Source organism: Cupriavidus nantongensis, from assembly GCF_041726985.1.
Classification (GTDB): Bacteria; Pseudomonadota; Gammaproteobacteria; order Burkholderiales; family Burkholderiaceae; genus Cupriavidus; species Cupriavidus nantongensis_A.
The window spans coordinates 1,005,778-1,061,249 of record NZ_CP168303.1 but is presented as its reverse complement, the minus strand read 5'-3'; the positions used below and the strand labels follow the sequence as shown (position 1 = coordinate 1,061,249).

General features: G+C 66.6%; 55 protein-coding genes and 1 tRNA gene (2 of these 56 only partly in view). 8 read left to right on the top strand and 48 right to left on the bottom strand.

Going from position 1 to position 55,472, the window contains the following annotated elements:
* Positions 1 to 936 carry the 3' portion of a phosphotransferase gene (locus ACEI37_RS16060; protein WP_373379720.1) on the top strand. Its footprint begins 141 nt before the window's first position, so 936 of the gene's 1,077 nt are visible here — the last part of the coding sequence; its start codon lies off the left edge, out of view; it ends in the stop codon at positions 934 to 936.
* A 211-nt stretch (positions 937 to 1,147) separates the two neighbouring features.
* Here ACEI37_RS16060 and ggt read toward each other — a convergent pair whose 3' ends face one another.
* On the bottom strand, positions 1,148 to 3,028 hold the full coding sequence (gene ggt, locus ACEI37_RS16055; RefSeq protein ID WP_373379719.1) for a gamma-glutamyltransferase: 1,881 nt from the start codon (positions 3,026 to 3,028) through the stop codon (positions 1,148 to 1,150).
* Between the two features lie 205 nt (positions 3,029 to 3,233).
* On the opposite strand from ggt, the gene ACEI37_RS16050 reads away from it, so the two are divergent.
* From ACEI37_RS16050 to ACEI37_RS16040, 3 genes are all read left to right on the top strand, one after another.
* On the top strand, positions 3,234 to 4,946 hold the full coding sequence (locus ACEI37_RS16050) for a von Willebrand factor type A domain-containing protein (protein WP_373379718.1): 1,713 nt from the start codon (positions 3,234 to 3,236) through the stop codon (positions 4,944 to 4,946).
* 76 nt (positions 4,947 to 5,022) lie between these two features.
* Positions 5,023 to 5,637 carry a sigma-70 family RNA polymerase sigma factor gene (locus ACEI37_RS16045; RefSeq protein WP_373379717.1) on the top strand — a complete coding sequence of 205 codons (615 nt, stop codon included), beginning with the start codon at positions 5,023 to 5,025 and terminating at the stop codon, positions 5,635 to 5,637.
* Positions 5,634 to 6,830, top strand: coding sequence for a hypothetical protein (locus ACEI37_RS16040; protein WP_373379716.1), 1,197 nt, complete (start codon positions 5,634 to 5,636; stop codon positions 6,828 to 6,830). The genes ACEI37_RS16045 and ACEI37_RS16040 overlap by 4 nt, the downstream gene beginning before the upstream one ends.
* 19 nt (positions 6,831 to 6,849) lie before the next feature.
* On the opposite strand, the gene ACEI37_RS16035 is transcribed toward ACEI37_RS16040, so the two are convergent.
* On the bottom strand, positions 6,850 to 8,025 hold the full coding sequence (locus ACEI37_RS16035) for a CAP domain-containing protein (protein WP_373379715.1): 1,176 nt from the start codon (positions 8,023 to 8,025) through the stop codon (positions 6,850 to 6,852).
* Positions 8,026 to 8,324: 299 nt separating this feature from the next.
* Positions 8,325 to 9,263, bottom strand: coding sequence for a LysR family transcriptional regulator (locus ACEI37_RS16030; protein WP_062797837.1), 939 nt, complete (start codon positions 9,261 to 9,263; stop codon positions 8,325 to 8,327).
* A gap of 187 nt (positions 9,264 to 9,450) precedes the next feature.
* Between ACEI37_RS16030 and ACEI37_RS16025 the strand changes: the two genes are divergently transcribed.
* Entirely contained in the window at positions 9,451 to 10,713 is a 1,263-nt protein-coding gene (locus tag ACEI37_RS16025) for an acyl-CoA dehydrogenase family protein (RefSeq protein WP_373379714.1), read from the top strand.
* Positions 10,714 to 10,878: 165 nt separating this feature from the next.
* A complete protein-coding gene (locus ACEI37_RS16020) occupies positions 10,879 to 11,571 on the top strand; it encodes a glutathione binding-like protein (RefSeq protein WP_373379713.1) in 693 nt (230 codons plus the stop codon).
* 77 nt (positions 11,572 to 11,648) lie between these two features.
* Here the strand turns inward: ACEI37_RS16020 and ACEI37_RS16015 are convergent, their stop codons facing one another.
* Entirely contained in the window at positions 11,649 to 12,494 is an 846-nt protein-coding gene (locus ACEI37_RS16015; protein WP_373379712.1) for a hypothetical protein, read from the bottom strand.
* Between the two features lie 296 nt (positions 12,495 to 12,790).
* Here ACEI37_RS16015 and ACEI37_RS16010 point away from each other — a divergent pair, with 296 nt between their 5' ends.
* Positions 12,791 to 13,210, top strand: a complete 420-nt coding sequence (locus ACEI37_RS16010; RefSeq protein ID WP_373379711.1) for a helix-turn-helix domain-containing protein — start codon at positions 12,791 to 12,793, stop codon at positions 13,208 to 13,210.
* On the opposite strand, the gene ureG is transcribed toward ACEI37_RS16010, so the two are convergent.
* The 14 genes from ureG to urtA form a co-directional block, all read right to left on the bottom strand.
* The gene (ureG, locus tag ACEI37_RS16005) at positions 13,207 to 13,836 is read right to left on the bottom strand and encodes an urease accessory protein UreG (protein WP_373379710.1); all 630 of its coding nucleotides are present in this window, start codon (positions 13,834 to 13,836) and stop codon (positions 13,207 to 13,209) included. The two genes, ACEI37_RS16010 and ureG, sit on opposite strands and share 4 nt — an antisense overlap.
* A 14-nt stretch (positions 13,837 to 13,850) precedes the next feature.
* The gene (locus ACEI37_RS16000) at positions 13,851 to 14,543 is read right to left on the bottom strand and encodes an urease accessory protein UreF (RefSeq protein ID WP_373379709.1); all 693 of its coding nucleotides are present in this window, start codon (positions 14,541 to 14,543) and stop codon (positions 13,851 to 13,853) included.
* A complete protein-coding gene (locus tag ACEI37_RS15995) occupies positions 14,543 to 14,935 on the bottom strand; it encodes an endonuclease domain-containing protein (protein ID WP_373379708.1) in 393 nt (130 codons plus the stop codon). Before ACEI37_RS15995 ends, ACEI37_RS16000 begins: the two co-directional genes overlap by 1 nt.
* Before the next feature lie 145 nt (positions 14,936 to 15,080).
* On the bottom strand, positions 15,081 to 15,650 hold the full coding sequence (gene ureE / locus ACEI37_RS15990) for an urease accessory protein UreE (protein WP_373379707.1): 570 nt from the start codon (positions 15,648 to 15,650) through the stop codon (positions 15,081 to 15,083).
* A gap of 16 nt (positions 15,651 to 15,666) precedes the next feature.
* Entirely contained in the window at positions 15,667 to 17,382 is a 1,716-nt protein-coding gene (ureC, locus tag ACEI37_RS15985) for an urease subunit alpha (RefSeq protein WP_373379706.1), read from the bottom strand.
* A complete protein-coding gene (locus tag ACEI37_RS15980; protein WP_062797820.1) occupies positions 17,382 to 17,687 on the bottom strand; it encodes an urease subunit beta in 306 nt (101 codons plus the stop codon). Before ACEI37_RS15980 ends, ureC begins: the two co-directional genes overlap by 1 nt.
* An 11-nt stretch (positions 17,688 to 17,698) precedes the next feature.
* Positions 17,699 to 18,310, bottom strand: coding sequence for a HupE/UreJ family protein (locus ACEI37_RS15975; RefSeq protein WP_373380269.1), 612 nt, complete (start codon positions 18,308 to 18,310; stop codon positions 17,699 to 17,701).
* Between the two features lie 47 nt (positions 18,311 to 18,357).
* A complete protein-coding gene (locus ACEI37_RS15970) occupies positions 18,358 to 18,660 on the bottom strand; it encodes an urease subunit gamma (protein WP_373379705.1) in 303 nt (100 codons plus the stop codon).
* 39 nt (positions 18,661 to 18,699) lie between these two features.
* Positions 18,700 to 19,569 carry an urease accessory protein UreD gene (locus tag ACEI37_RS15965; protein ID WP_373379704.1) on the bottom strand — a complete coding sequence of 290 codons (870 nt, stop codon included), beginning with the start codon at positions 19,567 to 19,569 and terminating at the stop codon, positions 18,700 to 18,702.
* Positions 19,570 to 19,596: 27 nt separating this feature from the next.
* On the bottom strand, positions 19,597 to 20,289 hold the full coding sequence (gene urtE / locus ACEI37_RS15960; protein ID WP_373379703.1) for an urea ABC transporter ATP-binding subunit UrtE: 693 nt from the start codon (positions 20,287 to 20,289) through the stop codon (positions 19,597 to 19,599).
* Positions 20,290 to 20,291: 2 nt separating this feature from the next.
* A complete protein-coding gene (gene urtD / locus ACEI37_RS15955) occupies positions 20,292 to 21,140 on the bottom strand; it encodes an urea ABC transporter ATP-binding protein UrtD (RefSeq protein WP_373379702.1) in 849 nt (282 codons plus the stop codon).
* Positions 21,137 to 22,345, bottom strand: a complete 1,209-nt coding sequence (gene urtC, locus ACEI37_RS15950) for an urea ABC transporter permease subunit UrtC (protein WP_373379701.1) — start codon at positions 22,343 to 22,345, stop codon at positions 21,137 to 21,139. Before urtC ends, urtD begins: the two co-directional genes overlap by 4 nt.
* Complete coding sequence (gene urtB / locus ACEI37_RS15945) at positions 22,345 to 23,997, bottom strand: urea ABC transporter permease subunit UrtB (protein WP_373379700.1); 1,653 nt, start codon at positions 23,995 to 23,997, stop codon at positions 22,345 to 22,347. Before urtB ends, urtC begins: the two co-directional genes overlap by 1 nt.
* 98 nt (positions 23,998 to 24,095) lie before the next feature.
* Positions 24,096 to 25,352 carry an urea ABC transporter substrate-binding protein gene (gene urtA, locus ACEI37_RS15940; RefSeq protein WP_373379699.1) on the bottom strand — a complete coding sequence of 419 codons (1,257 nt, stop codon included), beginning with the start codon at positions 25,350 to 25,352 and terminating at the stop codon, positions 24,096 to 24,098.
* Between the two features lie 454 nt (positions 25,353 to 25,806).
* On the opposite strand from urtA, the gene ACEI37_RS15935 reads away from it, so the two are divergent.
* The gene (locus ACEI37_RS15935) at positions 25,807 to 27,867 is read left to right on the top strand and encodes a gamma-glutamyltransferase family protein (protein WP_373379698.1); all 2,061 of its coding nucleotides are present in this window, start codon (positions 25,807 to 25,809) and stop codon (positions 27,865 to 27,867) included.
* Positions 27,868 to 27,934: 67 nt separating this feature from the next.
* On the opposite strand, the gene cyoD is transcribed toward ACEI37_RS15935, so the two are convergent.
* From cyoD to pnp, 30 genes are all read right to left on the bottom strand, one after another.
* Positions 27,935 to 28,303 (bottom strand): cytochrome o ubiquinol oxidase subunit IV, encoded by a 369-nt coding sequence (cyoD, locus tag ACEI37_RS15930; RefSeq protein ID WP_012352352.1) that lies wholly within the window; start codon positions 28,301 to 28,303, stop codon positions 27,935 to 27,937.
* Positions 28,303 to 28,947, bottom strand: a complete 645-nt coding sequence (gene cyoC / locus ACEI37_RS15925) for a cytochrome o ubiquinol oxidase subunit III (protein ID WP_373379697.1) — start codon at positions 28,945 to 28,947, stop codon at positions 28,303 to 28,305. Before cyoC ends, cyoD begins: the two co-directional genes overlap by 1 nt.
* Positions 28,948 to 28,952: 5 nt before the next feature.
* Positions 28,953 to 30,926: a cytochrome o ubiquinol oxidase subunit I gene (gene cyoB, locus ACEI37_RS15920; protein WP_373379696.1), complete on the bottom strand. Its 1,974-nt coding sequence runs from the start codon at positions 30,924 to 30,926 to the stop codon at positions 28,953 to 28,955.
* Between the two features lie 14 nt (positions 30,927 to 30,940).
* Positions 30,941 to 31,903 (bottom strand): ubiquinol oxidase subunit II, encoded by a 963-nt coding sequence (gene cyoA, locus ACEI37_RS15915; RefSeq protein ID WP_373379695.1) that lies wholly within the window; start codon positions 31,901 to 31,903, stop codon positions 30,941 to 30,943.
* A gap of 617 nt (positions 31,904 to 32,520) precedes the next feature.
* Entirely contained in the window at positions 32,521 to 32,997 is a 477-nt protein-coding gene (locus tag ACEI37_RS15910; RefSeq protein WP_111519573.1) for a MaoC family dehydratase, read from the bottom strand.
* A 32-nt stretch (positions 32,998 to 33,029) separates the two neighbouring features.
* The gene (locus tag ACEI37_RS15905) at positions 33,030 to 33,473 is read right to left on the bottom strand and encodes a MaoC family dehydratase (RefSeq protein ID WP_062797790.1); all 444 of its coding nucleotides are present in this window, start codon (positions 33,471 to 33,473) and stop codon (positions 33,030 to 33,032) included.
* A gap of 154 nt (positions 33,474 to 33,627) precedes the next feature.
* Positions 33,628 to 34,746: an acyl-CoA dehydrogenase family protein gene (locus ACEI37_RS15900; protein WP_373379694.1), complete on the bottom strand. Its 1,119-nt coding sequence runs from the start codon at positions 34,744 to 34,746 to the stop codon at positions 33,628 to 33,630.
* 13 nt (positions 34,747 to 34,759) lie between these two features.
* Positions 34,760 to 35,962: an acyl-CoA dehydrogenase family protein gene (locus ACEI37_RS15895; RefSeq protein WP_373379693.1), complete on the bottom strand. Its 1,203-nt coding sequence runs from the start codon at positions 35,960 to 35,962 to the stop codon at positions 34,760 to 34,762.
* Positions 35,963 to 36,055: 93 nt separating this feature from the next.
* On the bottom strand, positions 36,056 to 36,502 hold the full coding sequence (locus ACEI37_RS15890; RefSeq protein WP_062797781.1) for a DUF1178 family protein: 447 nt from the start codon (positions 36,500 to 36,502) through the stop codon (positions 36,056 to 36,058).
* 117 nt (positions 36,503 to 36,619) lie between these two features.
* Positions 36,620 to 37,282 (bottom strand): NUDIX domain-containing protein, encoded by a 663-nt coding sequence (locus tag ACEI37_RS15885; protein WP_373379692.1) that lies wholly within the window; start codon positions 37,280 to 37,282, stop codon positions 36,620 to 36,622.
* Between the two features lie 44 nt (positions 37,283 to 37,326).
* Positions 37,327 to 37,635, bottom strand: a complete 309-nt coding sequence (locus ACEI37_RS15880) for a DUF2818 family protein (RefSeq protein ID WP_373379691.1) — start codon at positions 37,633 to 37,635, stop codon at positions 37,327 to 37,329.
* 13 nt (positions 37,636 to 37,648) lie between these two features.
* Complete coding sequence (gene nuoN, locus ACEI37_RS15875) at positions 37,649 to 39,124, bottom strand: NADH-quinone oxidoreductase subunit NuoN (protein WP_373379690.1); 1,476 nt, start codon at positions 39,122 to 39,124, stop codon at positions 37,649 to 37,651.
* Positions 39,125 to 39,142: 18 nt separating this feature from the next.
* Positions 39,143 to 40,609 (bottom strand): NADH-quinone oxidoreductase subunit M, encoded by a 1,467-nt coding sequence (locus ACEI37_RS15870; protein ID WP_373379689.1) that lies wholly within the window; start codon positions 40,607 to 40,609, stop codon positions 39,143 to 39,145.
* 27 nt (positions 40,610 to 40,636) lie between these two features.
* Entirely contained in the window at positions 40,637 to 42,724 is a 2,088-nt protein-coding gene (gene nuoL / locus ACEI37_RS15865) for an NADH-quinone oxidoreductase subunit L (RefSeq protein WP_373379688.1), read from the bottom strand.
* Positions 42,725 to 42,782: 58 nt separating this feature from the next.
* On the bottom strand, positions 42,783 to 43,088 hold the full coding sequence (gene nuoK / locus ACEI37_RS15860; protein WP_029044763.1) for an NADH-quinone oxidoreductase subunit NuoK: 306 nt from the start codon (positions 43,086 to 43,088) through the stop codon (positions 42,783 to 42,785).
* 16 nt (positions 43,089 to 43,104) lie between these two features.
* Positions 43,105 to 43,749 carry an NADH-quinone oxidoreductase subunit J gene (locus ACEI37_RS15855; protein ID WP_373379687.1) on the bottom strand — a complete coding sequence of 215 codons (645 nt, stop codon included), beginning with the start codon at positions 43,747 to 43,749 and terminating at the stop codon, positions 43,105 to 43,107.
* Between the two features lie 175 nt (positions 43,750 to 43,924).
* The gene (gene nuoI / locus ACEI37_RS15850; RefSeq protein WP_022534067.1) at positions 43,925 to 44,416 is read right to left on the bottom strand and encodes an NADH-quinone oxidoreductase subunit NuoI; all 492 of its coding nucleotides are present in this window, start codon (positions 44,414 to 44,416) and stop codon (positions 43,925 to 43,927) included.
* A gap of 71 nt (positions 44,417 to 44,487) precedes the next feature.
* Positions 44,488 to 45,552, bottom strand: coding sequence for an NADH-quinone oxidoreductase subunit NuoH (gene nuoH / locus ACEI37_RS15845; RefSeq protein WP_373379686.1), 1,065 nt, complete (start codon positions 45,550 to 45,552; stop codon positions 44,488 to 44,490).
* A gap of 21 nt (positions 45,553 to 45,573) precedes the next feature.
* A complete protein-coding gene (gene nuoG, locus ACEI37_RS15840; RefSeq protein WP_373379685.1) occupies positions 45,574 to 47,940 on the bottom strand; it encodes an NADH-quinone oxidoreductase subunit NuoG in 2,367 nt (788 codons plus the stop codon).
* A gap of 12 nt (positions 47,941 to 47,952) precedes the next feature.
* A complete protein-coding gene (gene nuoF / locus ACEI37_RS15835) occupies positions 47,953 to 49,248 on the bottom strand; it encodes an NADH-quinone oxidoreductase subunit NuoF (protein WP_116317529.1) in 1,296 nt (431 codons plus the stop codon).
* Position 49,249: 1 nt separating this feature from the next.
* On the bottom strand, positions 49,250 to 49,747 hold the full coding sequence (gene nuoE / locus ACEI37_RS15830) for an NADH-quinone oxidoreductase subunit NuoE (RefSeq protein WP_010809128.1): 498 nt from the start codon (positions 49,745 to 49,747) through the stop codon (positions 49,250 to 49,252).
* A 184-nt stretch (positions 49,748 to 49,931) separates the two neighbouring features.
* Positions 49,932 to 51,185, bottom strand: a complete 1,254-nt coding sequence (locus ACEI37_RS15825) for an NADH-quinone oxidoreductase subunit D (protein WP_373379684.1) — start codon at positions 51,183 to 51,185, stop codon at positions 49,932 to 49,934.
* A 9-nt stretch (positions 51,186 to 51,194) separates the two neighbouring features.
* The gene (locus ACEI37_RS15820; protein WP_115708774.1) at positions 51,195 to 51,794 is read right to left on the bottom strand and encodes an NADH-quinone oxidoreductase subunit C; all 600 of its coding nucleotides are present in this window, start codon (positions 51,792 to 51,794) and stop codon (positions 51,195 to 51,197) included.
* A gap of 1 nt (position 51,795) precedes the next feature.
* Entirely contained in the window at positions 51,796 to 52,278 is a 483-nt protein-coding gene (locus ACEI37_RS15815; RefSeq protein ID WP_020203631.1) for an NADH-quinone oxidoreductase subunit B family protein, read from the bottom strand.
* A gap of 6 nt (positions 52,279 to 52,284) precedes the next feature.
* Positions 52,285 to 52,644: an NADH-quinone oxidoreductase subunit A gene (locus ACEI37_RS15810; protein ID WP_010809131.1), complete on the bottom strand. Its 360-nt coding sequence runs from the start codon at positions 52,642 to 52,644 to the stop codon at positions 52,285 to 52,287.
* Between the two features lie 166 nt (positions 52,645 to 52,810).
* Positions 52,811 to 52,895 (bottom strand) — tRNA-Leu (locus tag ACEI37_RS15805).
* Between the two features lie 187 nt (positions 52,896 to 53,082).
* Positions 53,083 to 53,457, bottom strand: coding sequence for a preprotein translocase subunit SecG (gene secG, locus ACEI37_RS15800; protein WP_111519561.1), 375 nt, complete (start codon positions 53,455 to 53,457; stop codon positions 53,083 to 53,085).
* Between the two features lie 51 nt (positions 53,458 to 53,508).
* Positions 53,509 to 54,252 carry a triose-phosphate isomerase gene (tpiA, locus tag ACEI37_RS15795; protein WP_373379683.1) on the bottom strand — a complete coding sequence of 248 codons (744 nt, stop codon included), beginning with the start codon at positions 54,250 to 54,252 and terminating at the stop codon, positions 53,509 to 53,511.
* Between the two features lie 69 nt (positions 54,253 to 54,321).
* On the bottom strand, positions 54,322 to 55,326 hold the full coding sequence (locus ACEI37_RS15790; protein WP_373379682.1) for an NAD(P)H-quinone oxidoreductase: 1,005 nt from the start codon (positions 55,324 to 55,326) through the stop codon (positions 54,322 to 54,324).
* A gap of 144 nt (positions 55,327 to 55,470) precedes the next feature.
* Positions 55,471 to 55,472: a 2-nt sliver of a polyribonucleotide nucleotidyltransferase gene (pnp, locus tag ACEI37_RS15785; protein WP_373379681.1), read on the bottom strand. Its footprint extends 2,173 nt past the window's final position; a 2-nt sliver of its 2,175-nt coding sequence is all that appears in the window; its start codon lies off the right edge, out of view; the stop codon is cut by the window's right edge — 2 of its three bases fall inside, at positions 55,471 to 55,472.

The window sequence follows — 55,472 nt, the reverse complement described above, 5'->3', positions numbered from 1 at the left end:
GGCCAGTCCAACCCGACCTTCAAGCTGGTCACGCCGGGACAGACCTACGTGATGCGCGCCAAGCCCGGCCCCAAGAGCAAGCTGCTGCCGTCGGCGCACGCCATCGAGCGCGAGTACCGCGTGATGGCCGCCCTGGCGGGCAGCGACGTGCCGGTGGCGCGCATGTACGCGCTGTGCGAGGACGAATCCGTGATCGGCCGCGCCTTCTACATCATGGAGTTCGTCGCCGGCCGCGTGCTGTGGGACCAGTCGCTGCCCGGCATGGGCACTGCCGAGCGCAGCGCCATCTACGACGAAATGAACCGCGTCATCGCCGCGCTGCACTCGGTCGACTACAACGCCATCGGCCTGGGCGACTACGGCAAGCCCGGCAACTACTTCCAGCGCCAGATCGAACGCTGGACCAAGCAGTACAAGCTGTCCGAGACCGAATCGATCCCGGCGATGGACGCGCTGATGGACTGGCTGCCGCAGCACATCCCGCAGGAAGACGCCGACCTGACCTCGATCGTCCATGGCGACTATCGGCTCGACAACCTGATGTTCCACCCCACCGAGCCGCGCGTGCTGGCGGTGCTGGACTGGGAGTTGTCGACGCTGGGCCACCCGATGGCCGACTTCAGCTACCACTGCATGAGCTGGCATATCGCCCCGGGCCAGTTCCGCGGCATCGCCGGCCTCGACTTCGCCGCGCTGGGCATCCCGGATGAAGCCAGCTACCGCCGCCTCTACGAGCAGCGCACCGGGCGCGCCATCACGGGCGACTGGAACTTCTACCTGGCCTTCAGCATGTTCCGCATCGCCGGCATCCTGCAGGGCATCATGAAGCGCGTGGTCGACGGCACCGCCTCGTCGGCGCAGGCCACCGACGCGGGCAAGCGCGCGCGGCCGATGGCAGAGATGGGGTGGGAGTATGCGAAGAAGGCGAAGGGCTGAGGCCAAAGGCTAGAGCCTAACGGCTTGCCGACGGTTTGCTCCCCTCTCCCGCTTGCGGGAGAGGGGCCGGGGGAGAGGGCAGGCACCGGCATACTGACACGCCTTACTTCGTCGACACTCCCACCCTCTCCCCAACCCTCTCCCGCAAGCGGGAGAGGGAGCACGCAATCGGTATTTTCGAGACCGTGCAGCGCATAGCACGCCTCCAGTCTCAATCCCCCAACGCCACCCCCTCCCGCCGCGGATCCGCCCCTCCGGCCCACACCATCTTCCCATCCGCCCCCTGGCGGCGCACGATCGCCTGCGTGCCGCTGGTCATCTCGATCGCCGTCACCTGGTGGCCGCGCGCCTGCAGTGCCTGCACCAGCCCAGGCGACACCAGGCCCTGCTCGACTTCGGTCGGGCCGTTGCGGCTGCCGAAATTGCCCATGCCGATCGCCGCCTGCGGGTCCAGGTTCCAGTCGAGCATGCCGACCAGCGCCTTGGATACGTACTCGATGATCTGCGAGCCGCCCGGCGAACCGACCGTTGCCACCAGCTGGCCGCTCTGGCGGTCGAACACCAGCGTCGGCGCCATCGATGAGCGCGGGCGCTTGCCCGGCTGCACGCGGTTGGCCACCGGCTTGCCGTTTTCGCTGGGCACGAACGAGAAATCAGTGAGCTGGTTGTTGAGCATGAAGCCGCGCACCATCAGATGCGAGCCGAAGTACGACTCGATCGTGGTGGTCATCGAGATGGCGCCGCCGCGGTCGTCGACCGCGACGATCTGCGAGGTGGAAACGCGCGGCGGCGAGCGGTCCGGCGCGTAGGCCAGCGTGGCGCCCGGCGGCGTGCCCGGCTGGGCCTTGCCCATGCTCTGCTCGCCGATCAGTTCGGCGCGCGCGGCAAGGTAGGACGGGTTGACCATGCCGCTGACGTCGACCGGCACGAAGTCCGCATCGGCGACGTACAGGCCCCGGTCGGCATAAGCCAGGCGGTCGGCCTCGGCAATCGCATGGACGGCATCGGGATGGGCTTCCAGACGCGCCGGCGTGTTGACGGCCTGCGGCTTGAGCGCCGCGAGCGCGTACTTGGGATTCCTGGTTTCCAGCGCCTGCAGCGTGCCGAGGATCTGTGCGATGGCGATGCCGCCCGACGACGGCGGCGGCATGCCGCAGACCTTATAGCGCTTGTAGTCGGTGCACACCGGCACCCGTTGCTTGGCGCGGTAGCTGCCCAGGTCGGCCAGCGACAGCGAGCCGGCATTGCTGCCGCTGTTGACCTTGGCCACGATATCCCGCGCGATCGGGCCGCCATAGAGCACGCCGGCGCCGCGCCGGGCAATGTCGCGCAGCGTCTGCGCCAGCTTCGGGTTCTTCAGCACCGTGCCGGCCGGCTTGGGCTTGCCTTGGGCATCGAGGAAGTAGGCGGCCATTTCCGGCGAATTGGCCAGGAACTTGTCGGCCGCGACCTGCGTGTACAGCCGCTGCGAGATCGGGAAGCCCTTCTCCGCCAGGTCGATAGCCGGCTGGAACAGCCGGGCCCAGGGCAGGCGGCCGTGCTTGCGGTGGACCATCTCCAGCGCGCGCATCACGCCCGGGGTGCCGACCGAGCGCCCGCCGATCTGGGCCTCGCTGAACGGCATCGGCTTGCCGTCCGGGCGCATGAACAGGTTTTCGGTGGCGCCGGCGGGCGCGGTCTCGCGGCCGTCGAAGGCCTGCACGTTCTTGCCATCCCAATACATGATGAAGGCGCCGCCGCCGATGCCGGTGGCCTGCGGCTCGACCAGCGTCAGCACCGCCTGCATGGCAATGGCCGCATCGATGGCCGAGCCGCCCTGGCGCAGCATGGCGCGTCCGGCCTCGGTGGCGAGCGGATTGGCCGCGGCCGCCATATGGCGCTGCGCGTAGACCGTGGCCATGCCGGGGCGGTAACCCGACGCCACCTCCGGCGCCGGCGGCAGCGCCGCGGGCGGAGTCGCTGCTGCCGGCGTCGTGGAGGCGGCCGGGGTGGCCGTGCTTCCGCCCGGGGTACCGCAGGCACCGAGCAGCGCTGACAGGGCCAGCGCCAGCGCGCCGCGCCACGCCATCGAAGTGAGGTCAGGGATAGCCATAGGAGATCTCCGGCAGAAGGATCCAACGATTGTAGTGGCGATCGCGGCATCCCGCGAGGACGGAAGTCTGGCGCGCGCCACGTCCGTGCCGGTCGGCCGCCGGCAAGAAATATTTCTCCCACATCAACCCCGCCGGTCCGCATGGCCCGTTACATCGACAGGCCGTCACGCCGGCGCCCTGCCCGCGGCCTTCCAGGAGAACAACATGCAACCACGTGCACCGGCCTTCTTTTCCAGCCTTGCCGCCGCCCTGGCGCTAGCCGCATGCGGCGGCCCTTCGCGGCCGCTGCCCGAACAGACCTCCGGGCCGGTTTCGCCAGCGATTGCTCCGGCGCCGCCTGCGGACCGCGACCACGCCGCCCGGGCAGCGCAGTCCAAACCCGTCGCGGAAATGCACGGCATCGAACCGCACGCCACGCTGGCAATGCCGCACCCTTACCCGCTGCCGGCACCCGTGCCGGAGGAGCGCGAACGCTACGGCGCCATCGACGAGAACGGTGTCCGGCTGGTGGCACAAGCACCGGTGTCCACCTTCAGCATCGATGTCGATACCGGCAGCTACAGCAACGTGCGGCGCCTGCTCAATGCCGGCCGCGTGCCGCCGGCCGATGCGGTGCGCGTGGAAGAACTGCTGAACTACTTCCCCTATGACTACGCCCAGCCCGCCGACGGCCGCCCGTTCGCCGTGCATACCGCTCTGGCGCCGGCGCCCTGGCACCCGTCCAATGTGCTGCTGCGCATCGGCATCAAGGGCAAGGACATGGCCAGCGGCGCGCTGCCCGCCGCCAACCTGGTGTTCCTGGTCGACGTGTCGGGCTCGATGAACTCGCCGGACAAGCTGCCGCTGCTGAAGTCCTCGCTCAAGCTGCTGGTGAACCAGCTGCGCGCGCAGGACCGCATCACGCTGGTCACCTACGCCGGCAGCACGCGCGTAGCGTTGCCGCCCACGCCGGGCAGCGACAAGGCCGCCATCGGGGCGGCCATCGACCAGCTGGTGGCGGGCGGCAGCACCGCCGGCGCCAGCGGCATTGCGCTGGCCTACCAGGCCGCGCAGCAGAGCTATATCGCCGGCGGCATCAACCGCGTGCTGCTGGCCACCGACGGCGACTTCAACGTGGGCGTTACCGACTTCCGCCAGCTCAAGAGCATGGTCGAGGACAAGCGCAAGTCGGGAGTGTCGCTGTCGACGCTGGGCTTCGGCACCGGCAACTACAACGAGCAGCTGATGGAGCAGCTGGCCGATGCCGGCGACGGCGCGTACTCCTACATCGACAACCTGATGGAAGGCAACAAGGTGCTGGTCAGCGAGATCAGCTCGACGCTGGCCACGATTGCGCGCGACGTGAAGATCCAGGTCGAGTTCAACCCGGCCACGGTGACCGAGTACCGGCTGATCGGCTATGAGAACCGCATGCTGGCGCGCGAGGATTTCAACAACGACAAGGTCGATGCCGGCGATATCGGCGCGGGCCATACCGTGACCGCGCTGTACGAGCTGACGCTGGCGGGGCAGCCCGGGCTGGTCGACCCGCTGCGCTACCAGCGCACGGCGCCGGCGCCGGGGCGCGATGGCGAACTGGCGCATGTGCGGCTGCGCTACAAGCTGCCGGCAGCCAGCACCAGCCAGTTGCTCGACGTTACCGTGGCGCGGCAGGCGCTGCGCCCGCTGGCGCAGGGCGACGACGACTTCCGCTTTGCCGCGGCCGTGGCCGGCTTCGGCCAGGTGCTGCGCGGCGGCAAGTTCACCGGCGACTGGCGCTACGCCGACGCGCGCGCGCTGGCGCAGGGCGCGCGCGGCGCCGACCGCTTCGGCTACCGCGGCGAGTTCGTCAAGCTGGTGGACCTGGCGCAGAGCCTGGCCACCGCAACGCCGGCCGCCTCTCATGGCAGCGCACCGGCCGGGCATGCGGCGCGCTGAGGCACACCTCGGCGCGCCGCCGGCGCAGGGTGGCGCGGACTGTCGCGCCGCCCTGCGCTCTCCTATACTCGGGCGCATGCAGGCCTCCGCCCCCGCCCCATCCGCTGCGCACGCCGACACGCTGCGCACGCTGCCGGACCACGACCTGATGCTGCTGGTCGCGGGCGGCATCATCGAGCAGCCGGTCACCGAGCTGTTCCGCCGGCATAACGCCGGGCTCTACAACTACCTGGCCTGGCTGTGCCAGGGCAATACCGGCGAAGCCGAGGACCTCGCGCAGAAGACCTGGGTCAAGCTGATGACCCGCTGCGGCGACTACCAGCCGAGCGCGGCGTTCCGCACCTTCCTGTTCCAGATCGCGCGCAATGCCTGGCTCGACCAGGTGCGCAGCGCCGATGCGCGCCAGCGCGACGCGCTGGACGACCACCTGCCGGAGCTGCCCACCGAAGACCTGTCGCCGGAAGCGGAACTGCAGCTGCGACAGCATGCGCACCACGTCCATCGCGCGCTGCTGCAGCTGCCGGTCACGCAGCGCGAAGTGGTGGTGCTGCGCTTCTTCAGCAATATGAGCGTCGAAGAGATTGCCGCGATGCTGGGCGAGAAGTTCGAGACCGTGAAGAGCCGGCTGCGCTATGCGTTCGCGCGCCTGCGCGCGGACCTGGCCGGCAGCGTGCCGGAGTCGCGGCCATGAGCGCGGGCGACGCCGCATCGCATGCGGCCGACCGTTTCATCGCGGGCGAGGACCGGCTCTCGGCGCTGTTGAAAGCGCTGCCTGCCTACCCGGCGCCGGCCACGCTGGAAGCCTCCGTGCTTGCCGCCGCGCGCGCGGCGCAACAGGACGCCGGCCGCCACCAGCCCGGTGCCGACGCGCTGCCCTTTGCCGCGCCCCCGGCGCTGGCCGCGGCCGTGCTGGAAGAAGCCGCGCGCCTGCAGGCGGCCCAGTCGGCGCGGCGCGATGCGGTGCTGGCGCGAGTCGCCGCCGGCGCGGCCGCGGAGGACGTGCTAGGTGCGCGCCTCGGTCCGGATGCGGCGGCGTGGCTGCGGGCTCAGGCTGAGGATTCCACACGAAGCGCCGCACAACCCTCCACGACGAAGCCGTCCACGCATGCCGCACGCGCGCACCGGTGGTGGCGTTCGCTCGGACTGGTCGCCAGCGTCGCGGCTGTGGCCGGGCTGACCACCAGCATCGTGCTGCGGCAGATCGACGATGGCGCGCTGTTGCCGGCGGGAACGGCCGAGATCGCGGCGACCGAGATGGCCGCGCCTGCGCCTGCGCCTGCGCCGGCAGCGTCGACGGCACCATCGCCGCCCTTGCCGGAAACCGCCGCAGCACCGCCTCCCAAACCCGCAGCGCCAGCCGCCAGGGCAGCTCCGCCTGCGGCCCGCCCGGCACCTCGCGCGGCGCCCGGCACGGAGGCGACCCGAAGCGCTCCGCCCAAAGCAGCGCTCGACCGTGAGGCCCCAGAACAAGCGAGCCCGCCCGCGCCGGCGATCGCAGCCGCGCCGCAGGCACCCGCTGACGCAGCCATCGCGGAAGCCGCACCATCGGCGCCCGCGCCTGCCGCACCGTCCGCCTATGCGCGCAAGGCCGCCCCCGCCGCGATGGCTTCGCGTGCACCGGCGGCGGCGTCCGCCCTGACCGTCTCGACCCTGGACGATCCCGCGGCCATCGCCGCGCGCCTGGGCACGGCAGCGCCGCTCAGGCTGTGGGCAGCCGAGCCCGACCATGTTGAGATCCGGGAATGGGCGCAACGGCTGTGGCAGGCGATGCCGGCGGGACAGCGCCCGCCCGTGCCGGTTGCGGTGCAGGCCGATGCCACGCTGGCGCCAGGCCAGGTGCGGATCGAGCTGCGTGGCGAGCTGCCGCCGGACGCGCCGCAATAAGCGCGCCGCGGCGCGACGGTCAGCGCGTGGCGAACGACCAGCTCAGGTCCACCGGCTGCGCGCCGAGCCGACCTGTGACCCGCACGGTATAGCGCTGCTGGCTGGCCAGCGGCGCCACCGGCGTGCACACCGCCAGGCCGCGCGCGGCGCTGCTCAGGCCCGAGGAACGGCTGTCGACCTTGATGCAGTCGACGTTGCCGCCTTGCGCATCGGTGATGACGAAGTTGTCGGCATCGAACTGCAGCGAGGTATTGATCGCCTGCAGCGACACCGGGTAGCCCATGGTGCGGTTTTCATAGCCCGGCGCCGGATTGGGGCTTTCGGTGTTGACCCAGTTCACCGGCACGTCGTTCTGGCCGTCGAACGGATAGGCCACCATCTGGTTGTCGCTGCCGCCCTTGACCCGGTCGGCAAGGTCGACGGTCTGGTAGTAGCTGGCCGAGGTGCCGCTGCCGTTGGCGCCCACGCGCTCGGCAAAGCCGCTGCCGGCCGAGCCATAGCTGCCCAGCAGCGCGGCGCGGTGGAACGGCGCGTCGACCAGGTCAGACACCAGCGCGTCCTTGGGCGACATCGACAGCTGCGCGTTGGCCACCGAGGTCCAGCGGTTGGCGCCGGCCACCACTTCGGCGGTGGCATCGGTCGGATAGGCAGCCTGGATGCGCTCGTGGGCGGTGGCGCCGGTGTAGCCCAGGTTGCCGCTGCTTTCGTCGTGCGTCAGCGTGGCATTGGCCAGCATGTAGTCGGTATGCGCCTGCGCGGCGGCATTGAGCGGGTCGCGCGCCGCCAGCGGCGGCAGGCCCACCTGCTCGCGGCGATAGTTGGCGTAGCACAGGCCGGCGGTGCGCGGCTCTTCCAGCACGCGGTAGTTGCTGACCGCGCTGCCGCGCGCCGGCAGCAGCGCGATGCCGCTGCCCGCCGCAGCGGCGGGTGCGGGACCGCTGACGGTGTAGCAGGCCCCGGCCGTGGTAGTTGTGGATCCGGTCGGCGATGTCGGCGACGGCGACGTGGTCGCGCTCTGGCCGCCAGCGGGCGCGCTGGCCTGCGCGCCGGCCGGGGCCGACCCGCCGGGCGCGGCACTGGCTGTGGTGCCACCGTCACCGCCATCGCCGCCGCCACAGGCGGCCAGCGCCAGCGCCGCGGCGGTACAGAGCGTGGTCAGGGCCAGCGTGGTGTGCCGCGCGCGGCGCGGCGGCATGGAAGGGCAATCGGCAGGCAAGCGTTTCCCAATCATCGGTCTGAGTCGTCGTGGTGGAGTTCGGCGAATTGGTCTGCCCGGGGGATCCGAGAGCGCGGACGGCCGGCGCGACAACCATCGCGGGCACCGAGCAGGACGGGCTCGCTGTGGCTTTTGCCGGGGGCAGAAAGACGGGACGATGGTATGGGCCGGGACCGTGAGGGTCTAGCCCGCGAACAATTGCTTACGTGTGACCCGCGCGCGCCGCACCTAACGGAATCCGAACCGTATTCGAGCTGCGGGAGTGTCCGTTGACGCCGTCAGCCCGCCGCGGCCACGTCGGCCATGCCGCTGCCGAGCGAGGCCATCACCGCCATCAGCTGCTCGCGCAGCCAGCGGTTGGCGCCGTCGTTCTCGCCACCGGCGTGCCAGTACAGGTGCAGCTCCAGCGACGGCACCTTGAACGGCAGCGACAGCAGCCGATTGGCATAGGGCTCGTTGGCGATGCGCGCATAGCGCAACGGCAGCGTGGCGAGCAGGTCGGTGCAGCTGACCACGCGGCACGCCGCGGCGTAGTGCTGGCAGCGCAGCCGCACGCGCCGCGTCAGGCCCATGCGATGCAAGGCCTGGTCCTCCAGGCCGGCGCCGCGGCGGCGCGACGACACATGGACGTGCTCGGCCGCGAGGTAGCGCTCCAGCGTCAGCTCCTTCTTCACCAGCGGATGGTCGCGCCGTGCCAGCACCACCATCGGGTCGGCCATGAACGGTGCATGGTGAATCGCCGGCGACACCGGCAGCAGGATGTCGAGCGCGGCGTCGAGCGTGCCGGCCAGCAACTCCGATTCCATCTCGCGGCGGTCGAAGCGGATCGCGGCAATCTCCACCTGCGGCGCCACCGCCGTGACGCGGCTCATCAGCGGCGGCAGCAGCGTCGACTCGAGCGCATCGCGCATGCCGATGGTGAAGCGGCGCACGGTGTTGGTGGGATCGAAGTGCGGCGTGTCCTGCAGCGTCCGCGCGAACGACTGCAGCGCGCTGCGTACCTCGGCCGCCAGCGAGCGGGCCAGCGGCGTTGGCGCCATGCCCTGCCCGCGCCGCTCGAACAGCGGATCGTCGAACAGCGTGCGCAACCGCCCCAGCGCATGGCTGACCGCCGGCTGCGTCAGGTTGAGCTGGCGCGCGGCCGCGGTGATGCTGCCTTCGCTGTAGATGGCGTCGAACACGACGAAGAGGTTGAGGTCGATGCGGGAGAGCTGCATGCCGATGATTCTGGCACGGAATGCAGCGAATTGATACTGGCAAATCCAGAAAATTCATTTTTCTAATTACCAGCTTTCAGATAGAGTGCATTGCATCGGCAAGGGTAGTTATCCCGAAAGCCCGAAGACCCAGCCAACCGGCGCCGGCGGCCGCCCGCGCCCACCGATCCCGTAGCGAGGAGACCACATGGATTTCGAGTACAGCCCGAAGGTCAAGGAGATGCAGGCCAAGCTGCTGGCCTTCTTCGACCAGCATATCTATCCGAACGAAAAGCGCTTCGCCGAGGAGATCGACGCCAACCGCCGCGCCGGCAACGCCTGGATCCCGACCAAGGTGATCGAGGAACTGAAGCCCTTGGCGCGCGCAGCCGGCCTGTGGAACCTGTTCCTGCCGCGCTCGCCGCGCGCCCCGCAGGGCCTGTCGAACCTGGAATACGCCACGCTGTGCGAGATCATGGGCCGGGTGCCCTGGTCGGCCGAGGTCTTCAACTGCGCCGCCCCGGACACCGGCAACATGGAGACGCTGGAGCGCTACGCGTCGGAAGAGCTGAAGGACCAGTGGCTGGAGCCGCTGCTGGCCGGCGAGATCCGCTCGGCCTTCCTTATGACCGAGCCGGCGGTGGCCTCGTCGGACGCGACCAATATCGAATGCCGCATCGAGCGCGACGGCGACCACTACGTGATCAACGGCACCAAGTGGTGGTCGTCGGGCGCCGGCGACCCGCGCTGCAAGGTCTATATCGTGATGGGCAAGACCGATCCCGAGGCCGGCCGCCATGAGCAGCAGTCGATGGTCGTGGTGCCGGCCGATACCCCGGGCATCACCATCAAGCGCTTCCTGCCGGTGTTCGGCTACGACGACGCGCCGCACGGCCATATGGAGATCGAACTGAAGAACGTGCGCGTGCCGGTCTCGAACATCCTGCTGGGCGAAGGCCGCGGCTTCGAGATCGCGCAGGGCCGCCTCGGCCCGGGCCGCATCCACCACTGCATGCGCAGCATCGGCGTGGCCGAGCGCGCGCTGGAACTGCTGTGCAAGCGCGCGCTGTCGCGGGTGGCGTTCGGCAAGCCGGTGTCGGCCCAGGGCGTGACGCAGGAGCGCATCGCCGAGGCCCGTTGCGAGATCGAGATGGCGCGCCTGCTGACGCTGAAGGCCGCGTACATGATGGACACGGTCGGCAACAAGGTGGCCAAGGCCGAGATCGCCATGATCAAGGTGGTGGCTCCGAACGTGGCGCTGAAGGTGATCGACTGGGCCATCCAGGTCCACGGCGCCGCCGGCGTTTCCAGCGACTTCCCGCTGGCCAACTGGTGGGCGCACCAGCGCACGCTGCGCCTGGCCGACGGTCCGGACGAGGTGCACCGCAACGCCATCGCCAAGCTGGAACTGGCCAAGCACATGAACGTCAACCCGGACACCATCAAGATGCCGGTGGCGCGCGGTTTCTGAACGCCCCGGAGCACCCGGTAGCGCCGGCGGGGCCCGCCCCTGCCGGCATTGTGGAAAACGCGCAGCCGGCCTGCGCGTTTTTTTCTTCTGTGCTTAAATCGCGCGGTTCGCCACGTCGGTGGTCGATGTGGCCGTTCCCATGAATGCAGCCAGGAGATCCCTGCAATGATCGACGTCTACAGCTGGGCCACGCCCAATGGCCACAAAGTCCACATCATGCTGGAGGAGTGCGGACTGGAGTACCAGGTCCACCCGATCAACATCGGCGCCGGCGACCAGTTCGGCGAGGACTTCCTGCAGATCAGCCCCAACAACAAGATTCCCGCCATCGTCGACCCGGACGGCCCCGACGGCAAGCCGATCTCGCTGTTCGAATCGGGCGCGATCCTGCTTTACCTGGCCGGCAAGACCGGAAAGTTCCTGCCCGACGACGTGCGCGGCAAGTACGAGACGCTGCAGTGGCTGATGTTCCAGATGGGCGGCGTGGGCCCGATGCTGGGCCAGGCGCACCACTTCCGCATCTATGCGCCCGAGCAGATCGAGTATGCGGTCAACCGCTACACCAATGAAGCGAAGCGCCTGTACGGCGTGATCGACACGCAGCTGTCGAAGCACGAATGGCTGGCCGGCGAACAGTACACCATCGCCGATATCGCCACCTTCCCGTGGCTGCGCAGCTGGCAGAACCAGGGTGTGGACCTGGACGACTACCCTCACCTGAAGCGCTGGTTCAACCAGATCGCCGAGCGCCCCGCGGTCAAGCGCGGCGTGGAGGTGCTGGCCAGCGCGCGCAAGGCGCTGCAGGACGACAAGGCGCGCGAAGTACTGTTCGGCGCCACGCAGTACAAGCGCCACTGAAGGCCTCGCGGCGGCCGGCTGCGCGGCTTGCGCAGGGCGCCGGTCCGCGCCCGCGCCCGCCAAGGCCACGCCCGCCATCAGGCCAGCGCCAGCGCAGCGCGCGCCACGGCGTGGCCATCGGCGCGCCGGCCGCCGCGGGCGTCCACGCCATCATGCGGCGCATCGCCCGCGCCGAAGCAGCACAGCAGGCCGGTGCCCGGCACCAGCACGTCGAGCCGGCATGACTCGTGCGCGTCCGGCGCGTAGAGCGCGCCGGGCTGCAGGAAGGCCATGTCACCGCCGCTGCGCACCAGCGCGCCATGCCAGTGCAGGGCCAGCGCGCCCCGGTAACACAGTGCCCAGCGCAGGCCGCGCGCCTGCAGGTGCCGGCCCCAGTCATCCACCGAGCCATCCAGCTGGACAAACTCCGGGCGCATGCCCTGCTGCGCCTGCCAGTCATCCGCATCCACCGCGTCCGCCAGCGCATGCGGCGCGGCCACGCCGTCGGCATCGGCGCCGGCACCGACGGGCGCAATGGCGCCCAGCCCGCACTGCCATGCGCCCGCGGGCATGGCCACGGGACGCGAGGTCTCGGCCGGGCCTTGCGGCACCGCGCGCACCAGGATGGTGTCGGCGACCGCCTGCACCTGCATCGGCACGCGGGGCGCGGGCGCGAACAGTTCGCCGCCACCCACCAGCAAGCTGCCGCGGCCGGGCGAAGACAGCCGCAGGCCACCGCGCAGACAACCCCACCATTCATGGCAATCCGCTGAAAATTCGGGCTGGCGCTCGCCGGCGCAGAGGAAGATGTAGTCGCAAGTGCAGCCGAGACCGGCAGCGGCGGCAAGCAGGCGTGGCTGGAATCCGGGAAGGAAATCCGACCGCGCGTGGCGGTCGGCATCGATGGCGCGCATGCGCGCGTCGAACAGCGTGAAGATCTGCATGGCAATCCCCCTGCAGGGCGACAGGCGCGCTGCGCCTGTCCGCGCAGCCGGCGCACGCGTGGCGGCGTGACGCTCGGTCTTGCGCAATAACCCGTCTGGCACGGCGCTGCGATGCAGCCCGCCCGGTTGATGCCATCGTGCCGCGCCATGGCCTGGCGCGCCCCTCAATTTGCGGATCGGACACCGATAGTGAGGATGAGGATAAGTTGTCGTGGCCTCAAGGTCAAACCCTTAGCCTCAGACCACTCCGAACTTTTGTTGATCCCATGACTACTCGAAATCTCAGACTTTTCGGATTGCATCTCGCCTGGCTACGCAAGCAACGAGGCTGGTCCCAGGAGACGCTTTCGCTCGAAAGCGGACTGTCGCGCTCATACCTGAGCGGCATTGAAAGCGGCAAGCGCAACCTGGCGCTGGCCAACATCTGCAGGCTGGCCGAGACCCTCGCCGTGCCCACGGCGGAGATGCTCGACTTCAGCCGCCACGATGCCAGCCAACTGCAGGTGGAGCAATCGCGCGCGCCGTTCGGCAACCGCCAGCGCGCGGCGATCGAGGCCACCATGCACCACATGGCCGAGCTGACCGAGCCGGAGCTGAACCTGGTGGCCGCGGTGGCGCGGGCGCTGGCGGGCAAGGGCAGCTTCCGCGCGGCGCTCGGGCACGGCAGTTCCGGCACCAGGCCGGCACCCGATGCCGACGCGCCGCCGGAAGGCTAGAGCGCCAGCATGCCCTGCCGTTCGATGAAGCCGATCACCTGGTCCAGCCCCTGTCCGGACTTGACGCTGCCCATCACGAACGGCCGGGTGCCACGCATCTTGCGCGCATCGCTTTCCATCACCGGCAGCGATGCGCCCACATACGGCGCCAGGTCGGTCTTGTTGATCACCAGCAGGTCCGACTTGGTGATGCCAGGCCCGCCCTTCCTAGGAATCTTCTCGCCTCCGGCGACGTCGATCACGTAGATCGTAAGATCAGAAAGTTCTGGGCTGAAGGTCGCGGCCAGGTTGTCGCCGCCGGACTCGATGAAGACCACGTCGGCATCCGGGAAGCGCGCCAGCATGCGATCTACCGCTTCCAGATTGATCGAAGCATCCTCGCGGATCGCAGTGTGCGGGCAGCCGCCGGTTTCCACGCCCAGGATGCGCTCGGCCGGCAGCGCGCCGGAGATGGTCAGCAGGCGCTGGTCTTCCTTGGTGTAGATGTCGTTGGTGATCGCGACCAGGTCATAGCGGTCGCGCATCGCCTTGCACAGCATCTCCAGCAACGTGGTCTTGCCGGAGCCGACGGGGCCGCCGACGCCGACGCGCAGCGGAGGGTTCTTCTTGGTACGGGCGTGGGTCATGGTGCGGTATCGGTTCAGGATCGGAACAGCCGGGAGTACTGCGTTTCGTGGCGTGCGCACAGCAGTCCCAGCATCGGGGAAAACGTCGACAGTTGCGGCGGCGTGGCGGCGGCGCGGCGGGCGGCTTCGTCGACGGCATCGAGCACGGCGCCATGCAGGCGCCGCAGCATATGCTGCCCCGCCACCTGCCCCAGCGGCACCGCCTTGATCGCCGCGGCCACCTGGTTTTCGGCCCAGTTGAAGCAATAGGCCGCCAGGCCATCGCGCGCACCGATCTGCAGCGCCACGCAGGCGGCGGTGAATGCGGTCGGCAGGCACACGGGCGACAGCGTGGCCAGCGTGTCGCGCAACCCCGGCGTGCCCCACTCCATCTGCGCGATCAGCCGGGCCAGCGACCAGCCCATCTGCTCGGTCTCCAGCCGCAACTCGGAGGTCTCGCGGGTGGCGTGGAACCAGTCGTTCCAGGTCCGCACCTGCGCGGCGTCGCCCGCCTGCCAGTGGCGATGCAACAGCAGCCACAACGGCGCCTCGCATTGCGCCTGCACATGCCGCAGGTTGTCGTGAATCCAGCGCTCGGCGCTCGGGGCGTCATGCACGCTGCCGCATTCGATCGCGGCCTCGAGGCCTTGCGAATAGCTGAAGCCGCCGATGGGCAAGGCGGGGGATGCGAGGTGCAGCAGGGAGATGAGTTGGTGGAGGTGGGTCATCACACGACGCCTCGCATGGCGATGGTTTGCTCCCGTCGCCCGCTTGCGGGAGAGGGGTCGGGGGAGAGGGCCGGAGCATCCACGAGCCCCAACTCCAACAACACCTCGCGTACTTTTTCTAGTACTGCCACCGTATTTCCCAATACATCATGGTTCCAAAACCGCAACACACGATATCCCTCGCGATGGAACCAGACATCTCGTGTCGCATCAGCCTCTGAGCCATGCTGGCCGCCATCCACTTCGATGACCAATTTGAATGCGATGCAGACGAAATCCGCGACATAAGGCCCGCACTGCTGTTGACGCTTGAATTTCAACCCCAGAAATCGGTGGGCACGGAAGTGGTACCAAAGACGTTGCTCCGCCTTGGTCTGATTGGAGCGGAGCATGCGGACGAATGTTGGTGCTGGCAGGCGCTGGCCCTCTCCCCCATCCCCTCTCCCGCAAGCGGGAGAGGGGAGCGCGGTGTCGGTATTGGTAAGGTTCTCAGCCAGATTCACAATCGCGCCTTCATGTCTTAAGCATCATTGGCATTCAATGCTTATGCAGGCAGTCTGCATCGTCAACATGATGCACGCCGCCATGCCCATGATGCTCATGAAACACAGCCTGCGCCGCAGCATAATCCTCCGCGAACGTCGCATCATGCCCGTGCTTGTGTCCGCCGCCATAGGCCCCCGCCTCCGGCTCGAAAGGCAGTTCGGCGCGTTCCACCTGCACGCCCAGCCGCCGCAGCATGTCGGCCAGCACCGCGTCATATTCGAGCCGCAGGTAGTCGCGCCCGATCTCCACCGGCGTGTGGCGGTTGCCGAGGTGGTAGGCCGCGCGCATCAGCGCGTGCGGGTCTTGCGCGCGCACTTCCAGCACGGATTCGGCGGCGGCCTGTACCTCGATGAAACTGCCGTCCTCCGCCACCAGCAGGTCGCCGCCGCGCAGCACGGTGCCGCGCGGCAGGAACAGCGCGGCGTCGGTGCCGTTGTCGAGCACGGCGCGCAGCCGGCTCTTGCTGCGGTCGGCGAATGGCAGCACCAGCTTGGGTGCGCGGCGTACCAGCACGCTGGCGATGCCGTGCGGGGCGGTCAGGTGTTTATCGATCTTCAGCATGGCAATTGCGCACCCATCAAAACAGGAAATAGCGCTGCGCCATCGGCAGCTCGGTGGCGGGCTCGCAGGTCAGCAGCTGGCCGTCCGCAACCACCTGGTAGGTCTCGGGATCGACCGTGACATGCGGTTGCCAGTCGTTGTGGACCATGTCGCGCTTGCTGACGGTGCGGGTGCCGCGCACCGCGGCAAGGGTCTTGGCGAGACCGTAGCGTTCGCCGATGCCGGCCGCCAGCGCCGCCTGCGAGACAAAGGTCAGCGAGGAGCGATGCAGCGCGCCGCCGGCTGAGGCAAACATGGGCCGGTAGTGCACCGGCTGCGGCGTCGGGATCGAGGCGTTGGGATCGCCCATCGCGGCCGCGGCGATCATGCCGCCCTTCAGGATCAGGCTGGGCTTGACGCCGAAGAACGCGGGCCGCCACAGCACCAGGTCGGCCCACTTGCCGACTTCGACCGAGCCCACTTCATGCGCGATGCCGTGGGTCAGCGCCGGGTTGATGGTGTACTTGGCGACATAGCGCCGCACGCGGAAGTTGTCGTGCCCGCCGCGCGCATCGTGCGGATCGCCGGGCAGCTTGCCGCGCTGCGCCGCCATCTTGTGCGCGGTCTGCCAGGTTCGGATGATCACTTCGCCGACGCGCCCCATCGCCTGCGAATCGCTCGAGATCATCGAGAACGCGCCGAGGTCGTGCAGGATGTCCTCGGCGGCGATGGTCTCGCGGCGAATGCGGCTTTCGGCGAAGGCGATGTCCTCGGCGATCGACGGGTCCAGGTGGTGGCACACCATCAGCATGTCGAGATGCTCGTCCAGCGTGTTGACGGTGTACGGGCGCGTCGGGTTGGTCGACGACGGCAGCACGTTGGCCTCGCCGCACACCTTGATGATGTCCGGCGCATGGCCGCCGCCGGCGCCTTCGGTGTGATAGGTATGGATGGTGCGGCCCTTGAATGCGGCGATGGTCGCCTCGACGAAACCGGCCTCGTTGAGCGTATCGGTGTGGATCGCCACCTGGGTGTCGGTCGCGTCGGCCACCGACAGGCAGGTGTCGATCGCCGCCGGCGTGGTGCCCCAGTCTTCATGCAGCTTCAGGCCGATGGCGCCGGCTTGCACCTGTTCCAGAATCGGCCCCGGCTGGCTGGCGTTGCCCTTGCCCAGCAGGCCGATATTCATCGGGTAGGCGTCGGCTGCCTGCAGCATGCGCTCCATGTACCACGGCCCCGGCGTCACGGTGGTGGCGAAGGTGCCGGTGGCGGGCCCGGTGCCGCCGCCGATCATGGTGGTGACGCCGCTCATCAGCGCCTCGTCGATCTGCTGCGGACAGATGAAATGGATATGGCTGTCGATGCCCCCTGCGGTGACGATCATGCCCTCGGCCGCGATCACTTCGGTGCCCGGCCCGACCACGATGGTGACGCCGGGCTGGATGTCGGGATTGCCGGCCTTGCCGATCGCCGCGATGCGCCCGTGCTTGAGCCCGATATCGGCCTTGACGATGCCCCAGTGGTCGACGATCAGCGCATTGGTGATCACCGTGTCGACACAGTCCTTCGCCATGCGCTGGCTCTGTCCCATGCCGTCGCGGATCACCTTGCCGCCGCCGAACTTCACTTCCTCGCCATAGATGGTGAAGTCCTTCTCGACTTCGATGACCAGCCCGGTATCGGCCAGCCGCAGGCGGTCGCCGGTGGTGGGGCCGAACATCTCGGCATAGGCCTGCCTGGAGATCGATGCCATCACAGCGCTCCCATGATCTTGCCGTTGAAGCCGTAGACGATGCGGTCGCCCGCCAGCGCCACCAGTTCCACGGTGCGGGTCTGCCCGGGCTCGAACCGCACCGCGGTGCCCGCGGCGATGTTCAGGCGAAAACCGCGCGCGGCCTCGCGCTCGAACGCCAGTGCCGCGTTGGTTTCGTAGAAATGGAAGTGCGAGCCGACCTGGATCGGCCGGTCGCCGGTATTGGCCACCGTCACGCTGACGGTGGCGCGGCCGACATTGAGCGCGATCTCGCCGTCGGCGGGCATCAGTTCACCGGGGATCATGGCGGTCCTCCTCAGGCCACCAGCAGGCCGGCGCCGTACAGCGCCACGCCCGCTCCGGCCGCGCGCGCGAGCCAGCCGGCGCGGCGGCGCAGCAACGTGCCGGCGCCGATGCCCAGCAGGTGCAGCGCCATGGTGGCCGCGCCAAACCCGCCCACGTAGGCCAGCACCGCCGGCAGCGCTCCCGCGCTGGCGGGCAGTTCCGCGCCGTGCGCATAGCCATGGAACACGGCAAAGCCGCCCACCAGCAGCGTGCCGGCCCACGCCGGCAGCTGTGCGCGCAATGCCAGCAGCAAGCCGATCACCAGCAGCGAGGCCGCGATCATCGGCTCCACCGCCGGCAGCGCCATGCCAGCGAGGCCGAGCGCGGCACCCACCAGCATCAAGCCCACGAAGGCCAGCGGCAGGCGCAGCGTAGCGGCGGCGGAGCGCGCCACCAGTGCGCTCCATACGCCCACCGCGGCCATCGCCAGCAGGTGGTCGGCGCCGGTGAACGGATGCGTCAGGCCGGCCCACAGGCTGGCGCCGACGGTGGCGGCATCGTGGCCGGGGTGCGCCAGCGCGGCGCCGGCGGCAACGGTCAGGAAAGCGCCCAGGGCAAGGCGCGGGCAAGCGGTACGGGTCATCGTAGTCATCGGATTGGCGCCATGTTGGCTTCGGTGGTCAATGCGTTTCAGACAATGGGATGGTGCACGGTGACCAGCTTGGTACCGTCCGGGAAGGTCGCCTCGACCTGGATCTCGGGGATCATCTCGGCCACGCCGTCCATCACGTCCTCGCGCTGCAGCACGGTGGTACCCGCGTGCATCAGCTCGGCTACGGTACGGCCGTCGCGCGCGCCTTCCATGATGGCGGCAGTGATCAGCGCCACCGCTTCCGGGTAGTTCAGCTTCAGGCCGCGGGCCTTGCGCCGCTCGGCCAGCAGCGCGGCGGTGAAGATCAGCAGCTTGTCTTTCTCTCGCGGCGTCAGTTCCATCTTTCGTTCCTGTTTGGTGTTCGATTGCGTCGTGGCGGGCTACGTCGCCCACAGCCGCAGCGGTTGCGCCGCGACGCCATGGAGCGGCATGCGCAGTGCCTGCCAGGTGTCGGTCATGACCTGGCGCACCGCTTCCATCTGCCGCCCCAGCACGCGCAGCAGCAGCATCGACTGGCCGTTGGCGGCGAGGCAGGTCACGCCGGCGCGCAACGCCGGCGTATAGGGCAGCCGCTCGGCCAGCGTTTCGGCAAGGTCTTGCGTGGCGCCTGCGCCGAGGGCCCACAACGTGCCCAGCACGTTCAGCCCGTCCAGCCCGGGCACGGCATGGCGCAGCGGCGATGCCGCCTCGATCTGCGCTTGTTCGATCCACAGCGCGCGCCCGCCGGCGCCGATGCGCGTATCCAGCCACAGCGCGCCGCGCGCCCACTGCTCGCCCGATGCCTGGCGGCCGAGCACCACGGCATCCCAGCCGATCGCGCTGCCGCCCGGCGCGACCTCAAGCACGGTGGAAATCCGCGCGCGCGCGTCGTCGAAGACGATGTTCTCCTGCGGCAGCCAGTCCAGCCGCGCGCCCTCGCCCACCGCCAGCCGCACCCGCTGGACCGCGTCGCGGCCGAGCGACTTGTACCACTTGGTGGCGCCCGGCGTGGCCAGCACTGCATGCGCTCCGGCCTCCACCGTCACGTCGATCTCCAGGCTGTCGCCGCCGGCCACCCCGGCCGGGGGATGCAGGATCACCGCGTGGCAGATGCCCCCTTCCGGGTACAGCGCCTTCTGCACCAGCAGCGGACCCTGGTGCCGCCGCCCGGTCAGCGCGGTACGCTCGCCGCGCCGCGCAAAGCGCAGCTGCAGCGTGGCCTGCCAGGCCGCCGGCATGGCGAGAGACGAAGGGAAATCGGGATGGCGCATGGCTGGCGAAGGGGACTTGCGCGCGTACTACACGGCGATCAGCTCGCGCACGCCGTCCTGCTCCATGCTGGCGCCGGCGCCGCGCGCCACCACTTCGCCGCGGCTCATCACCACATAGTGGTCGGCAATGTGCCGCGCGAATTCGTAGTACTGCTCGACTAGCAGCACCGTCATGCCGAACTCGTCGACCAGCAGCCGCAATGCGCGGCCGATGTCCTGGATGATCGAGGGCTGGATGCCTTCGGTCGGCTCATCGAGGATCAGCAGTTGCGGCTCGCTCATCAGCGCGCGGCCGATCGCCAGTTGCTGCTGCTGGCCGCCGGACAGGTCGCCGCCGCGGCGCAGCCGCATGGTGCGCAGCACCGGGAACAGCTGGTAGATACGCTCCGGCACGCCCGCCGGCCGCGCGCGGCTGGCAGCGCCGATCAGCAGGTTCTCCTCGACCGTCAGCCGCGGGAAAATCTCGCGCCCCTGCGGCACATAGGCCAGGCCGGCCGCGACGCGCTCGTACGGTGCCTTCTTCTCCAGCGGCTTGCCGTCCCAGTGGATGCTGCCGCTGCGCGTCGGCACCACGCCCATCAGGCATTTCAGCAGCGTGCTCTTGCCGACGCCGTTGCGGCCCAGCAGCGTGGTCAGCTTGCCCGCCGGCACCTCGAAGCTGACGTTGCGCAGGATATGGCTGCCGCCGTAGTACTGGTTCAGTGCATGGACCTGCAGCATGCCTATCTCCCCAGGTAAGATTCGATCACGCGTTCGTCGCGCTTGACGCTGTCGAGCGTGCCTTCGGCCAGCACGCTGCCCTCGGCCAGCACCGTGACCTTGCCGGCGGCGCCCGCCAACGCGGCGACGAACTCCATGTCGTGCTCCACCACCATCATCGAGCAGCTGCCGCGCAGGCCATTGAGCAGGCTTGCGAGCTGCATGGTCTCTTCATCGGTCATGCCGGCGACGGGCTCGTCGAGCAACAGCAACTGCGGCTGCTGCATCAGCAGCATGCCGATCTCCAGCCGCTGCTTCTGCCCGTGCGACAGCAGCCCGGCGGGCTGGTAGGCCTCGGCCTCGAGGCCGGTCAGCGCGAGCGTCTCCTCGATGCGGCGATGCCCGGCCGCGGTCAGCCGCGCGCGCAGCGACGACCACCAGCGCTTGTCCGCCTTCATGGCAAGCTCCAGGTTTTCCCACACCGCGTGCTGCTCGAACACGGTCGGCTTCTGGAACTTGCGGCCGATGCCCACCTGCGCGATGCGCGGCTCGGTCATCCGCATCAGGTCGATGGTCTGGCCGAGGAACACGCGCCCGCTGACATTGGCGTTGCGCGGCCCGGTCTTGCCGGTGATGACATCCATCATGGTGGTCTTGCCGGCACCGTTGGGGCCGATCACGCAGCGCAGTTCGCCGTGGTCGATCGACAGGTTCAGCTTGTTCAGCGCGCGGAAGCCGTCGAACTGCACGGTCACGTCTTCCAGGTAAAGGATCGGGCCGTGCGACACGTCGATGGTGCCCGGCTCGACGATGCGGCCCAGGCCGGTGGCATCGCCGCTTTCGGCCTGGCCGTGTTCGAGTGCGGCGTTCATGCTTCACCTCCGCTGCGGCCGGCAACCGCTGGCGTGGAAACCGGTTCCGGCGCGGCTGGTGCGGCAACGCGTGCGCGGCGCTCGCGCCAGCGCTGCCACAGGCCGGTCACGCCGTCGGGCAGGTACAGCGTCACCAGCACGAACATCGCGCCCAGCAGGAACAGCCAGTACTCGGCGAAGTGCGCGGTGAACAGCGTCTTGGCGCCATTGACCAGGAACGCGCCGATCACCGGCCCGACCAGCGTGCCGCGCCCGCCCACGGCCACCCACACCGCCATCTCGATCGAATTGCCGGGCGACATCTCGCCCGGGTTGATGATGCCGACCTGCGGCACGTACAGCGCGCCGGCGATGCCGCACAGCACCGCCGAGAAGGTCCACACGAAGAGCTTGTAGCCGAGCGGGTTATAGCCCGAGAACATCACGCGCGTCTCGGCATCGCGCACCGCCGTGACCACGCGGCCGAGCTTCGAGGTGACGATGTAGCGGCAGGCGATGAAACCCGCCAACAGCGCCAGGAAGGTCAGCACGAACAGCGCCGTGCGCGTCTGCGGCGCGGCGATGGCAAAGCCGGCGATGCGCTTGAAGTCGGTAAAGCCGTTGTTGCCGCCGAAGCCGGTCTCGTTGCGGAAGAACAGCAGCATCGCCGCATACGTCATCGCCTGCGTGATGATCGACAGGTACACGCCCTTGATGCGCGAGCGGAAGGCAAAGAAGCCGAACAGCCACGCCAGCACGCCCGGCACCAGCACCACCAGCAGCAGTGCATAGCCGAGGTGATCGGTGCCATGCCAGAACCACGGCAGCTCCTTCCAGTCGAGGAACACCATGAAATCCGGCAGGTCGCTCTTGTAGACGCCTTCGCGCCCGATCGAACGCATCAGGTACATGCCCATGGCATAGCCGCCCAGCGCGAAGAACAGCCCATGGCCGAGGCTGAGGATGCCGCAGTAGCCCCACACCAGGTCGAGTGCGATCGCCGCCAGCGCAAAGCACATGATCTTGCCGACCAGCGTCAGCGCATAGGCCGACAGGTGCAGCGGATGGCCCTCCGGCAGCAGCAGCGCGCACACCGGCACGCCGATGCCGACGATCACGGTCAGCGCCAGCAGCGCCATCCAGCCGCGCGGCGAGAACAGCGACTGGCGTTCGGGCACGGCCAGCCGGAACGGTGCCGCGGAAGAGTTCGATTGAAGTCGCTGCATCATGCCTCCGCGCTGCGCCCCTTGAGCGCGAACAGTCCCTGCGGCCGCTTCTGGATAAACAGCACGATCAGCACCAGGACCAGGATCTTGGCCAGCACCGCGCCATAGAAGGGTTCGATGAACTTGTTGAGGATGCCCAGCCCGAAGGCACCGACGATGGTGCCGGCGAGCTGCCCCACCCCGCCCAGCACCACCACCATGAACGAATCGATGATGTAGGCCTGGCCCAGGTCCGGACCGACATTGCCGATCTGCGACAGCGCGCAGCCGCCGAGCCCGGCGATGCCGGCACCGAAGGCAAAGGCGTAGCTGTCGACCTGCCAGGTGCGCACGCCCACGCACGCGGCCATAGTGCGGTTCTGCGTGGTAGCGCGCACGAACAGGCCCAGCCGCGTGCGGTTGAGAACCGCCCACGCCACCGCCACCACCGCCAGCGCGAACACGACGATGACCACGCGGTTGTATGGGATCACCAGCCCCGGCAGCCATTCGAAGCCGCCGCTCATCCATGCGGGATTGGACACTTCCACGTTCTGCGCGCCGAACAGCGTGCGCACCGCCTGCATCAGCAGCAGGCTCACGCCGAAGGTGGCCAGCAGCGTTTCCAGCGGACGGCCGTACAGGTGGCGCAGCACCAGCCGTTCCAGCACGAAGCCCACCACCGCGGCAGCCAGGAACGAAGCGGGCAGCGCCGCGGGCAGATACCAGTCGAGCGCGCCCGGCGCATAGGCGCGGAACAGCGACTGCACCACATACGTGGCATAGGCGCCGATCATCAGGAATTCGCCGTGCGCCATGTTGATCACGCCGATCAGGCCATAGGTGATGGCCAGGCCGAGCGCGGCCAGCAGCAGCACGCTGCCCAGGCTCAGCCCGGCGAACAGGTTGCCGATCACTTCGGCGCGGCGCTGGTCGCCCTGCAGCGTGTCCAGCGCCTGCTGCGCGGCCAGCCGCACGCTGCCGTCGGGCTCGCGGTAGCGGCCGGCGCTGTCGCGCTCCACCAGAGGCGCCAGTTTCTGGCGGCTCTGCGGGTTGCTGTCCCTGGCCAGGATGCGGATGGCTTCGAGCCGCGCCTCGCGGGTGGCAAGAGCGTCGGAAGCGGACGAATCGGCCAGCACCAGGTTGGCCCAGATCACGTCCAGGCTGGCGCGCAGGCCGGCATCGGCCTCGGTCTTGCGCGCGGCCTCCACCGCCGCCAGCGACGCGCTTTCCGGCTGGTCGCGCAGCGTGGCCACCGCCTGCGCGCGCACCGCGATGTCGGGCGACTGCAGCAGCAGGCTGCTGGCGGCGCTGTCGACCAGCGCGCGCAGGCTGTTGTTCAGGGTCAGCGCTTCAAGTTCGTCGGCCTTGACCGCGACCGGCTTGCCGGTGATCGCATCGACCAGCTTGTCGCCGTCCTGGCGCACCATGCCGATCGATGGTGCGTATTGCAGGGTGTCGTCCTGCAGCGCTTTCAGGATCGGGGCGGCTGCGGCTGGCCCTGCCTTGGCCAGCGCGGCGAGCGCCGCGGTCTTGGCGTCGAAGTCGTCTTCGGCCAGCGGCTTCAGGTCGGCCTGCGTCAGCGCGCTGGCCCAAGGCGCCGCGGCCAGCAGCAGCGCTGCCAGCAAGGCGCGCAGCCAGGGCTTGGCGGGAAAGAAGAGTGGGATGCGCATAAGGGCTTGCGATGGGCAAGAATGAAACGAGCCGCTGGTTTGCTCCCCTCTCCCGCAAGCGGGAGAGGGGAGCCGCGTGGTGGCAGGCAAACAAGCCCTTACATCGCCTTGTCCGGCTTCCCTTCATTGCCCGCGATAAACGGGCTCCACGGCTGCGCGCGCACCGCCTTCGGGGTCTTCCACACCACCGCGAACTGGCCGTCGCCCTTGACCTCGCCGATCATCACCGGCTTGTACAGGTGGTGGTTCTCGCCCATGGTCAGCGTGAAGCCGTCCGGCGCCTTGAAGGTCTGGCCGTACATGGCCGCGCGCACCTTGGCGGTGTCGGTGCTGCCGGCCTTCTTCACCGCCTGCGCCCACATGTGGATGCCGACGTAGGTAGCTTCCATCGGGTCGTTGGTCACGCGCTTGTCGCCGCCGGGCAGGTTGTTGGCCTTGACCCACGCCGCCCACTGCTTGCGGAAGGCGTCGTTCTCGGGGTTCTTGACCGACATGAAGTAGTTCCACGCCGCCAGGTGGCCCACCAGCGGCTTGGTGTCGATGCCGCGCAGCTCTTCTTCGCCGACCGAGAACGCCACCACGGGCACGTCCTTGGCCTTGAGCCCGGCGTTGCCCAGCTCCTTGTAGAACGGCACGTTGGAATCGCCGTTGATGGTGGAGATCACCGCGGTCTTGCCACCCTGCGAGAACTTCTTGATATTGGCAACGATGGTCTGGTAGTCGCTGTGGCCAAACGGGGTGTAGACCTCTTCGATATCCTTGTCGGCTACGCCCTTGCTCTTCAGGAACGCGCGCAGGATCTTGTTGGTGGTGCGCGGGTAGACGTAGTCGGTGCCGAGCAAGAAGAAGCGCTTGGCGCCGCCGCCCTCCTTGCTCATCAGGTATTCGACCGCGGGGATGGCCTGCTGATTGGGCGCCGCGCCGGTGTAGAAGACGTTCTTCGACATCTCCTCGCCTTCATACTGCACCGGGTAGAACAGCAGGGAGTTGAGCTCTTCGTAGACCGGCAGCACCGACTTGCGCGACACCGAGGTCCAGCAGCCGAAGGTCACCGCCACCTTGTCCTTGCTGACCAGCTGGCGCGCCTTCTCGGCGAACAGCGGCCAGTTCGAGGCCGGATCCACTACCACCGGTTCCAGCTTGCGCCCGAGCACGCCGCCGCTCTTGTTGATCTCGTCGATGGTCATCAGGGCAACGTCCTTCAGCGACGTTTCCGAGATCGCCATGGTGCCGGACAGCGAATGCAGGATGCCGATCTTGATCGGCTCCTTGGACTGCGCCAGCGCCAGCGGGCTGGTACCGATCATCGCCGCGGCGGCTATCGCCGACAGCTTCAGCATGTCACGTCGTTGCATTTGCAGCTCCCGTTTATGGTGTTGGTCAGGGACTACGCTCCCCGGGGGGATGCATCTGCAACTAGCGTGCCACGGCGATATCGCGCGCGTGGCGCGGCTACAGGCGGTGCGCGGGGCCGGAGGCCGGCTGCGGGACACGTGCGCACCATCGCCGTGCAGCGAATCAGCGCACTGCGACAGTGCGTGCCAGCCCCAGCGTCCGATCCCGGTGCATGGCGCACGTTGCCGGAACCGACTTGCGCCACCGTGGCGCCATTGGCAAGCGCTGGCGTGCCAGCGCACCGGTCAGCGTCGATTAAGCAGGCGCTTAAACCCGGATTCGAATGCATGTAAATCCGTACATTCAATGATTAAGGCCGAGGCGCCGCGGCACTACGGTGAAAGATGGCCGCGGTCCCGCCTGACGACCCCGGCCATGGCATTTCCCGGACCCACACAAAAGGAAGGAGAAACCATGCCGTACGCTGCCGATCCCCAAGCATCCCCCGCCGAGCCGCAGCCGCAGCGGCGCGCCACCCCGTACTGGCGCCCGCGTCGCGGCAAGCTGGCGCTGGCGGCACTGGCGCTGACCCTGGGCGCCTGCGGCGGCGGCGACGATCCCCCGCCTCCGCCTCCGCCACCGCCCCCGCCGGTCACGCCCACCGCCGGCTGCGAGCTCGACGGCAGCACCGGCGGCCAGGCCGTGGTACTGCCGGGCGATCCCAACGCGCCGGAGCAGGCGACCGGCTATGCGCCCAAGGTCACGGTCTACAGCAAGACCTATATGGCGGTGACCAACAACCCGGTCTCGACCAAGGCGGCATGCGACGTGCTGAAGGCCGGCGGCACCGCGATCGACGCCGCGGTGGCGGCGCAGATGGTGCTGAACCTGGTCGAGCCGCAATCGTCCGGCATCGGCGGCGGCGCCTTTATCCTGCATTACGACGCAACGACCCGGCAGCTCACCGCCTACGACGGCCGCGAGACCGCGCCGGCCGCCGCAGACGAGAACTACCTGCGCTGGAAGTCGGCGGCCGACCAGACCGCGCCCCTGCCCAATGCGCAGCGCAGCGGCCGCTCCATCGGCACCCCGGGCACGCTGCGCGTGCTCGAGCTGGCCCACCGCGACTACGGCAAGACCGCCTGGAAGGAACTGTTCGCGCCGGCGATCAAGCTGGCCACCGACGGCTTCGCGATCCCGCCGCGCATGGCCGCCGCGATCTCCGACAGCGCCACCGTCGCCAATATCAAGCGCGACCCGGAAATGGCCGCCTACTTCCTGAATCCCGACGGCACCCCGCGCGCAGTCAACACCATGCTGCGCAACCCCGCGCTGGCGACGGTCTTCAGCGCGGTCGCCGCGGACGGCGCCGACGCCTTCTACAAGAACGGGCCGATCGCCCAGGCCATCGTCGCCAAGATCCAGACCACCTACGACGGCAATACCACGCCGGGCGTGACCACGCTCGACGACCTGGCCAACTACCAGGCCAAGAAGCGCACGCCGGTGTGCACCACCTACCGGCAGTACGAGGTGTGCGGCATGCCGCCGCCATCGTCGGGCGGGATCGCGGTGGCGCAGATCCTGGGCATCGTCGAGAACTTCGACATGGCGGCGCACAAGCCCACGCTGGTCGACCAGAACGGCGGCCGGCCGAGCGTGCTGGGCGCGCACCTGATGGGCGAGGCCGGGCACCTGGCCTATGCCGACCGCAACAAGTACGTGGCCGACACCGACTTCATTCCGTTGCCCGGCGGCACCTGGGACACCATGCTGAACAAGCCCTACCTGAGCCTGCGCGCCAGCCTGATCAGCACCACCGGCTCGATGGTCACGCCGGTGGCGGCGGGCAACCTCGGCGAGGTGCCACTGGCGCCGTCAATGGTGGAGGAGCGCGGCACCACGCACCTGTCGCTGCATGACAAGTACGGCAACGTGGTGGCGATGACCACCACCATCGAGGCCGGCCTGGGCTCGTACCACATGACCAACGGCTTCCTGCTCAACAACGAGCTGACCGACTTCAATGCCGATCCCGCGCCGGGCGGCGTGCCGGTGGCCAACCGGCTGCAGCCGGGCAAGCGCCCGCGCAGCTCGATGGCGCCCACGGTGGTGTTCAAGCGCAACAGCGACGGCTCGCGCGGCGACTTCTACATGACCACCGGCTCGCCGGGCGGCGCCACCATCATCCAGTTCGTCGCCAAGACCCTGGTGGCTTCGCTGGACTGGGGCCTGGATGCGCAGCAGGCGGTGTCGATGATCGACTTCGGCGGCTCCAATGGCGCCGGCTCTGCCATGATCGTCGGCGGCGAGCATCCCAACGTCGACACCAGCACGCCGGCCGGCGGCCTGCCGGGCGACAACGACCCGCTGGTCAAGGGCCTGCGCAATCTCGGCCACACCGTCAACACCGCGGCGCAGTCGAGCGGGCTGAGCGCCATCATCCGCACCACCATCGGCGGCTCGGCGGTGCTGGTGGGTGGCGCCGACCCACGGCGCGAGGGCGTGGTGCTGGGGGATACGTTCAAGCCCTGACGTGCTAGCTGAAAAGAAAAAAGGGGCCCCGCGGGGCCCCTTCTTTTCGATGCCAGGACGCCGGTCCTTACATCACCATCATGTTGGCGTTCAGGTTGTGCATGATCCACAGCGAACCCGCCACCACGATCACCAGGATCAGCGCCGTGAACAGCAGCGCAATCACGTTGCTGCGCTGTTCGGACGACGAGTCCAGGTGCAGGAAGTACTTCAGGTGCACGATCATCTGGACCACGGCCATGCCGAGGATGGTCCACAGGATGGTGCCCTTGTCCATGGTCCCGTCCATCACGATCTTGAACGGGATCACGGTCAGGATCACAGCCAGAATAAAGCCGATCGCGTAGCCCTTGAAGCTGGCGTGGCCGCCAGCGTGGCTGTCGTGTGCGTGCGAGTCGTGGGCGCCGTGCGCCGCCGGTGCGTTGTGTTGTGCCATCACAGATGTCCCATCAGGTAGACCACGGTAAACACGCCGATCCAGACTACGTCCAGGAAGTGCCAGAACAGCGACAGGCACATCAGGCGCTTGGTCAGCGTCGGGGTGATGCCCTTCTTGCCGAGCTGCCACATCAGCACGATCATCCACAGCATGCCGCTGGCGACGTGCAGGCCGTGGGTGCCGACCAGCGTGAAGAACGACGACAGGAATGCGCTGCGGCCCGGGCCGGCGCCTTCGGCGATCAGGTGATGGAACTCGTTGATTTCCATCGCCATGAACGCCAGGCCCAGCAGGAAGGTGATGCCGAGCCAGGTCTGCACGTGCTTGAGGCTGCGGTTCTGCAGCGAGATCATCGCCATGCCGTACGTGATCGAGGAGAACAGCAGGATGAAGGTCTCCACCAGCACGTAGTTGAGCTCGAACAGCTCCTTCGCCGAAGGGCCGCCTGCCACTTCGCCGCGCAGCACGGCAAAGGCCGCGAACAGTCCGGCGAAGATGATGCAGTCGCTCATCAGGTAGATCCAGAAGCCATACACCGTATTGGCACTGGTATCGTGGTGCGCATGGTCATGGCCGTGCGCGCCGGCGTGAGCCGGGGCGCCTGCCTGCGCGGGGATGCGGTCTAGGACTTGAGTCGACATGGTTCTCAGGCTTGCGAAGCAATGCGCTGCAGATGGCGCGTTTCGATCTGCTCGACCTCGGTGGCCGGCACGTAGTAGTCGATATGGTCGTCGTTGCTGCGGTGGATGAACGCCCAGATCATGCCCACCAGGCCAACGATGGCCAGCCACCAGATATGCCAGGTCAGGGCAAAGCCGAACACCAGGCTGAAGGCGCCGATGATGAAGCCCGCGCCCGTGTTCTTGGGCATGTGGATCTTCTCGTAGCCTTCGGTCGGCAGGGTCTCGCCGCGCGCCTTCATGTCGGCGAACGCGTCCAGGTCACGCACCACCGGGGTGTGCGCGAAGTTGTAGAACGGCGGCGGCGACGAGGTGGCCCACTCCAGCGTGCGGCCGCCCCACGGGTCGCCGGTCACGTCGGCCAGCTTCTTGCGGTCGCGGATCGACACCACGATCTGCAGAACCTGGAAGAAGATGCCGAGCGCGACGAACACCACGCCCACCACGGCCAGGTACAGCCACGGCGTCCAGGCCGGGTTGTCGGTGTGGTTCAGGCGGCGGGTCATGCCCATCAGGCCCAGCACGTACAGCGGCATGAAGGCGAAGTAGAAGCCCACCAGCCAGCACCAGAACGAAGCCTTGCCCAGGCGCTCGTTCAGCTTGAAGCCGAACGCCTTCGGCCACCAGTAGGTGATGCCGGCCAGGTAGCCGAACAGCACGCCGCCGATGATCACGTTGTGGAAGTGGGCGATCAGGAACAGGCTGTTGTGCAGCACGAAGTCGGCCGCCGGCACCGCCATCAGCACGCCGGTCATGCCGCCGATCACGAAGGTGATCATGAAGCCCAGGGTCCACAGCACCGGCGAGGTCATCTGCACGCGGCCGCGGTACATGGTGAACAGCCAGTTGAAGATCTTCACCCCGGTCGGGATGGAGATGATCATGGTGGTGATGCCGAAGAACGCGTTGACGTTGGCGCCCGAGCCCATCGTGAAGAAGTGGTGCAGCCACACGATGAACGACAGCACCATGATCGCGGCGGTCGCGTACACCATGCCCTTGTAGCCGAACAGCTTCTTGCCCGAGAACGTGGCGATGACTTCAGAGAAGATGCCGAACGCCGGCAGGATCAGGATGTACACCTCGGGGTGGCCCCAGATCCAGATCAGGTTCACGTACATCATGGCGTTGCCGCCACCGTCGTTCGTGAAGAAGTGCATGCCGAGGTAGCGGTCCAGGCCCAGCAGCGCCAGGGTCACGGTCAGCACCGGGAAGGCGGCGACGATCAGCACGTTGGTGCACAGCGCGGTCCAGGTGAACACCGGCATGCGCATCAGCGTCATGCCAGGCGCGCGCATGCGCAGGATCGTGACCAGGAAGTTCACGCCGGTCAGCAAGGTGCCCAGCCCCGAGATCTGCAAGCTCCAGAGGTAATAGTCCACCCCTACGCCCGGGCTGTAGTCGATTCCCGACAGCGGCGGGTAGGCCAGCCAGCCGGTCTTGGCGAACTCACCGACGCCCAGCGAGATGTTGACCAGCATGGCGCCCGCCACGAACAGCCAGAACGACAGCGTGTTCAGGAACGGGAACGCCACGTCGCGCGCGCCGATCTGCAGCGGCACGACCAGGTTCATCAGGCCGGTCATCAGCGGCATGGCCACGAAGAAGATCATGATCACGCCGTGGGCGGTGAAGATCTGGTCGTAGTGCTCGGGCGGCAGCACGCCGGTCGCGCCGTTGGTGGCCAGCGCCAGCTGGGTGCGCATCATGACCGCGTCGGCGAAGCCGCGCAGCAGCATGATCAGCGCCACCAGGCAGTACATCACGCCGATTTTCTTGTGATCGACGGAGGTGAACCACTCGTTCCAGAGATAGCCCCACTTCTTGAAATAGGTGATCGCGCCCAGCAGCGCGGCACCGCCCAGGGCGACACCGGCCAGCACGACCATGATGATCGGCTCATGAAACGGAATCGCCGACAAACTCAACTTGCCAAACATCATTGCTCCCAGGATTACGCGCCTGCCGGCAGCGCGGCCGGCGTGGTCAAGGACAGCTGCTCTTCACCGAGGGTGTTGCGCGACGTGCAGATCGGGCCGCCCTTGAACCCGTCGGCGGCCAGTGCGGCGCCGCCGTGGCCCATGTACTTGTGCAGGATGTTGCGGAACAGCTGGTCTTCCACCTTGCCGTAGTACGCGACCGGCTCCTTCTCGCTGGGTTGCGCCAGCGTCTTGTAGCCGTCAACGCCCAGTTCGGTGGACGAGGCGCGGACCTTCGCCACCCACTGGTCGAACTCGTAGTTCGACATGGCGATGGCCTTGAACTTCATGCCCGAGAAGCCGCCGCCGCTGTAGTTGGCGGACACGCCGTCATAGCTGCCGGCTTCGTTGGCGATCAGGTGGAGCTTGGTTTCCATCCCGGCCATGGCGTACACCTGGCTGCCCAGTTGCGGGATGAAGAACGAATTCATGATCGAATCCGAGGTGATCTTGAAGTTCACCGGGGTGTCGACCGGGAAGGCGATCTGGTTGACGGTGGCGATGTTCAGTTCCGGATAGATGAACAGCCACTTCCAGTTCAGCGCCACCACTTCGACCGTGACCGGCTTCTTGCTGGATTCCAGCGGCTTGTACGGGTCCAGGTCGTGCGAGGACTTCCAGGTAATGATGCCCAGCGCAATGATGATCAGGCAGGGGATCAGCCACACCACCACCTCGATCGCGGTCGAGTGCGACCAGTCGGGTTCATAGCGTGCCGAGGTATTGCTGGCGCGGTACTTCCACGCGAACACCAGCGTCAGCACGATCACCGGCACCACCACAAGCAGCATCAGCCAGGTGGCGATCAGGATGATGCCTTTGATGTCGACGCCGACCTGCCCTTTCGGGTCGAGCAGCGTCATGTTGCAGCCGGCGAGCAGGAGCAGGCCAAGGCAAGGCAGGAACCGCGTCCACCGCGGCAGTATGGGTTTCTTCATGTCACGACTGGTTTGGTTACACCGCGCTTTGGGCAAAAGCGTGGCTAAACCGCCTGATGCTCGCGCAAGAGGCGTGGGGCTATGGGAAAACCGGAAGGACGTGTCCTTAGCTGGCGTTGCGGTCGGGCGGCGGATCTAACGCCGGAGGACCATGCGGCCTTGCAACGCCATGAACACGGAAGGACAACTGACTGCGCGCGCTGCAGGCCCTGTGGGACCTTGCCGGCGCTGCGGCACCTGATGGCCGAAACCGCGAACGGTCCCGGCTGAATACTGCGGCCGGGTAGCGTTGGAATACGAGGCTTTTGCGCCTCCCGACAGACCTGCCGTCATGACAGGCGCGGTTTTCGGCCGGGGAGCGCAACACGTAAAACATCGTGGGCGCGACTGTACCGCAACGCAACATTAGGGGTAAACCCAACGCTACGGAACACACTGTTCATTTAAACGGACAATCAGTGCATTGGTGCACTGCGCTGTCCTTGATCCACGTCAACATCACAAAAAGGCGTTTAAATATGCAGAAAGCCGCGCTTTGCGCGGCTCTCGGGGGTGCGACACCGCGCTGTGGCATATTGTCGCAGTGCCGCATGCGGCGCCGCAGCTCAGCCCGCGGGTCACCCGTAACGGCGCGTGATCGACTCGGCGATGCACACCGGGCGCTCGCTGCCCTCGCGCTCCACCGTCACCTCCCAGGTGGACTGCGCGCCGACCAGTTCGGGCGAGTTCGGCAGCGGATCCAGGCGCTCGACCTTGAGCAGCTTGATGCGCGCGCGCAGCTTGCTGCCGACCGGCACCGGTGCGGTAAAGCGCACCCGGTTCAGGCCGTAGTTGACGCCGATCTTGGACGGCATGCTGAGCGCGTTGTGCATGAACTTGGGCAGCAGCGACAGCGTCAGGAAGCCGTGCGCGATCGGGCCGCCATAGGGCGATTCCTTTTTGGCGCGCTCCACGTCGATGTGGATCCACTGGTGGTCGCCGGTGGCCTCGGCAAACTGGTTGACCTGCTGCTGGGTCACCTCGATCCAGTCGCTGACCGCGACTTCCTGGCCCTGCAGCCCTTCCAGTTCTTCCAGCGTTGCGATGGTACGCATGTCGATCGTCTCCTCGTGACGGTTAAGTGTGGTTACGCCGGCCGGCGGCCGTACATGCCCATGCCCTTGACAGTGCACACCAGCTCGCCGCGCTGGTTCGTCGCCTCCCACTGGGTATGGACTACGCCGCGGTCCGGCTTGGACTGCGACGGCCGGCTGTCGAGCACGTTCAGCACGACGGTGAGCGTGTCGCCGGCATAGACCGGCTTGAGCCAGCGGATCTCGTCGACACCAGGCGAGCCCATGCTGGCCGACTTGCCGGTGGTGCTCAGCACCAGCAGGCGCATCATGATCGAGCACGTCATCCAGCCGCTCGAGATCAGCCCGCCGTAAATGCTGTTGCTGGCGGCTTCCTTGTCGATATGGAACGGCTGCGGGTCGTACTGGCGCGCGAAGCTCAGGATCTCTTCCTCGGTGACGAGGTAGGAACCCAGTTCACGGCGGCTGCCGACTTCAAAATCCTCGAAATACAGCATGGGGCGTCTCCGTTGTGATGGCGGTTGACTGGTCCGCACGATGATCGCATGGCAGGCGCGGGCGTGCGTCCGTATTTGCCGAACCCGCCCCTAACAGCGCGCAAAGAAAAAACCGCGCCTGGACTGCAGCGCGGTTTTGACTGGACTGACGGGATCAGGCAGCTTCCTGGAAGCCGGGCTGGGCGGCAAACCTGCCCAGGTGATGATCCACGTCGCCGAAGGTGGTGTTGATCATGGTCAGCCGCTTGAACATGTGCGCGGCCGGCAGTTCGTTGGTCACGCCCATGCCACCGTGGATCTGCACCGCCTCCTGGCCCACCGTGCGCGCAGCCTGGCCCACGCGCGCCTTGGCGGCGGAGACGTAGCGGCGCCGCTCCTCGGGCGAGGCCTCCTCGAAGCGCGCCGCGGCCAGCAGCGTGATCGAGCGCGACTGCTCGGCATGGATGAACATCTCGACCATGCGATGCTGCAGCGCCTGGAAGCGCGCGATCGGCACGCCGAACTGCTGGCGCGTCTTGGCGTATTCCAGCGTCGCGGCATTGAGCGTGTCCATCACGCCCACGGCCTCGGCGCACAGCAGCACCGCGGCATAGTCGGCCACCTGCTCGACCAGCGCGAAGCCCTTGCCGGCTTCGCCCAGCAATTGCGCGGGGGCATCCTGGAAGGTGATATCGGCGGCGCGCAGGTTGTCGATGGTGCGGTAGTCCTTGATGCTGACGCCCGCGCCGCTGGCGTCGACCAGGAACAGCGAGATGCCATCCTGGTCGGCATCGGCGCCGCTGCTGCGCGCCGACACGATCAGACGGTCAGCCTGGCCGCCGTGCACCACCACGGTCTTGCGGCCGTTGAGCTTGCCGTCGCGCGCGCTGACGCGCACGTTGTTCAGTTCATAGCGCGCCTGCGGCTCGTTGAACGCCACCGCCAGCTTCAGCTCGCCGCCGGCCACCTGCTCCAGCAGCGCGTCCTGGCCGCCGGCCAGGCCCAGCGCGTAGGCACCCACCACGGTGGCCAGGTAGGGCTCGACGATCAGGCCGCGGCCCAGTTCCTGCTGCACCACCATCATGTCCAGGGCCTTGCCGGCAAAGCCACCCTGCGCTTCCGGCACCGGCAGCGCCGTCAGGCCCAGTTCGGCCAGCGCGCCCCATGCGGATTCGCCGTAGCCGGCGGCACTCTCGTAGTGCTTCTTGCGCTCTTCGAAGCCATAGTCCTTGTCGATGAAACGGCGGACGGCGTCGGCCAGTTGCTTCTGTTCGTCGCTGAGATTGAAGTTCATGATGCGTGTCTCCTCACAGCCCCAGAATCATCTGACTGATGATGTTCTTCTGAATTTCGTTGGACCCGCCGTAGATGGAGGTCTTGCGATAGTTGAAGTAGTACGCGGCCAGCGGCGCGGCGTCGTCGTAGCCGGTCACGGCGTGTTCGGTCTCGCACTCCAGGTAAGCGGTGTCGAACGGCTGCGCGTACGGGCCGACGGCCTCGACCATCAGCTCGGTCAGCAGTTGCTGGATCTCGGTGCCCTTGATCTTCAGCATCGAGGCCTCGGGGCCGGGGCCCTTGCCCGCGGCTTCGCTGGACACCACGCGCAGCACGGTGATCTCGAGCGCCATCAGTTCGATTTCCAGCGCGGCCACCTTGGCGCCGAACACCGGGTCTTCCAGCAACGGCTTGCCGTTCTTCTGCTGCTGGCGCGCCACGCGCTTGAGGAAGCCCAGCTCGCGCTTGGAATTGCCGACGCGGGCAATGCCGGTGCGCTCATGGCCGAGCAGGTACTTGGCGTAGGTCCAGCCCTTGTTCTCTTCGCCGACTCGGTTCTCGACCGGCACCTTGACGTTGTCGAAGAAGACTTCGTTCACCTCGTGCTCTTCGTCGAGCATGATGATCGGGCGCACGGTGATGCCCGGGGTCTTCATGTCGATCAGCAGGAACGAGATGCCCTCCTGCTTCTTGGCTTCCGGATCGGTGCGCACCAGGCAGAAGATCATGTCGGCGTGCTGGCCGAGCGTGGTCCAGGTCTTCTGGCCGTTGACGATGTAGTGCTTGCCGTCCGCGGTCAGTTCGGCGCGGGTCTTCAGCGAGGCCAGGTCCGAACCCGAGCCCGGCTCCGAATAGCCCTGGCACCACCAGTCGGTACAGTCGAGGATGCGCGGCAGGTAGTAGGACTTCTGCTGCTCGTTGCCGTACTTCATGATCACCGGCGCGACCATCGCCACGCCGAACGGCAGCACGCCGGGCGCGCCGACGCGGGCATTCTCTTCGTCCCAGATATGGCGCTGGGTGGCGTTCCAGCCGGTGCCGCCGTACTGCACCGGCCAGTGCGGCGCCGACCAGCCCTTGCCGGCCAGCAGCTTGTGCCAGCGCACCAGGTCGTCGCGGTTCGGACGGCGGTGGTTGAGAATCTTGCTGCGGATGTCCGCCGGCAAGTTGGCTTCGAGCCAGCTACGCACTTCCTCGCGGAAGGCATCGTCGGACGCCGAGTAGTTGAGATCCATGCCCGTCTCCAGTGGTGCCGGCATGGCGCGGGCCGCCGGCGGTTTGTTCTGCCTGCGCGTCATGCGCCGACAGCAACGGGCACAGGACGCAATTCAGTGAGCCGTCTGCTTCAGCGCATCCGGCACCACGAGCGGAAAAGTCTCGATGCCCTCCTCGGCCAGCGCCTGCACCTCCTCCGGCGAGGCCGAACCGCGGATGCCGCGTTCCGGCGCCTCGTCATAGTGCATGCGCCTTGCCTCCTCGGCAAAGCGGTCGCCCACGTCCTCGGTCTGCGCCAGCACCTGCTTCACTGCCTTCATATACAGCGCTTGCAGTGTCACCGGTGCGGCAGCCGGCGGCGCCGGCCTGGCCTTGCCCTCGCGCGCGGTCGCGCCCGACAGGTTCAGGCGCGGCGCGCTGGGCAGCCGGGTCACGGCGTGGTCGCCACAGACCGGGCATTGGACCAGGTCACGCGAGATTTGCGACTGCGCCTCTTCCTCCGAGGCAAACCAGCCCTCGAAACGATGGTCATGCGCGCAGCGCAGGTCGAGCACCTTCATGATCTTTCCAGCCCGTCAAAAGCTATATTATCCGCGAATCCAAATTTTGTGAACGGTCGTGCTAAATTTTTTAGAACGACCGTTCGGAACTAAGCTGCGGCGTCTTCGCCGCGCGGCTCACCGTTGTGCCGCCCCATACGCCGGCATGGGCTGCTCCCCCGGCTGCCAGGCACCCGAGATCACTTTTTCCAGCCAGAACGCGCCGATGATGGTCTTCACGTCGGTGATGCGGCCGCTGCGGACCCAATCTATCACCTGGCCCGCCGGCGCGATGAAGGTTTCCAGGAATTCACCGTCGTCCAGCTGCGCCTCGCCATGCGTCAGGTCGCGCGCCAGCAGGATATCGATGAACTCGGTCGAATAGGAAATGACGGGATGGATGCGCGTCAGGTAGTCCCAGCGCGCGGCGCGGTAGCCGGTTTCCTCGAGCAGCTCGCGTTCGCCGCAGCGCTGCGCGCCCTCTTCGGGGTCCAGTTTGCCCGCGGGAAACTCCAGCATCACCTCGCCGATCGGATAGCGGAACTGGCGCTCCAGCAGCACGGTGCCGTCGTCGAACAGCGGAATCATCATCACCGCGCCGGGATGGACCACGTACTCGCGCCCGGTCTGCTTGCCGTCGGGCAGCCTGACGATGTCCTGCTTGAGGGTAAGGAACTTGCCGCGATGGACCGTGGCCGACGCCACGCACACTTCCTTCAGTGCGTCGTCGCTCTCGTCGTTCGCGGTAAGGCCGGCGGATGCGGCCGGAAGTTGGGTGCCGCGTTGGGTCTTGTCGGTCATGGACGCTCCGGATCAGGCAGGGCCCGGCGCCGACAAGACCGGCTTCAGGCCGTGCGGTGTTTGACGAGGTATTGCCAGGTGAAGCCGGGAAAGGCAAACACCAGCATCATGCAGGCGGTGATGGCGTAGAACTGCCAGCCCTGCGCAAACGTGCCGCCCAGGTTGGCTTCCACCGCAAAGCCGGCTGCGCCGGCGACGCCGAACCAGATCACCAGTTCGAGCAGGCGCAGCCACAGCGGCTTGCGCGCCTGCCGCAGCGGGATCACCACGAACAGGCGCTGGTTGACGAACGGCAGGTTCGCACAGACCAGTGCCAGCAGGATGACAAACCAGCCGCTTGCAGAGGCGCTCATATTGCGTGGCGGATCAGGAACCCAGGGTCGAGCGGATGGCCTGATAGCACAGGTTCATCAGCGCGGCCGGGAACAGGCCCAGCAGGATCACCGCGGCGCCATTCACGCTCAGCATCGAACGCAGGCCGAAGGTGGCTTCCAGTTCCTCTTCGCCGGCGGGGGCATCGAAGTACATCAGCTTGACGATGCGCAGATAGTAGAACGCGCCGATCAGCGAGAACAGCACCGCCACCACCGCCAGCCAGGTCATGCCGGCCTTGACCACCGCGTCGAGCACCGCCAGCTTGGCATAGAAGCCCACCGTCGGCGGGATGCCCGCCAGCGAGAACATCATCACCAGCATCAGGAAGGCAAACCACGGGTTGCGGCGCGACATGCCCTTCAGGTCTTCCAGGGTCTCGGCCTCGAAACCCTTGCTGGTGCGCAGCAGGATGATGCCGAAGGTGCCCAGCGTGGTCAGCAGGTAGGTGACCGAGTAGAACATCGCCGAGCTGTACGCATCCGCAGCGCCGTCGGCCTTGTTGGCGACCACGCCCGAAAGCAGGCCCAGCAGCACGAAGCCCATGTGCGAGATGGTCGAGTACGCCAGCATCCGCTTCAGGTTGCTCTGCACGATGGCGGTCAGGTTGCCGATCGCCAGCGAGATGATCGACAGCACCACCAGCATCATCTGCCAGTCGCTGGCCAGCGGCAGCAGGCCTTCCACCAGCACACGGATAAACAGCGCGAATGCCGCCACCTTCGGGCCGCCGGCGATCAGCAGCGTCACCGCGGTCGGCGAGCCCTGGTAGATGTCCGGAATCCACATGTGGAACGGCGCGGCGCCCAGCTTGAACGACAGGCCGGCGACGATGAAGACCACGCCGAAGGCCAGCATGGTGGTGTTGATGCGGCCCGATTCGACCGCACGGAACACCTCGCCCAGGTTCAGCGAACCGGTGGCGCCGTACATCATCGAGATGCCGTACAGCAGGAAGCCCGAAGCCAGCGCGCCCAGCACGAAGTACTTCATTGCCGATTCGGAGGTCACGCGAGACTCGCGGCGCAGCGCCACCAGCGCGTACGACGACAGCGACAGCAGTTCCAGGCCCAGGTACAGGGTCAGGAAGTTGTTGCCCGTGATCATCACGATCTGGCCGCCCAGCGTGAACAGCGCCAGCATGTAGAACTCGCCGGCGAACATGTCGCGCTCGGCCAGGTAGCGGCGCGTATAAACCAGCGTGACAAACAGGCCGGCGGCGCAGAATGCCGACAGCACGTTGGCCATCGGGTCGATCACGACCAGGTTGGAGAACGCGTAATGCGTCTCGCCGGTGGCGGCGTTCATGCCGAACCAGGCGGTCAGCACCAGCGTTGTCAGCAGCGACAGCGGGTAGGCAACGCTCTGCTTGCCCTTGCCGCGGGCCAGGTCGATCCAGTTGATCGCGGCGATGGCGATCGCCAGGAAGATGATCGGCGCCACGGGGGCGAGTGTCGAGGACGGTTGCATGTTGATATCTCTCCCCGATTACAGCTTGGACTGCGCCGCGTGCTGCAGCAGGTTGACCACGGACGGGTGCATCACGTCGGTAAAGGGCTTCGGGTGCAGGCCCATGTACAGCGTCATCAGGGCCAGCAGGCCGAGCATGACGAACTCACGCTGGTTCAGGTCGGCCAGCTCGCGCACGTGCTGGTGCACGACGTCGCCGAAAATGACGCGCTTGACCATCCACAGCGAGTAGGCAGCGCCGAGGATCAGCGCGGTGGCGGCCAGCAGGCCGATCCAGAAGTTGAACTTGACCGCGCCCAGGATCACCATGAATTCGCCGACGAAACCAGAGGTGGCCGGCAGGCCGCAGTTGGCCATGGCGAAGAACACCGACAGCGCCGCAAACTTCGGCATGGTGTTGACCACGCCGCCGTAGTCGGCGATCTGGCGCGAGTGCACGCGGTCATACAGCACGCCGATGCACAGGAACATGGCGCCCGAGATAAAGCCGTGCGAGATCATCTGGATGATGCCGCCCTCGACGCCGATGTCGCTGAAGATGAAGAAGCCCAGCGTGACGAAGCCCATGTGGGCGATCGACGAGTACGCTACCAGCTTCTTCATGTCGGCCTGCACCAGCGCCACCAGGCCGATATAGATCACCGCGATCAGCGAGATGGTGATGATGAACGGGGCCAGGTAGTGGCTGGCGTCAGGCGCGATCGGCAGCGAGAAGCGCAGGAAGCCGTAGGCGCCCAGCTTCAGCATGATCGCGGCCAGCACCACCGAACCGCCGGTCGGCGCTTCCACGTGGGCGTCGGGCAGCCAGGTATGCACCGGCCACATCGGCACCTTCACCGCGAACGCGACGAAGAAGGCGATAAAGATCGCGATCTGCTCGTTCATCGACAGCTTGGCCTGATGCCATTGCAGGATGTCGAAGGTGCCGGTCTTGTTGTACAGGTACAGCAGCGCAACCAGCGTCAGCAGCGAGCCCAGCAGCGTGTACAGGAAGAACTTGAAGGCCGCGTAGACACGGTTCGGGCCGCCCCAGACGCCGATGATGATGTACATCGGGATCAGCGTGGCTTCGAAGAACACGTAGAACAGCATGCCGTCGAGCGCGCAGAACACGCCGACCATCAGGCCCGACAGGATCAGGAACGAGGCCATGTACTCGGCCACGCGCTCGGTGATCACCTCCCAGGCCGAGATCACCACGATCACCGTGATGAAGGCGGTCAGCACCACGAACCACATCGACAGGCCGTCAACGCCCAGCAGGTAGTGGATGTTGAAGCGTTCGATCCAGCTCGCCTTCTCGACGAACTGCATCGCCGCGGTGGCGCGGTCGAAGTTGAATACCAGCGGCAGCGTGACCACGAAGCTGGCGATCGAGCCGAACAGCGACATCCACCGCACGAAGCCCGGGCTGCGGTCCGAGCCGAAGGCCAGGATCAGCAGGCCGAAAAAGACAGGCAGCCAGATTGAGAAAGACAGAACCATTTCTATGTTTTCCTTACTTGGTGCCTATCACTTGGTGCCGATCACGCCCGTGATCGTCAGCGTCAGCAGCACCAGCATGCCGACGATCATCGCGAACGCGTAGTGGTAGATATAGCCCGACTGCAGGTAGCGGCTGGCCGAAGCAAACGATGCCACCACGCGCGCCGCGCCGTTGACGAACAGGCCATCGATCAGGCTCTGGTCGCCGCCCTTCCACAGGCCGGTACCAAGCAGGCGTGCGCCGCGGGCGAACACGGCCTGGTTGATGGCGTCCATGTAGTACTTGTTGTCGAGCAGCTTGTACAGGCCCGAGAAGCGATTGGCGATGGCCTCGGGGATATCCGGGCGCTTCATGTAGAAGAACCAGGACAGCACCACGCCGGCGATGGCCAGCCACAGCACGGGCGTGGTCAGCGAGTGCTGCGCCATCGCCACCCAGCCGTGGAAGGCCTGCTTCAGCTCGGCCATGGCGTGGTGGTTCTCGCCGACGAAGATCACTTCCTTGAAGGCGATGCCGTTCTTGAAGAAGTTGCCGAACAGCATCGGCTCGATCGCGATCGCGCCGATGATCACCGACGGGATTGCCAGCAGCACCAGCGGCAGCGTCACGACCCAAGGCGACTCGTGCGGCGTCTCGCCGGCGGCGAGGCCGTGATGATGGTCGTGCGAGACTTCCTCGTCCTCGTGGTCGCCCTCATGGTGCTGGTGCGCGTGGTTCTGGCCCCAGCGGGACTTGCCATGGAACACCAGGAAGTACATGCGGAACGAGTAGAACGCGGTGACGAACACGCCCGCCAGCACGGCGAAGTAGGCAAAGCCCGAACCGGCGATATGCGACTCGGCCACGGCCTCGATGATCGAGTCCTTGGAGTAGAAGCCCGCGAAGAACGGCGTGCCGATCAGCGCCAGCGAACCCACCAGCGAGGTGATCCAGGTGATCGGCATGTACTTGCGCAGGCCGCCCATGTTGCGGATGTCCTGGTCGTGGTGCATGCCGATGATGACCGAGCCCGCGCCCAGGAACAGCAGCGCCTTGAAGAACGCGTGCGTCATCAGGTGGAACACCGCCACCGAGTAGGCCGAGGCGCCCAGCGCCACGGTCATGTAGCCCAGCTGCGACAGGGTGGAGTACGCCACCACGCGCTTGATGTCGTTCTGGATGATGCCCAGGAAGCCCATGAACAGCGCGGTGATGGCGCCGATCACCAGCACGAAGGACAGCGCGGTGTCCGACAGCTCGAACAGCGGCGACATGCGCGCGACCATGAAGATGCCGGCGGTCACCATGGTGGCCGCGTGGATCAGTGCGGAAATCGGGGTCGGGCCTTCCATCGAGTCAGGCAGCCAGACGTGCAGCGGGAACTGCGCCGACTTGCCCATCGCGCCGATGAACAGGCAGATGCACGCGACGGTGATCATCATCCAGTCGGTGCCCGGGAAAACCACGGTAGCCAGCTGGTTGCGCGCGGCGAATACTTCGGTGTAGTTCATGCTGCCGGCGTAGGCCAGCAGCAGGCCGATGCCCAGGATGAAGCCGAAGTCGCCGACGCGGTTGACCAGGAACGCCTTCAGGTTGGCGAAGATCGCCGTCGGTCGGGTGTACCAGAAACCGATCAGCAGGTACGACACCAGGCCCACCGCTTCCCAGCCGAAGAACAGCTGCAGGAAGTTGTTGCTCATCACCAGCATCAGCATCGAGAAGGTGAACAGCGAGATGTAGGCAAAGAAGCGGTTGTAGCCGGGGTCCCCGTCCATGTAGCCGACGGTGTAGATGTGCACCATCAGCGAGACGAAGGTCACTACGACCATCATCATCGCGGTCAGCGAGTCGACCAGGAAGCCGACCTCCATCTTCAGGCTGCCGATCGCCATCCACTCGTAGACGGTGCCGTTGTAGCCCGCGCCGTTCATCACGTCGAGCAGCACCATCACCGACAGCACGCAGGCAATGGCCACGCCCAGAATGGTCGAGGTGTGGGCCACGATCCGGCCGCCGCGCGACTCCGAGGAAAACAGGCCAAAGAACTTGGTACCGAACAGGCCGGCGATCGCGGAGCCGACTAGCGGCGCCAGCGGAATCGCAAGCAGCAGGTTGGGGTTGAGCGTGGTTGCCATAGGACGCTTAGTGGTGTGCGGTCGGAGAGTCTTGGTTATCTGCGTAGTACGGCACGGATCAGTACTTCAGGGTGTCCATGTCGTCCACGTTGATCGTATCCAGGTTGCGGAACAGCACCACCAGGATTGCCAGACCGATTGCCGACTCGGCGGCGGCCACCGTAAGGATGAAGAAAACGAAAACCTGACCAGCCAGGTCGCCCAGGTAATGCGAGAAGGCGACGAAGTTGATGTTCACCGCGAGCAGCATCAGTTCGATCGCCATCAGCAGCACGATCACGTTCTTGCGGTTCAGGAAGATGCCGACGATGCTGATCGCAAACAGGATCGCACCGAGCACGAGGAAGTGGGCGAGAGAGAGCACAGCGTTTCTCCGGGCTTTAGTTCTTATTGGCGGCAGCCGCGGCTTCCGTCTGCGGGTTCTGGGCTTCGGCCTGCATCGGCACCAGGCGCACGCGCTCGTCGCGGCGGGTGCGCAGCTGCGCCGACACGTCCTGAGCCTTGGTGTCCTTGCGGCGGCGCAAGGTCAGCGCGACAGCGGCGATGATCGCCACCAGCAGGATGATGCCGGCCACTTCGAAGGCGTAGATGTAGTCGGTGTAGATCAGCTTGCCGAGCGCGGCGGTGTTCGAGTAGCCCGGTTCCTGCGAACCGCTGGCCACCACCGGCGCGGTGGTGCCGATGAAGTTGCGCACCAGCACGATCGCCATCTCGGCGATGATCAGCGCCCCCACCACCGAGGCCATCGGCACGTAGGTCCAGAAGTCGCGGCGCAGGTGCTCGATGTCGATATCGATCATCATCACCACGAACAGGAACAGCACCATCACCGCGCCGACATAGACCAGCACCAGCAGGATGGCGAGGAATTCCGCCTTGAGCAGCATCCAGATCGCGGCGGCCGTGAAGAACGACAGCACGAGGAACAGTGCGGAATGCACCGGGTTCTTCGCAGTGATGACTTTCAGTGCGGAGAGCACCAGCACCAGCGCAAAGACATAGAAGATGGTGGTCGTGAGTTCCATGGTTCCTATCGGATCCTCTCAGGGCCGTCCGGCACAAGCCTTCCCCTTCGGGTGGCCCGCTCCTGCGGCATCCTTGCTTTAGCCCCTCGCATTGAAGGGACCGTATTCAAATTCGGTGGCAGAAGCGGCCAGGTCTGTTACGGGCGGCCGCCCTGCCGTTTGGCGCGTGCGCCGGTCAGCGATACTTGGCGTCGGCAGCCTTGGCCGCCGCGATCTGCGGCTCGTAGCGGTCGCCCACTGCCAGCAGCATGTCCTTGGTGAAGTACAGGTCGCCGCGCTTCTCGCCGTGGTATTCCAGGATCTGCGTTTCCACGATGGCGTCGACCGGGCAGGCCTCTTCGCAGAAACCGCAGAAGATGCACTTGGTCAGGTCGATGTCGTAGCGGGTGGTACGGCGCGTGCCGTCGTTGCGCACGTCCGACTCGATGGTGATGGCCAGCGCCGGGCACACCGCCTCGCACAGCTTGCAGGCAATGCAGCGCTCCTCGCCATTCGGATAGCGGCGCAGCGCGTGCAGGCCACGGAAGCGCGGCGAGATCGGCGTTTTCTCTTCCGGGAACTGGACGGTGACCTTGCGCGCGAAGAGATAGCGGCCGGTCAGCGCCATGCCCTTGAAGAGTTCCTTCAGGAGCAGGCTGTTGAAGAAGTCCTTGATGGCGAGCAGCATGACGATTGCTTCCTAGTATTTCCACGCGGTGCGCGCTGCCGCATTGCAGCGCTGCACCGTCGCCTGGCTGTTCAGTGCCAGATGTTCCACGGCGACTTGATCCAGATCGCCACGATGATCAGCCACACCACGGTCAGGGGAATGAACACCTTCCAGCCCAGGCGCATGATCTGGTCATAGCGGTAGCGCGGGAACGAGGCACGGATCCAGATAAAGACCGACAGCAGCAGGAAAACCTTGACCAGCAGCCAGAAGAAGCCGGGGACCGCGTTGGTGATCGCGCTCGAGAACGGAGGCGCCCAGCCGCCCAGGAACATCAGCGCGGTCATGGCCGAGATGATGATCATGTTGATGTACTCGGCCAGGAAGAACAGCGCGAAGCCCATGCCCGAATATTCGATCATGTGGCCGGCCACGATTTCCGATTCGCCTTCCACCACGTCGAACGGGTGGCGGTTGGTTTCGGCCACGCCCGAGATGAAGTAGACGCCGAACATCGGCAGCAGCGGCAGCCAGTTCCACGACAGGATGTTGATGCCCATGTCGGCGAAGTAGCCCGTGTTCTGGCCGTTGACGATGGCCGACAGGTTCAGGCTGCCGGCAACCATCAGCACCGTCACCAGCGCGAAGCCCATGGCGATTTCATACGACACCATCTGTGCCGCGGCACGCATGGCGCCGATGAAGGCGTACTTGGAGTTCGAGGCCCAGCCGGCCAGGATCACGCCGTAGACGCCGACCGAGCTGATCGCCATCACGTACAGCAGGCCGGCGTTGACGTCAGCCATCACCACTTCGGCCTGGAACGGAATCACGGCCCAGACCGCTACGGCAGGCATCAGCACCATCAGCGGCGCGATCAGGTACATGCCGCGGCTGACCTGCGTCGGCATCATGACTTCCTTGAGCAGCAGCTTCAGCACGTCGGCGATCGGCTGCAGCAGGCCCAGCGGGCCGACGCGGTTCGGGCCGAGACGGACGTGCATCCAGCCGATCAGCTTGCGCTCCCACAGGATCAGGTAAGCCACGCACAGCAGCAGCGGCACCACGATCAGCACGGCGCGGATCAGGATCCACAGCGGCGTCCAGTATGCACCCAGCGCGCCCTGCCCTTGCGAGGTAATCCAGTCAATCATGTCTTCTTCTCGCTGTTGTTCTTACGCCGTGGCCACGGCGCCGGCTTTGGCCGGCGCCAGGTCGATGGCCTTCTCTACGGTGACCGTGCCGAACATGGCGCCCAGGCCCATGGCCGCCGGCGTTGCCGCCGGCACGCGCACGGTGTTGGCCGGCAGCGTGGCTTCGAGCACGGCCGGCAGCACCACGCTGCCCTGCCCTTGCGTGACGCGGACCGGGTCGCCCGACTGGATGCCCAGGCGCGCAAACAGGTCGGCCGGCAGCGCGATCTGCATGGCGCGGCGCGCGGCAGCGGTCAGCTGCAGCGACTCGGCGCGGCGCACGATCGGGTCGGCGTGGTAGATCGGCACGTCGGCGATGCGTTCGATGCCGTTGGCGCCGGCAGCGGCCACGCGGATCGGCGCATCGGTGGCGTTGTCGAGCTGGGCCTCGACCGGGGCCGACAGCACTTCGGCGCGGACCGACTCGGCGGTCTCGTAGTCGAAGCCCGCCACGTCCAGCAGGTTGCCCAGCACGCGCAGCACCTTCCAGCCCGGGCGCGCTTCGCCCAGCGCGCGCACCACGCCGTTGAAGCTCTGCGGCTTGCCTTCGCAGTTGACGAAGGTGCCGGCGGTTTCCGTGAACGGCGTCACCGGCAGGATCACGTCGGCGTATTGCATCGCCGCTTCCGAGCGGAACGGCGACAGCACCACCACGGTACCGGCCTGGGCCAGCGCCGCCAGCGCCTGGCGCGGGTCGGCGGCGTCGAACTCGGGTTCGGTGTTCAGCAGGATGTAGGCCTTGCGCGGCGTCTCCAGCATGGCCTGCGCATTGGCACCGCCCTGCTTCGGCAGCGCGCCGGCGATATAGCCGCCGACGGTGTTGGCCGCTTCGGTCAGGAAGCCCAACGTGGCGCCGGCTTCGGTGGCGATCCACTGTGCCAGCGCGTGCAGCGCCGAGAACTGCGGGTGGCGCACCGCCTCGTTGCCGAGGAACACGGCGCGGCGCTCGCCCGACAGCAGCGACTCGGCGGCCTTGGCGGCGGCGTCGCCACCGTCGAAGCCTTCGGTGCCGGCCGGGGCGGCCACGCCCTTGGCGGCGGCCACGGCACGGGCCACGCCGGCCAGCGCAGCGGCCCAGCCCGACGGGGCCACGTCGATACGGTTGGCGGGCATCAGCAGGTCTTCACCGCCGGCACCCAGCACGGTCACGCGGGCGCCCTTCTTGGTCGCCTGGCGCAGGCGCGAGGCCAGCAGCGGATGGTCCTTGCGCAGCGACGAGCCGATCACCAGCGCGCGTTGCAGCGTGGTCACGTCGGCCACCGGCATGCCCAGCCAGGGCGCGCCCTTCAGCGCGGCCGAGAAGTCGGACTGGCGCAGGCGGAAGTCGACGTTGTCGCTGCCCAGGCCGCGCATCAGCTTGCCCAGCAGGAACAGTTCTTCCAGCGTGCTGTGCGGACTGGCCAGCGCAGCGATCTGGTCGGCGCCATGCTCGCGCTTGATGCCGGCCAGGCCATTGGCCACGTATTCCAGTGCGGTCTGCCAGTCGGTTTCCATCCATTCGCCGCCCTGCTTCAGCAGCGGGCGGGTCAGGCGGTCGGCACTGTTCAGGCCTTCATACGAGAAGCGGTCCTTGTCGGAGATCCAGCACTCGTTGATGTCTTCGTTTTCCAGCGGCAGCACGCGCATCACGCGCTGGTTCTTGGTCTGCACCACCAGGTTCGCGCCCAGCCCGTCGTGCGGCGACACCGACTTGCGGCGCGCCAGTTCCCAGGTACGGGCCGAATAGCGGAACGGCTTGCTGGTCAGCGCGCCGACCGGGCACAGGTCGATCATGTTGCCCGACAGTTCCGAGTCGACGGTCTTGCCGACGAAGGTGGTGATTTCGGAATGCTCGCCGCGGTTGAGCATGCCCAGCTCCATCACGCCGGCCACTTCCTGGCCGAAGCGCACGCAGCGGGTGCAATGGATGCAGCGGGTCATCTCCTCCATGGAGATCAGCGGGCCCACGTTCTTGTGGAACACCACGCGCTTCTCTTCCTTGTAGCGCGACTCCGAGGCACCGTAGCCAACGGCCAGGTCCTGCAGCTGGCACTCGCCGCCCTGATCGCAGATGGGGCAATCCAGCGGGTGGTTGATCAGCAGGAATTCCATCACCGACTTCTGCGCCTTGACCGCCTTCTCCGAATTGGTGAAGACCTTCATGCCGGGGGTCACCGGCGTGGCGCAGGCAGGCAGCGCCTTCGGGGCCTTCTCGACCTCGACCAGGCACATGCGGCAGTTGGCCGCGATGGACAGTTTGCGGTGGTAGCAGAAGTGCGGGATGTAGGTGCCCAGCTTGCGGGCCGCTTCCATCACCAGGCTGCCCTCAGCAACCTCAACCTTCTTGCCGTCGATCTCTAGTTCAACCATGTTCTGCCACGCTTAGATGTAGGCCGGAACCATGCACTGCTTGTGTTCGACGTGATATTCGAACTCTTTCCAGTAGTGCTTGAGCATGCCGCGGACCGGCATCGCCGCGGCATCGCCGAGCGCGCAGATGGTGCGGCCCATGATGTTTTCCGCGACGTTGTTGAGCAGGTCCAGGTCTTCCTGGCGCCCTTCTCCGTGTTCGATGCGATTGACCATGCGGTACAGCCAGCCGGTGCCTTCGCGGCACGGCGTGCACTGGCCGCACGATTCCTCAAAATAGAAGTACGACAGGCGCAGCAGCGAGCGGACCATGCAGCGCGTCTCGTCCATCACGATCACCGCGCCCGAGCCCAGCATCGAGCCGGCCTTGGCGATCGAGTCATAGTCCATGTCGGACGCCATCATCAGGTCGCCCGGCACCACCGGCGCCGACGAGCCGCCCGGGATCACCGCCTTGATGCGCTTGCCGCCGCGCATGCCGCCTGCCAGTTCCAGCAGCTTGGCGAACGGCGTGCCCAGCGGGATCTCGTAGTTGCCGGGACGCTCGACGTCGCCCGAGATCGAGAAGATCTTGGTGCCGCCGTTGTTCGGCTTGCCCAGCTTCAGGTAGTTCTCGGGACCGATGGCCAGCAGGAACGGCACCGCGGCGAAGGTCTCGGTGTTGTTGATGGTGGTCGGCTTGCCGTACAGGCCGAAGCTGGCCGGGAACGGCGGCTTGAAGCGCGGCTGGCCCTTCTTGCCTTCCAGCGATTCGAGCAGCGCGGTTTCCTCGCCGCAGATGTAGGCGCCATAGCCGTGGTGGGCGTGCAGCTGGAAGCTGAAGCCCGAGCCCAGGATGTTGTCGCCCAGGAAGCCGGCAGCACGCGCCTCTTCGAGGGCTTCCTCGAAGATCTTGTATTCGTTCCAGATCTCGCCGTGGATGTAGTTGTAGCCCACGGTGATGCCCATCGCATACGCGCCGATGGCCATGCCTTCGATCAGCGAGTGCGGGTTGAAGCGGATGATGTCGCGGTCCTTGAACGTGCCGGGCTCGCCTTCATCGGTATTGCAGACCAGGTATTTCTGACCCGGGAACGTGCGCGGCATGAAGCTCCACTTCAGGCCGGTCGGGAAGCCCGCACCGCCGCGGCCGCGCAGGCCCGAGGCCTTGACGTCGGCGATCACCTGCTCGGGCGGGATCTTCTCGGTTAGGATGCGCTTCAGTTGCTGGTAGCCGCCACGCTTGACGTAGTCTTCCAAGTGCCAATTCTTGCCGTCCAGCCCGGCCAGGATCAGCGGCTGGATATGGCGGTCGTGCAGACTGGTCATATTACTTGCCCCCCTTGGCAGCTTCAGCCTTGAGCTCGTCGACAAGCGCGTCGAGCTTGTCGTCGCTCATGAAGCTGCACATGCGGGTGTTGTTGACGATCATCACCGGAGCGTCGCCGCAAGCGCCCATGCACTCGCCCTCTTTCAGCGTGAAGCAGCCGTCAGCGGTGGTCTCGTTGTAGTCGATCCCGAGCTTGCGCTTCAGGTACTCGCCAGCCCGCTCGCCGCCCGACAGAGCGCACGGCAGGTTGGTGCAGACGGCGAGCTTGAATTTGCCCACCGGCTTGGTGTCGTACATGTTGTAGAAGGTCGCCACCTCTTCCACCCACACGGGCGGCATCTCGAGATAGCTGGCGACGAACTGCATGACTTCGGGGGAAACCCAGCCCACCTCGCCCTGCGCCACGGCAAGCGCCGCCATCACGGCCGACTGCTTCTGGTCGGCCGGATACTTCGCGATCGCGCGATCGATTTCCTTGAGAGCTTCTGCTGATAGCATGGTCATTGCAGTAAAACGCCGGAGACAGCGCCACCGGGCGTCTCTCCGCAGGTTTGCAGCCGTCGCTGCCGTTCCGCCGGCGGGCCTGAGGCCGTGCCGGTCCGCCGCGGGTCTTCCGGGCCGCCCCGCTCGGCGGGGCTCCTCGGAAAGCGCCCGGATCGTCGTCCGGGCCGGCGGTCCGTGATTAGCGGTCGATCTCGCCGAAGACGATGTCTTGCGTGCCGATGATCGTTACCGCGTCAGCAATCATGTGTCCCTTGGCCATTTCGTCCAGCGCGGCCAGGTGCGGGAAGCCAGGTGCACGGATCTTCAAGCGGTACGGCTTGTTCGCGCCGTCCGAGATCGCGTAGATGCCGAACTCGCCCTTCGGGTGTTCCACCGCTGCGTACGCTTCGCCTTCGGGCACGTGCATGCCTTCGGTGAACAGCTTGAAGTGGTGGATCAGTTCTTCCATGTTGGACTTCATGTCCACGCGCGAGGGCGGCGCCACCTTGTGGTTATCGGTAATCACCGGGCCCGGATTGCGGCGCAGCCATTCGATGCACTGCCTGATGATGCGGTTGGACTGGCGCATCTCTTCCACGCGCACCAGGTAGCGCGCGTAGCAATCGCCGCCCACGCCCACCGGGATATCGAAGTCCAGCTTGTCGTACACCTCGTACGGCTGCTTCTTGCGCAGGTCCCATTCGATGCCCGAGCCGCGCAGCATCGGGCCGGTAAAGCCCATCTGCAGCGCGCGTTCCGGGCTGACCACGCCGATGTCCACCAGGCGCTGCTTCCAGATCCGGTTGTCGGTCAGCAGCGTCTCGTATTCGTCGACGTACTTCGGGAAGCGGTTGGTGAAGTCCTCGATGAAGTCCAGCAGCGAGCCCGAACGCGCTTCGTTCATGGCCTTGATGGCACGCTCGTTGTGGACCTTCGAGGCACGATATTGCGGCATCGTGTCAGGCAGGTCGCGGTAGACGCCGCCCGGACGATAGTAGGCCGCGTGCATGCGCGCGCCCGACACCGCCTCGTACATGTCGAACAGGTCTTCGCGCTCGCGGAAGGCGTACAGGAACACCGCCATCGCGCCCACGTCGAGCGCGTGCGCACCGATCCACATCAGGTGGTTCATGATGCGGGTGATCTCGTCGAACATCACGCGGATGTACTGAGCGCGGACCGGTACTTCGAGACCGATCAGACGTTCGATCGCCATCACGTAGGCGTGCTCGTTGGACATCATCGACACGTAGTCGAGGCGGTCCATGTAGGGCACACTCTGGATCCAGGACTTCTGTTCGGCCAGCTTCTCGGTGGCACGGTGCAGCAGCCCGATATGCGGGTCGGCGCGCTGGATGACTTCGCCGTCCAGTTCCAGCACCAGGCGCAGCACGCCGTGCGCGGCCGGGTGCTGCGGGCCGAAGTTCAGGGTGTAATTCTTGATGTCTGCCATGGCGCGTTCTCAGTGCTCCAAACCGCCGTACTTGTCCTCGCGGATCACGCGCGGCGTGATCTCGCGCGGCTCGATCGTGACCGGCTGGTAGATGACCCGCTTCTGTTCGGGGTCGTAGCGCATCTCGACGTAGCCGGAGACCGGGAAATCCTTGCGGAACGGATGGCCGACGAAACCGTAGTCGGTCAGGATGCGGCGCAGGTCCGGATGGCCGTCAAACACGATGCCGTAGAAATCGAAGGCTTCGCGCTCGAACCAGTTCACCGAGTTCCACACGTCGATCAGGCTGGCCACCACCGGGAAATCATCCTCCGGAGCGAACACGCGCAGGCGCAGGCGCCAGTTGTGGGTAACCGACAGCAGGTGCGAGACGGCGGCAAAGCGCGGGCCGTCCCAGGCACCGTCGCCGAATTCGGAATAGTCGACGCCGCACAGGTCGATCAGCTGCTCGAAGCGCAGCGAGGGATCGTCGCGCAGGATGCGGGCGGCTTCCAGGTAGTCGCCGGCCTTGACGATCAGCGTCAGTTCGCCGGTCGCCTCGATCAGTTTTTGCACGCGCTTGCCGAGAGCCTTCTCGAGCGCGGCCTTCAGGATGTCGAGCTTCGCCATTTCAGCCCTTGCGCGCGATGGTGTTGGTACGCCTGATCTTGTTCTGCAGCTGGATCACGCCGTAGATCAGCGCCTCGGCCGTCGGCGGGCAGCCCGGGACGTAGATGTCCACCGGCACGATCCGGTCGCAGCCACGCACCACCGAGTACGAATAGTGGTAGTAGCCGCCACCGTTGGCGCACGAGCCCATCGAGATCACCCAGCGCGGTTCCGCCATCTGGTCGTAGACCTTGCGCAGCGCGGGGGCCATCTTGTTGCACAGCGTGCCGGCCACGATCATCACGTCCGACTGGCGCGGCGACGGGCGGAACACCACGCCGAAGCGGTCCAGGTCATAGCGCGCGGCGCCGGCATGCATCATTTCCACGGCACAGCAGGCCAGGCCAAACGTCATCGGCCACAGCGACCCGGTGCGGGTCCAATTGATCAGCTTGTCAGCGGTAGTCGTGACAAAGCCTTCGTTGAGAACGCCTTCGATTGCCATTTCACATCACTCCCAATCGAGCGCGCCCTTTTTCCAGATGTAGACGAAGCCCACGATGAATTCCAGCAGAAACACGCCCATGGCGATGAAACCAGGCCAGCCGATATCCCGCAGGGCGACACCCCAGGGAAACAGGAAGGCGGTTTCGAGATCGAACAGGATAAACAGGATGGCGATGAGGTAGTAGCGCACGTCGAACTTCATGCGCGCGTCCTCGAACGCTTCGAAGCCGCACTCGTACGGAGACAGCTTCGCGGGATCGGGCTTGTTCGGACCGAGGATCCGACCGATCGACATCAGTGCCACGCCAAGCACGACACCAAAGATGATGAAGATGAGAACGGGGAAGTAGGCTTCGAGATTCAAGGTACGGCCAGCCTTATCTGGAATGTTGTCAACAGCACCAGCTGAAGCGGCGTCCTGTTGCCCACCCCAGGCGCTAAGCCATGAGAATCACGGCGCGCCGCCTTGCGGACTGCCGGAGTCCCATGCGCGGGTGCATTGCCCGGCCAGGGACTCCGATCAAGTTGTTTGGTGCCGACGGCGAGACTCGAACTCGCACAGCTTTCGCCACTACCCCCTCAAGATAGCGTGTCTACCAATTTCACCACGTCGGCTGGGGGAGAAACAATATTGCCTGGCGCCGGGTTTTCAAGCCCTTCAGGTCCGTTACAAAGGCTTTCGTCTTTGCGCGGAACCCATCGCTGGGGAATCGTTTCAAGCCTTGCATTCTAACCCAAATTTCTTGCTTTGTTCAACGCACAACTGCAAAAAAACTCAGGAATCCGCCGCAAGGCAATCGGATTATTTCGGTACAGCGGGGGCTGCGGGCGCGGAAGCGTCTGCAGCAGCAGCCGGGGCTGCGGCCGGGGCCGATGCACCTGCCGTGGCGGGCGCCGAGGCCGGGGCGGCGCCCATCACACCTAGCGACGCAGCGGGCTTGTAGTTGCCCAGCAACGTCAGCGCCAGCGTGCAGACGAAGAACAGCGTGGCCAGCACGGCGGTGGTGCGCGACAGGAAGTTTGCCGAGCCGGTGGCGCCGAACAGGCTGCCGGAGGCGCCCGAGCCGAAGGCCGCGCCCACATCGGCACCCTTGCCATGCTGGATCAGCACCAGGCCGATTACGCCCAGCGCCGACAACACCTGCAGCACCACCAACAAAGTCTTGAAGATTGCCATTTGATTTAAATAAGCTTACTTGCCTGATCGGTCGATCGGAACGGCCGGCATTCAGGCGTTGCCGATCGCGAGAAAATCTTCCGACTTGAGCGAGGCGCCGCCAATCAGGCCCCCGTCGATATCGGTCATCGAAAACAGTTCGGCCGCATTGTCGGGCTTGACGCTGCCGCCGTACAGGATTGCCATGCGCTCGGCCACGCCCGCATCGCGCGCGGCAAGCAGGCCGCGCAGGAAGGCATGCACCGCCTGCGCCTGCGCGCTGGTGGCGGTCTTGCCGGTGCCGATGGCCCACACCGGCTCATAGGCCAGCACCACGCGGCCCAGTTGCTCCACCGTCAGCGCTTCCAGCACCGCCTGCAACTGCCGGCCGACCACGGCCTCGGTCTCGCCCGCGTCACGCTGGGCCAGGGTCTCGCCCACGCAGACCACCGGGACGATGCCGAACTCCAGCGCCCGCAGCGCCTTGGCCGCGACGGCCTGGTCGGTCTCGCCATGGTAGGTGCGGCGCTCGGAGTGGCCGACTAGGACATAGGTGCAGCCGAACTCGCCCAGCATGGATGCCGCCACTTCGCCGGTGAAGGCGCCGCGCGCTTCCGCCGACACATCTTGTGCACCCCAGGCCACTTTGGAGCCATTCAGCAGCGCCTGGCATTGTGCAAGATAGGGGAACGGCGCGCAGACCGCCAGCGTCGCGCCGGTCACACCAGCGCCAGCCTTGATGCCTTCCAGCAGTGCCGCGTTGGCAGCCAGGCTGCCGTGCATCTTCCAATTGCCGATGACGAGCTTTTGTCTCACGAGGTGCCCCTCCCAAATCAAACCCGCTATTGTAGCGTGTGGCAGGGGCAAGGCGCTACGCCCGCCGGTTTACCAGGTCAGCACGATCTTGCCGATATGCTCGCTCGATTCCATCAGCCGGTGCGCGTCGGCCGCCTGCGCGGCCGGGAACACCTGGTGGATCACCGGCTTGATCTTGCCGGACGCCAGCAGCGGCCACACCTGCTCATGCAGCGCCGCGGCGATCTTGCCCTTGAACGATGCCGGGCGCGGACGCAGCGTCGAGCCGGTCACGGTGATGCGCCGGCGCAGGATGTCGCCCAGCGGGATCTCGGCCTTGGCGCCACCCAGCAGCGCGATGATGACGATGCGGCCATCGTCGGCGATGCACTTGAGCTCGCGCGCCAGGTACGGGCCGGCGACCATGTCGAGGATCACGTCCACACCCTTGCCGCCGGTCAGCGTAGCGACCTCGGCAACGAAGTCCTGGGTCTTGTAGTTGATGGCGCGATCGGCGCCGAGGTCTTCGCAGGCCTTGCACTTTTCATCGGTGCCGGCAGTGACGAAGACCTTGAAGCCCAACGCCTTGGCGATCTGGATCGCGGTGGTGCCGATGCCGCTGGAGCCACCCTGGATCAGCAGGGTTTCGTCCTTTCCACGGGGGCCCTGGCCCAGGTAGCCGCGATCGAACACATTGCTCCACACGGTGAAGAACGTCTCCGGCAGCGCCGCGGCCTCGATATCGCTCAGGCCCTGCGGCGCGGGCAGGACCTGCGCCAGCGGCGCGGTGCACAGCTGCGCATAGCCGCCGCCCTGCACCAGCGCGCAGACGCGGTCGCCCACCTTGAGGCCGAAGCGGTTGTCGGCATGCGACAGGTCGCCGCCGACCACCACGCCCGCCACCTCCAGGCCGGGCAGGTCCGACGCGCCCGGCGGCACGGGGTAGTTGCCGGTGCGCTGGAACACGTCCGGGCGGTTCACGCCAGCGGCTGCCACGCGGATCAGCACCTCCCCCGCGGCGGGCACCGGATCGGGCCGCTCGGTCAGCTGGAGGACTTCGGGGGCACCGTATTCGCGGATCTCGATGGCTTGCATGCTTCTTTGCTCCTTGTCTTTGCTCGGTGTGAGCCTTGGCTCGATGGGTTGCCGCAGTGTAAACAAAAAAACGGCCGGGCATCGCCCGGCCGTTTTTCCGCGGCACCGCCTTGCGGCGGCCCCAATGGGACAGTAGTGCCCCGCTT

What these genes read in the sequence shown, in the direction of transcription:
- ggt (WP_373379719.1), bottom strand. Translation starts at nt 3,028, where the DNA reads ATGGCTATCCCTGACCTCACTTCGATGGCGTGGCGCGGCGCGCTGGCG.
- ACEI37_RS16050 (WP_373379718.1), top strand. Translation starts at nt 3,234, where the DNA reads ATGCAACCACGTGCACCGGCCTTCTTTTCCAGCCTTGCCGCCGCCCTG.
- ACEI37_RS16045 (WP_373379717.1), top strand. Translation starts at nt 5,023, where the DNA reads ATGCAGGCCTCCGCCCCCGCCCCATCCGCTGCGCACGCCGACACGCTG.
- ACEI37_RS16040 (WP_373379716.1), top strand. Translation starts at nt 5,634, where the DNA reads ATGAGCGCGGGCGACGCCGCATCGCATGCGGCCGACCGTTTCATCGCG.
- ACEI37_RS16035 (WP_373379715.1), bottom strand. Translation starts at nt 8,025, where the DNA reads ATGCCGCCGCGCCGCGCGCGGCACACCACGCTGGCCCTGACCACGCTC.
- ACEI37_RS16030 (WP_062797837.1), bottom strand. Translation starts at nt 9,263, where the DNA reads ATGCAGCTCTCCCGCATCGACCTCAACCTCTTCGTCGTGTTCGACGCC.
- ACEI37_RS16025 (WP_373379714.1), top strand. Translation starts at nt 9,451, where the DNA reads ATGGATTTCGAGTACAGCCCGAAGGTCAAGGAGATGCAGGCCAAGCTG.
- ACEI37_RS16020 (WP_373379713.1), top strand. Translation starts at nt 10,879, where the DNA reads ATGATCGACGTCTACAGCTGGGCCACGCCCAATGGCCACAAAGTCCAC.
- ACEI37_RS16015 (WP_373379712.1), bottom strand. Translation starts at nt 12,494, where the DNA reads ATGCAGATCTTCACGCTGTTCGACGCGCGCATGCGCGCCATCGATGCC.
- ureG (WP_373379710.1), bottom strand. Translation starts at nt 13,836, where the DNA reads ATGACCCACGCCCGTACCAAGAAGAACCCTCCGCTGCGCGTCGGCGTC.
- ACEI37_RS16000 (WP_373379709.1), bottom strand. Translation starts at nt 14,543, where the DNA reads ATGACCCACCTCCACCAACTCATCTCCCTGCTGCACCTCGCATCCCCC.
- ACEI37_RS15995 (WP_373379708.1), bottom strand. Translation starts at nt 14,935, where the DNA reads ATGCTCCGCTCCAATCAGACCAAGGCGGAGCAACGTCTTTGGTACCAC.
- ureE (WP_373379707.1), bottom strand. Translation starts at nt 15,650, where the DNA reads ATGCTGAAGATCGATAAACACCTGACCGCCCCGCACGGCATCGCCAGC.
- ureC (WP_373379706.1), bottom strand. Translation starts at nt 17,382, where the DNA reads ATGGCATCGATCTCCAGGCAGGCCTATGCCGAGATGTTCGGCCCCACC.
- ACEI37_RS15980 (WP_062797820.1), bottom strand. Translation starts at nt 17,687, where the DNA reads ATGATCCCCGGTGAACTGATGCCCGCCGACGGCGAGATCGCGCTCAAT.
- ACEI37_RS15975 (WP_373380269.1), bottom strand. Translation starts at nt 18,310, where the DNA reads ATGACCCGTACCGCTTGCCCGCGCCTTGCCCTGGGCGCTTTCCTGACC.
- ACEI37_RS15970 (WP_373379705.1), bottom strand. Translation starts at nt 18,660, where the DNA reads ATGGAACTGACGCCGCGAGAGAAAGACAAGCTGCTGATCTTCACCGCC.
- ACEI37_RS15965 (WP_373379704.1), bottom strand. Translation starts at nt 19,569, where the DNA reads ATGCGCCATCCCGATTTCCCTTCGTCTCTCGCCATGCCGGCGGCCTGG.
- urtE (WP_373379703.1), bottom strand. Translation starts at nt 20,289, where the DNA reads ATGCTGCAGGTCCATGCACTGAACCAGTACTACGGCGGCAGCCATATC.
- urtD (WP_373379702.1), bottom strand. Translation starts at nt 21,140, where the DNA reads ATGAACGCCGCACTCGAACACGGCCAGGCCGAAAGCGGCGATGCCACC.
- urtC (WP_373379701.1), bottom strand. Translation starts at nt 22,345, where the DNA reads ATGCAGCGACTTCAATCGAACTCTTCCGCGGCACCGTTCCGGCTGGCC.
- urtB (WP_373379700.1), bottom strand. Translation starts at nt 23,997, where the DNA reads ATGCGCATCCCACTCTTCTTTCCCGCCAAGCCCTGGCTGCGCGCCTTG.
- urtA (WP_373379699.1), bottom strand. Translation starts at nt 25,352, where the DNA reads ATGCAACGACGTGACATGCTGAAGCTGTCGGCGATAGCCGCCGCGGCG.
- ACEI37_RS15935 (WP_373379698.1), top strand. Translation starts at nt 25,807, where the DNA reads ATGCCGTACGCTGCCGATCCCCAAGCATCCCCCGCCGAGCCGCAGCCG.
- cyoD (WP_012352352.1), bottom strand. Translation starts at nt 28,303, where the DNA reads ATGGCACAACACAACGCACCGGCGGCGCACGGCGCCCACGACTCGCAC.
- cyoC (WP_373379697.1), bottom strand. Translation starts at nt 28,947, where the DNA reads ATGTCGACTCAAGTCCTAGACCGCATCCCCGCGCAGGCAGGCGCCCCG.
- cyoB (WP_373379696.1), bottom strand. Translation starts at nt 30,926, where the DNA reads ATGTTTGGCAAGTTGAGTTTGTCGGCGATTCCGTTTCATGAGCCGATC.
- cyoA (WP_373379695.1), bottom strand. Translation starts at nt 31,903, where the DNA reads ATGAAGAAACCCATACTGCCGCGGTGGACGCGGTTCCTGCCTTGCCTT.
- ACEI37_RS15910 (WP_111519573.1), bottom strand. Translation starts at nt 32,997, where the DNA reads ATGCGTACCATCGCAACGCTGGAAGAACTGGAAGGGCTGCAGGGCCAG.
- ACEI37_RS15905 (WP_062797790.1), bottom strand. Translation starts at nt 33,473, where the DNA reads ATGCTGTATTTCGAGGATTTTGAAGTCGGCAGCCGCCGTGAACTGGGT.
- ACEI37_RS15900 (WP_373379694.1), bottom strand. Translation starts at nt 34,746, where the DNA reads ATGAACTTCAATCTCAGCGACGAACAGAAGCAACTGGCCGACGCCGTC.
- ACEI37_RS15895 (WP_373379693.1), bottom strand. Translation starts at nt 35,962, where the DNA reads ATGGATCTCAACTACTCGGCGTCCGACGATGCCTTCCGCGAGGAAGTG.
- ACEI37_RS15890 (WP_062797781.1), bottom strand. Translation starts at nt 36,502, where the DNA reads ATGAAGGTGCTCGACCTGCGCTGCGCGCATGACCATCGTTTCGAGGGC.
- ACEI37_RS15885 (WP_373379692.1), bottom strand. Translation starts at nt 37,282, where the DNA reads ATGACCGACAAGACCCAACGCGGCACCCAACTTCCGGCCGCATCCGCC.
- ACEI37_RS15880 (WP_373379691.1), bottom strand. Translation starts at nt 37,635, where the DNA reads ATGAGCGCCTCTGCAAGCGGCTGGTTTGTCATCCTGCTGGCACTGGTC.
- nuoN (WP_373379690.1), bottom strand. Translation starts at nt 39,124, where the DNA reads ATGCAACCGTCCTCGACACTCGCCCCCGTGGCGCCGATCATCTTCCTG.
- ACEI37_RS15870 (WP_373379689.1), bottom strand. Translation starts at nt 40,609, where the DNA reads ATGGTTCTGTCTTTCTCAATCTGGCTGCCTGTCTTTTTCGGCCTGCTG.
- nuoL (WP_373379688.1), bottom strand. Translation starts at nt 42,724, where the DNA reads ATGGCAACCACGCTCAACCCCAACCTGCTGCTTGCGATTCCGCTGGCG.
- ACEI37_RS15855 (WP_373379687.1), bottom strand. Translation starts at nt 43,749, where the DNA reads ATGGAACTCACGACCACCATCTTCTATGTCTTTGCGCTGGTGCTGGTG.
- nuoI (WP_022534067.1), bottom strand. Translation starts at nt 44,416, where the DNA reads ATGCTGCTCGCCATCAAGGACTTCTTCAACAGCCTGCTCCTGAAGGAA.
- nuoH (WP_373379686.1), bottom strand. Translation starts at nt 45,552, where the DNA reads ATGATTGACTGGATTACCTCGCAAGGGCAGGGCGCGCTGGGTGCATAC.
- nuoG (WP_373379685.1), bottom strand. Translation starts at nt 47,940, where the DNA reads ATGGTTGAACTAGAGATCGACGGCAAGAAGGTTGAGGTTGCTGAGGGC.
- nuoF (WP_116317529.1), bottom strand. Translation starts at nt 49,248, where the DNA reads ATGACCAGTCTGCACGACCGCCATATCCAGCCGCTGATCCTGGCCGGG.
- nuoE (WP_010809128.1), bottom strand. Translation starts at nt 49,747, where the DNA reads ATGCTATCAGCAGAAGCTCTCAAGGAAATCGATCGCGCGATCGCGAAG.
- ACEI37_RS15825 (WP_373379684.1), bottom strand. Translation starts at nt 51,185, where the DNA reads ATGGCAGACATCAAGAATTACACCCTGAACTTCGGCCCGCAGCACCCG.
- ACEI37_RS15820 (WP_115708774.1), bottom strand. Translation starts at nt 51,794, where the DNA reads ATGGCGAAGCTCGACATCCTGAAGGCCGCGCTCGAGAAGGCTCTCGGC.
- ACEI37_RS15815 (WP_020203631.1), bottom strand. Translation starts at nt 52,278, where the DNA reads ATGGCAATCGAAGGCGTTCTCAACGAAGGCTTTGTCACGACTACCGCT.
- secG (WP_111519561.1), bottom strand. Translation starts at nt 53,457, where the DNA reads ATGGCAATCTTCAAGACTTTGTTGGTGGTGCTGCAGGTGTTGTCGGCG.
- ACEI37_RS15790 (WP_373379682.1), bottom strand. Translation starts at nt 55,326, where the DNA reads ATGCAAGCCATCGAGATCCGCGAATACGGTGCCCCCGAAGTCCTCCAG.